Genomic DNA, 57671 nt, shown 5'->3' with positions numbered 1-57671 from the left:
TTCCCGATCGCCATGCCGATCATCGTGCCGAAAGCCGTCGCGATCAGGGTCGACAGCACGCCGATCGTCAGGGAGTTCACCAGCGAGCTGGTGAGGTCCGGGTAGGCCCCGAGCCGGCCCCACCATTTGAAGGTGAAGCCCTGCCAGTGGGTGTTCTGGCGGCTGTGCGTGTCATTGAAGCTGAAGACGATCATGAAGATGATCGGTGCGACCAGCCACAGCAGGATCAGCCAGGTGTAGGCGTGCATCAGGTGCGCGCCCCAACGGATACGCGGCCGCCGCCTCGTCGCGGCCGGCCGCGCCTCGGCGGTCGTCACCGCGGTCGGCGCGCTCAGAGTCTCTGGTTCGCTCCGTCCGCCGCGAGCTACGGCCCCGTCCTCCGCACGCTCCGGACGGGACCTCCGCACGCGTCCTCCTACGCTCACCGGGTCGCCATCTCGAACACGTCCCGGGTGCCGAGCACCCGGGCGTAGATGAGGATGCCGATCAGCAGGATCACCATCAGGATGAACGACAGCGCCGACGCGAGGGGATAGTCCGCGTTCGTCAGGAACGCCGTCTGGATGATGTTCCCGATCATCGTGTTGTGGGTGCCCCCGAGGATCGACGCGTTGACGTAGTCCGAGGTCGCCGGGACGAACGTGAGCAGCACGCCGGCGAACACGCCCGGCATGGACAGCGGCAGCACCACCCGGCCGAACACACCGGCCTTGTTGGCGTACAGGTCACCCGCTGCTTCCAGCAGCCGCGGGTCCATCCGCTCCAGGGCCACGTAGATCGGCAACAGCATGAACGGGAACGAGTTGTACGTCAGGCCGCCGATCACCGCCGCCGAGGTCGCCATGACCCGGAAGCCGTCCGGCAGCAGCCCGATGTGCTTGAGGTTCCCGAGGATGACGCCGTCGTCGGCGAGCAGGAACTCCCACGAGACGGTCCGGATGATGAACGAGACGAGGAACGGGAGCAGGACCAGGAAGAGGTAGGTCGCGCGTCGCTTCCCGCCGTAGAAGGCAATCCAGTACGCCATCGGATACGCCAGCACGATCGACAGCACCGTGCAGGCGCCGCCGTAGATGAACGACCGGATCAGCTGCGTCGAGTACTCGCTGATCGCGTGCGGGTAGATCCCGAAGTTGAAGGTCTGGGCGAAGCCGTCGGTCACGTTCCCGGTCTGCAGCGAGACCGAGAGCATGACGAGCATCGGCACCACGAAGAAGATCGCGAGGTAGAGCCCGCCCGGGGTGGACAGCAGGTAGGGGGTCCACGGCGAGCGCCAGTGCTTCGGCTTCTTCCCGCGGCCGCCCGCCGCCCCGCTCGCCGGGGCGGCGGCCACAGTCTGGGTCATGATTCGCTCCGGTTCAGGCGATCACGACTGGACGATGGGCTGGAAGATGCCGTTCCAGGTCTTCTCCTCGGCCGCGGTGAGGTCGCGGTACCGGTAGGTCTTCTTCAGGTCGTCCGCGGTTGGGAAGATCAGCGGGGATCCGGAAAGCGCCGGGTCGACCAGCGACTTCGCGGCCGGAACCGGGGTGATGTAGTTGATGTAGTCGGTCAGCATCGCCGCGACGTCCGGCTTGTACACGTAGTCCATGTAGGTGATCGCGTCGACCGGGTGGGTGGCGGTGATCGGGATGCACATGTTGTCCGTCCAGAAGAGGCCACCCTCCTTCGGGACCACGAACTTGAGGTTCTTGCCGCCGGCCTGCTGCTGGTAGACGTCGCCGGACCAGGCCATCGACAGCCACAGGTCGCCGGAGGCCAGCGCATCGATGTAGCCCTGGTCGTAGTACTTGCGCACGATGCCGTCGTCGCGCTGCTTCGTCAGCTTCGCGGCGGCGTTCTTCCAGTCCGCCTCGGTCGACGTCTCCGGCTTGATTCCCATGCCGACCATCGCGAAGTTCGGCAGGTCCTCGTTGTCGCCGAACATGCCGACGTGGCCCTTGAAGGCCGGGTCGAACAGGTCCTCGTAGCTCGTGATCTCGCGCCCGGTCTTCTCGGGGTCGTACCCGATCCCCACCAGGCCGGACTGCCACGCGACGGTGTACTTGTTGCCCTTGTCGTAGGAGGGGCTCTTCACCGACGGGTCGGCGTTCTTGGCGAAGGTCGGCAGCTTCGTCTGGTCCAGCGGGGCGAGGAAGCCCAGCTCGATGAACTTGTCCAGGTAGACGCCGTTGGTGATGACGATCAGGTCGGCGCTGATCGACTGGTGCGCCGCGAGCTGCGGCTGCACCTTCGCGAAGTACTCGCCGTTGTCCTGGATCGACTCCCGGTAGTTGACGTGGATACCGGTGTCCTTCTCGAACTGGACCAGCGACGGGTGCTTACCGTCGTCGTCGGTGTCCATGTAGAGCGGCCAGTTGGCGAAGTCGAGCGTGCCCGCCTTCTTCTTGTCGCTCCAGAACGTGGCGACGTCGTCGGCACTCGCCGGCGCCTTCTTCTCCCCCTTGACGCCGCACGCGGCGAGGAACGCGGCGAGGCCGGCGGCGCCGCCTGCCTGCAGGAACTGCCGGCGGCCGAGGCGGGGCTGGGTGAGGCCACGCAGGAGGGCCGGGTCGACGGCGGGAGCCGGCGACTGGGCGCCGGGACGGTCCGTGCTGTCGTGCGTCGTCACGTGGGAGATCCTCCGCGAGGTGCTGTCAGCTGAACGCGCTTCTTGTCAGGGATCTGTTGGTTCAGGGCCTGCCGGGTCGGCCCGAGGACCGGCCAGGACGTTCTTCGGTGCCCCGCGGCCACCGTCAGGCGGCGGCGGGGGTGGAGCTCGCTGTGCCGGGCGCGAGGGCGAATGAGTGGTCCTCCCGCCAGGACAGCCAGACCTCGTCCCCACGGCGAGCGATGTCAGCCGAGTCCGAGCTGTTCTGCCAGAAGACCGTGATCTCGTCGCCGCCCGGGGTGAACACCGTGTAGGTGGTGTTGGTCCCCAGGTAGACGACCTCGGTGACCCGGCCGCGCAGCATGCAGACGTCGCCGTCCGGCCGGTCGACCGTCATGCCGATCTTCTCCGGGCGCACGGTCAGCTCGACGACGGAACCGGTGCGCACCGACTCCAGGTCCTCGTGCATCGGCACCATCAGCCGCTCGTCGATGCCCGCATCAAGGATCGCGACCGGACCCGTCCCATCCGTGGTCACCGTCTTCACAGTCCGGCGCAACACGTTCGAGGTGCCGATGAAGCCCGCGACGAATCGGGTGCGCGGTCGCTCGTAGAGGTCGCGCGGGGCGGCCAGCTGCTCGATCCGGCCCTTGTTCATGACCGCGATGCGGTCCGACATGGTCAGCGCCTCGCTCTGGTCGTGCGTCACGTAGACGAACGTGATGCCGACCTCGCGCTGGATGCGCTTCAGCTCGATCTGCATGGTCTCGCGCAGCTTCAGGTCGAGCGCGCCGAGCGGCTCGTCCAGCAGCAGTGCCCGCGGCTCGTTCACCAGTGCCCGGGCCAGCGCGACCCGCTGCTGCTGGCCGCCGGAGAGCTCCTTGGGCTTGCGGTCGGCCAGCGCGCCGAGCTCGACCAGCTCAAGCATGTTGGTCACCCGCTCGCGCATCGCCTGGCCGCGGATGCCCTTGCGCTTCAGGCCGAAGGCGACGTTGCCCGCGACATCGAGATGCGGGAAGAGGGCGTAGCTCTGGAAGACCAGGTTGACGTCCCGCCGGTTCGGCGGGGTAGCCGTCACGTCGTTGCCGTGCAGCAGGATCTGGCCCCGGCTCGGCTCCTCGAAGCCACCGATCATGCGCAGCGTCGTCGTCTTCCCGCAGCCCGACGGCCCCAGCAGCGAGAAGAACTCGCCCTCGGCGATCTGGAGGTCGACGGTCTCCACGGCCGTGACGGCGCCGCGACGCGACGCGTAGTCCTTCGCGACGCCGATCAGCTCGATCGCTGGCGGCACCGCACCCGTTCCACCCGTGGGCACCGTCGGCGTACTGACCGTCGGCACCGACGTCGACACCCCGTCCGCGGTCACCGCCAAGACCCGCACCTGCCTTCCCATGTTTCGCGACAGATCTAGGGCAATCCGTAGAAGTCACGCCCCGATGCCGAGTCAGACTGCCAGCGGCATGTGCCCTGGACAAGGGATCCGACGTAAAGGTTCGATTTCCCAGCCGAATCAGAGCCAGGACGGCTTGCCGGCTAGGGAATCCACTCACCAGGCGGGGTCATCGACACTGATGCGATGGCGTTGGCCACCGACTCGCCGTTCGCGGATGGAAAGCGTCTGTGCACGGACGGGGACCATCCAGGCGGCCGCCCGCGCAACGCTGCCCCAATGGTGGTCAGCCTACGGTCGATGCTCGGCCGCCTGGCCCACCGAACCAAACAGTGAGGTCAGGACCACCCTGGGCCAACACCGCTCCCATGTGGTCACCGTCTGCACACGGACGAATGGAATGTCCCGGTCGCCTGCCCTCGATGGTCACCGTCACGGAGCGGGCCGCCACCCGGGCCGGAACGCACCGAGCCGCTGAAGCCGCTGACCGCCTGAGGTCATCGTTAGATCTTTCATCGCTTTTCACCGGCGGGCCGGGTCCCAGCGGCGCGCCAGATGCCCTCAGCGGACGGGTCCCGCTGAGGGCACGGGTTCCACCGACGAGCCAGCGCCGCATCTGAAGGTTCGCCTCGCCCCGAGGCCAGCAAGATCGCTGTTTCGGCCCTCGCATGGCTGTAACCGCAGCGTTCTTGCGACCATGCGAGGGCCGAAACAGCGATCAAGCCAGCGGGCGGACCTGGCCGGACACGGCACTAGCTGCCGTCGACGGCCCGGCTGCTAGTGAGAGGACGGGTCCCATGAGTGGGACGCGTGCCCTCCGTCCACGACACCCAGCCTCGCCGCCCGACACCCTGCGGCCGACACCCGGCGGCCGGCGGCCGGCGGCCGGCTCAGGTTCGGCCCCGACCCGGCGTCGGCGACGCTGCCCCTTCCAACCGGCGGCGATCGTCATGGCGCTACCCACTGGTGGTCACCGTCTCTCGTGTCCGGGGACCAGCCAGACCACCGATGGGCAGCGTGCCGACGGAGCGGTCGGCTGGCGGGCGGGCACACGGCGGCGCATCGTGGACGGATGGCGACCGAGACGCGCGCCGGGGTCCGGGAGTCAGGCCTGCCGCCGTCCGCACGGGCGACGCACACCACGCCCGCCGGCACCGGCTACCTTCCCTCCCCGGTTCCGCACGACCTGCTGGCCGGGGTGTCGGCGTCGCACCGGCGACTGCTCGCCCTCGCCACGGCGCTGGACGACGCGACCGTCGCCCGGCCCGCCCTGCTGCCCGGCTGGACCGTGGGGCAGATCCTGCGTCATCTCACCGTCGGTGCCCACAACCACACGAGCCTCGTCCAGGCGGCCTGTGCCGGCGCCGCCCCGGTACCGCTGCCTACCGGCGACTCGGCGGCTGACGACCCGACGGTCCACCCGGGCGCCGATTCCGCCGAGCGCCTCCGCGATGACCTGGCCGCGGCCATCGCCGGGCTGGAGCGCGCCTGGGACGCGACCCACGTCGAGGTCTGGCGCACCGGTCTTGGGATGTGCCGGCTCGAGCCGGCCGCCGGCTCACGCCTCGACGGCCCGGTGACCCTGGCGGACCTGGTGTTCCTTCGCTGGCGCGAGGTCGAGATCCACGGGGTGGACCTGGGGCTCGCCGACCGCGGCGGCCCTGGCTGGGCCGACCTGCCCGCTCCCTACGTGGACGCCGAATGGGACTGGACGACCGCCCGGCTGCCGGAACGGTTGCCACCCGGGGTCAGCGTCGTGCTCGCTCCGGGCGATCGACCGTCGCGCGCGTTCGGCGCCGGCCCGCGGCCGGCCGTCGTGCGGACCTCCACGGCCGAAACGCTGCGCTGGCTGCTCGGACGCCTCCCCCGCCCGGCGGCCCCCAGCGGCTGGCCGGACCTGTGTTCCTGGGAATGACGGTGCCCCCAGCAGGGACGGACTCCCACGCTGTCCGCTGATGGGCAGCGTCATGGCTCGTGATGGGCAGCGTCACGGCTCGGCACCGGCCGCGCTCCTCAGCCCGGCGAGCGTCGGTCGGGAACGCTGCCCACTAGCGGTCCTGGTGACCGTCACGCCCGGGTCGAGGTGGTAGCCCGGCCGCGCACGCTGCGCCTCGATGGGATCCGTCCGACCTCGCTGCCCACTAGTTGGGCAGCGTCCGAACGTCCGGCACCGGCCCGGTTACGACGTTGGTGCCGTGGCGGTGCGCTCGTCGCTGGCCATAGGGAGACAATGGTCCGGTGGGTGCGCACCATGCCGGTATGACCGGTTTGCCTGGCCCTCGGGACCAGGGGCGACGGAGCGACGTCGGGTCGCGCGTCGTCGACCTCCCCGACGTGACCCCGGCCTGCCGCGCGGCGCGGGGGGGCCACTCTTGATCACGATGGCACTGTTCAACAACAAGGGTGGCGTCGGCAAGACCACGCTCACCTTCCACCTCGCGCACATGCTGGCCCGGCAGGGGCATCGGGTACTCGCCGTCGACCTCGACCCGCAGGCGAACCTGACCGCCCAGTTCCTCGACGAGGACGACCTGGCGACCCTCTGGCGGGAGCAGATCGTCGGTGCCTCGACCGGTGGCCGCGGGTCGACCGCATCCTCGGCGCCGCGCCACGACATCCTCGGCGGCCGGCGGTCCCGGATCGTCGAGGGCACCGGCACGATCGCCACCGCCATCGCTCCGATCATGGAAGGCGTCGGGGACGTCTCGCTGTTCGAGCCGGTGTCGGTCGACGACAACTTGTGGCTGCTGCCAGGGGACGTCGACCTGAGCGTCTTCGAGGACAAGCTGTCGGCCGCCTGGCCGAACAGCTTCCTCGGCAAGGACGTCGCCGCGCTGCGGACCACGACTGCCCTGCACCGGGTCGTCGACCACAGCGGCAAGGCGGTACGGGCCGAGATCGTGCTCATCGACGTCGGCCCGAACCTCGGCGCGATCAACCGCGCGGCCCTGCTGTCCGCGGACACGGTGCTCATGCCGCTGAGCGCCGACCTCTTCTCGCTGCGCGGCCTGCGCAACCTCGGCCCGACCCTGCGGGACTGGCGGTCCACCTGGCAGGGCATGGTGCTGCCGAAGGTGCCCGACCGGATCGCCGCACCGCGCGCGTTGATGATGCCGATCGGCTACGTCATCATGCAGCCGGCTTCCGGCCGGGACCGCCCCGCGCGGGCCTTCGACCGCTGGCTCGACCGGATTCCCGAGGTCTACGCCACGTCGGTGCTCGGCACACAGCGCGCCGACCCCTATGACAAGTCGTTCGAGATCGCGAGCCTGCCGCACTACCAGACCCTCATGCCGCTCGCCCAGGACGCCCGCAAGCCGATGTTCGAGCTGCGCTCCGGCGACGGCGCACTGGGCAGTGCCCAGACCTACGTGCGCAAGTGCTACCAGGAGTTCCGCGACCTGGCGGTGAACGTCCGGGAGCGGCTGCGCTACCTGGACCCGACCCTGCCCAGACTGCCGGTCTCCGCGGCCGGAACGAGGCAGTAAGGCGGCCCGAGCCCCGACAGGTCCTCCAAGACGCCCAGGTGACCGAGACAGCAAAGGCGGACGCCACAGCGATGCCCACCAGGATTCCGCTCAGCCACGATCGCTTACCCGCAGATGTCACGGACCGGTTCACGTGGCGCCGCCGCGCGGACGCGCCGGCGGCCGGGGCCGCCGCGCGATTCCCGCTGGCCGCGCTGGCCGGCTTCGCGCTGACCGGCGTCATCATCGTGGTGGCGGTCGTCCTGTTCGCCCGCAACCCGGCCCTGGACACGACCCACACGGTCGCCTCCGGGAAGCCACAGACCAGCCTCGCCACCCCGGCGTCGATGGTGGCGGCGCGGGAGGCCACCCCGGCCCCGACGCCCGCCGCGGTGTCGGCCTCGCTAGCCACCACCTCGGCGGCCCTGGCCACCCGCCAAAGCGCGGCTCCGACCACTCGGCGGCTGTTCGGTGGCCCGAAGCCGACCGCCACGACCGGCGCCGGGCGTGACGGCGCGGTTGCCGCGGCGACTGCCTGCCGGGATTCGCCCATCGCCCAGTACCTGATGCGCCACGGACTGCCGATACCCTGCTGATGGCGGATTGGTGATCTGTTGTCGGCCTTCACCCGGTCGACCCGCCTGCAAGACGACCTCTACCGCTATGTGGAAGCGTGGGACCTCGGAAGCCAGTGGTTCGCAGCCGCGCCGCGGCGCGGTGGTACCCGCGGACCGGTGCGAGAAGTAGGCGACAGGGGCAGGTCACGATGAGCGAAACCGCTGCCGGGGACTGGGAAGACACCCCCGACGCGGCGTCTGGGCTGGCACGCCCCTACGTCGCCGTCGACCCCGACGAGACACTTCGGCCCGGTCCGGCAGAGGGCGCGGAACAGGCCAGCCAGCCGGCGGTCCCGCCGGCTGAGCCCGGCGCCACGCTCGACAACAGTCACCGGGGAACTCACCACATCACCACCACGACGCCGACCGACTCCCCAATTCCGGACAATACGGGCACACCGGCCGGCGCCAAGGTCGCTGTGGCCGAGCCTGCCGCGTCGCCCGAGGCGACCTCGGTCGAAACCACCAAGCCGGCGCCCGCAGCCCTCTCGCTCGCGAAGGCCGACAAGCCGGCGGTGGCCAGGCCCAAGGCGTCACCAGGAGCCGACGCGGACGCCGAGACGACCGATCCGGGACTAACCGCATCCGGTCTCGTAGAGCCCGGCCCCATCGCGTCCGACTCCACCGGGGTGACGGTGGCCGAGCCGCCTGCGCCGGCAGCCGACGGCGATCGGACCGTGGCGACGGGCGACCTCGAAGCGCCGGCGCCCGGCGACGAGACGATCCGGTCCGCTGACACCCCCGTGGGGACCCCCGAGGCTCCCGCGGCCGTGTCGGAGTCTGCTCAGACGGGCCTCGACGCCAACGACCTCGACAGCGGCGATCCCGAAGCCGCAGGCGAGGACGACCCCGAAGCCACGGTGGTCGGCCTCGAGTCCGGCGCCTTGCCAGACCCGCGTCCCCAGCTCCCGATCGACGACTCCGCGGAGATCAACGAGGTTGACCGGGCGGCCGCGATCGGCGCGGCCGACGGCGGGGCCGCGTTCCTCCGCCCCGGGCAGCGCCCGCAGCGGGACGCGCGGAAGTGGATCCACGTCGTCCGGCACGGATATGTCCTGCGCTCCCGGTCCGGCATGACGATCGCCGCCGCCGTCGTGCTCGTCGTACTGACCCTTTTCGGCCTGACCGGACTGCTGCTGTCCAACAGCAACTCCCCCGCGGGCTCCGGCAAAGCGATCGTGTTCGTCGACACCGAGGCGCCGACGATCGACTTCGCAAGCTTTCCCGCCGTGATCGAGCCGCCGGCAACGGCCGCGCCGCCCACTCAGGCCGGCGTGAACGCCGTGCAGGCGCAGTCCGTCGGCCGCGCCGACGCGCGCCCGCGCGGCTCCAGCGCCAACGCACCGGGCAGCCACCAGCCACAGCCGACCTCGCCCGCAGGAGCCCCGACCGCCCCGACCAGCGAGGCCGCCCCCAACTCCCCGGCGCCCGCCACCAGCAGCTCCAAGTCCGACTGCTGGACGAACTTCCCCGCCATCGCGACGCTGCTCAAGCGCATGGGCGGCTGCTAACGCCGTGACCGCCAAGGTCTTGCCCGTCACCTTGATCGCCGTTTTCACCCTCCGGTGGCTATGAAACAGACCCGGTAACAGCCACTGGAGGGCCGAAACGCCGATCATGGGGACGCCGGAAACGGGCGAACCGTGCCGGAGGCGGCGCTAGCCCCTCCTCCCGCTGACCCCGTGACGGACGCCCGGTCCGGGTCGACCGCAGCCGCCCGCCCTTCAGCCGTGATCGCCGTTTCGGCCCTCTACCGGTCGCGATAAGAGCCCCGCTACGACCGGTAGAGGGCCGAACTAGCAATCATGGTGGACCCGACCGCGACCGCCTCCGCGCCGCGAAGATCAGCTCGGCGCTGACACCTCCGCGATGGCGACGCCAGACCGGCTCCAGGACAGCAGGATCGCAGGAAAGACGCCACCGCCGCACCCGCCGCGATGCCGTACAGTTGGAAGGCGCGCCGCCCAGCCGGCAGCGCCCGTCCAGCGGTCACGCCGGGCGCGACCCACGGGGGCGTAGCTCAACTGGCAGAGCACTGCCTTTGCAAGGCAGGGGTTGGGAGTTCGAGTCTCCCCGTCTCCACCACCTCTGATCTGCGGGTATCACTTCATGTGATGCCCGCTTTGATCGTTATGCGGCCAACCGTGTAGCCCAGCACCGTCAGCTCCGGTAACCATCCAGCCCCAACGGCCCACCCGGCCGGTCGACCAACTCATCCGCGGCTCCACAGGCTTGGGTCCGCGAGGCCGTGGCGTCTCGTCCGGTCACCAAGTGGTCGGCCACGAGGCACTCGTCGGCGCCGACGACCTTGAGTTGGACGATGCGCGGGATCGAGGGCTGCCGCGCTGGTCAGGGGGCCGCGCGGCGGTTTCCAGCGCAGGCCGGCCGGTTGTCGTAGTGGCTGGCGTCTGCGGGGGATTGTCTGGATGATGGCGATCCGTCCCGACAGCCACAAGATCACGGGGGAAGCATGGATGCCGAGTTCTCGGCGGCCGCCGCCACGCCTGGCGCCGATCAGCCGTGGGCCGCGCCCACGGCCGACTTACCCACGGGGGTAGGCCAAGCCGAGGCCGCGCAGCGCGTCCAGGCCACTCTGGGCTCGCCGACCACGCAGGCAGCCCAGGGTTCGCCAACCACGGAGGCCACACCCCCAACGCCAACCACGCAGGCCACCCTGGAGACGGCAAGCACGCAGGCCACGCCCACCGCCGAGTCCACGCGACCGACGTCAGGTATCCAGGCCACGCGGGGAGCGAACCCGCCGAACCTTCCGAACTCGGCAGGCCGGTCGGGACGTCGGCCGTGGCTGGCCCTGGTCGCCACCACGGGGTTGGTGGTCCAGCTGGCCGCGGTCGGCGCCGGCGTCGCCGTCGTCGCCACCCACGACCGGGGGCCGGAGACGGTCAGGCAGGCCTGGTCGAACGACCTGGTCGCGCTCGGGAAGCCAGTGGCGGCCCGTGGCTCCGTCCTCGTCTTTTCGTCGACGGACGAGAAGGTCGTCGACAGGATCGCGGCCCTGGACCCGGCAACCGGGCGGGCGCGTTGGACGGCTCCGGCGAGCATCTCGCGGATTGAGGGGGACCTCGGGCGGTTCACTCCGCTGGTGGTCGACGACGGGGCGACCGTGGTGTGGCTGGCGCCCGGAGGCGCCGATGACACGGTCTCGGTCGTAGCCGCGGACGCGGCCACCGGGGAGCAGCGGTGGAGCTACGGGGAAGATCTCTCGGTGGCCGCTGCCCCGCGGGTCTGCGGGAACGGGTCCGCGATCTGCCTGGTCGCCGCGGCTGATAATGACGCCGGGCCGCCGTCCAAGGTCGTCCTCGACGCTCGGAGCGGTCGGGTTCGCGTCGAGGAACCGCTCGGGATTGGGGACGATACCCGCGAGGTTGGCGTCGATCTGATCTTGTCGGGCGACGACGAGACCCTGGCGGCCGTCGCCGACGGCGGGAACCTGCTCTGGCAGGAGCCGGCTACCAACGTCTTCGGCGCGACGGCCGACGGCGTGCTGTTCATCGGCATGGACTCCGTGCGCCGCGGTGACGTGTATGTGGGCAGCCCCCTCAACGGGTTGCTCGCCGACACGTTGTCGCCGGTCGCCGAGACGGACCTGAACGCTCTGGTGGGAATCAGCGCGACGACAGGGGAGCGGCTCTGGACGCGGCCCGGCGCCACGCTCGGCTGCCCACGGATCGCGTTCGACCCCACCCACCCGGTGCGCTGCGTGTTCCGCGGCACCGTGACAGCGGGGCTGAACGCGGCCTTCGCGAACTTCGGCGTCACGCTGGAGGGCTTCGATCTCGAGACCGGGCGGACCACCTGGTCCTGGGACGCCGGGGACTCCTGGGTTTTCACCAACGCGGCCGGAGCGGGCCCTGCTGCCCGAGGGCAGGGCGGCGACTTCGTCCTGCGGGTCAGCGACACCCGGTACGTCCTGCGGGTCCGAGGTGAGACGACCGTGCTCGACCTGGAGCGCGGGCCGGTCTCCGCCAAGACGCCGGCGACGGGCTGGTGCACGTCCTGGAGCCAGCGCTGGTCCGGCGTCGAGTGGCCGTACGCCTGCGACACCGCCGGCCGCGACGCGGTGCCGTCCGCGCCGGTCGAGTTCGGCGGCGTCCGGGTGGGAGACGACTACGTGTGGCTGGACCGGAACGGCCGACCGCGCGGCGGTCCGGTCACGGGCTGACCGCCGCGTGGGCTAACCAAACGATCTCCGCGTTCCGCGGAACGGGAAACCGGGCTGGCAGATCCTGCTGACGCTGTCCAGCGATCTCCGCGTTCCGCGGAACGCGAAGCCGCGGCGGCGGGTCCTGCGGGCGCTGCCTGACGATCTCCGCGTTCCGCGGAACGCGGCTGGCGGGATGCCGCGGGCACCGTCAGCCGGCCAGGGCGGAATGGGCGCGGTTCGCGATGGCGTCGGCCTGCGCCCGGTTGGCGCGGGCGTCCGACGCGGCGGCGGCCGGCGAGGCGCGGCCAAGCCGCAGGTGCCAGATCCCGAACCGGGACCCCTACTGGACGCGTTCGAGGACCCGCAGCGAACCCGTGCGGGACCGCTCCTTGAAGCCCTCGTCCAGGGCGCGCAGGTAAAGGTGGTACGGCGCCTGGCCCCCGTCGGCGGGGTCGGGGAAGACGTCGTGGATGAGCAGCGCACCGCCGGGGGCGACGTGCCGGGCCCACGCCGCGTAGTCAGCCTGGGCCTGCTCCTCGGCATGGCCACCGTCGATGAACAGCAGCGCGACCGGGGTCGTCCACCAGCCGCCGACCTCCTCGGTGCGCCCGACGACCACGGTGACGACGTCCTCGACGCCGGCGTCCCAGAGGTTGCGGCGCAGGAAGGGCAGCGTGTCCATCCGGCCGGTGTGCGGGTCGACGACGGTCGGGTCGTGGTGCTCCCAGCCAGCCTGGTTCTCCTCGGAGCCACGGTGGTGGTCGACGGTCACGACCCGCGCGCCCGCCGCCCGCGCGGCCGCGCCCAGGTACAGCGTCGACTTGCCGCAGTAGGTGCCGACCTCGAGGATCAGCCCGCCGGCCGGCACCTCGGCCGCGGCGGCGTAGAGCGCGTCACCCTCGTCTTCGGGCATGAAGCCCTTGGCGGCCAGCGCCGCGCGGCGCAACGTCTCATCCACGAGCCAGGTACTCCCAGAGTCCGCTAGCTGGCCAGCCGGCCGGCCAGCTCATCGGTCGACCACGCGCCGATGACCGGTGCGGGGTCGCAGTCGCAGCCGAGCCGGTCGCGGGACTCGACATCGTCGAACTCCTCGTCGTCCGGCGCCAGCGTGGGCAGCGGCTCGGGCAGGTCGTCGCCGCGGAAGACGGCCTCGGTGACGCCGCCGGAGAGGGTGTCGACGGCCAGGATGACGGCCGCGGCGGTCCAGGTGCTGCGCTCGTCCGGCCAGTGGGCGCCACCCACGAACTGCCAGCCGGTCCAGTAGGCGCCGTCATGGTGACGCAGGTGCTGCATGTCCCGGACCAGGGTGCGCGCCGCCGGGGTCTCGCCGACAAGGTGCAGGGCGATCGCCAGCTCACAGGTCTCCGCTCCGGTCACCCACGGTTCGTCGGAGACGCAGCGGATTCCCAGGCCTTCGATGACGAAGTCGGCCCAGCGGCCGCGCAGTCGCTCCAGACCTTCAGCTCCGCGCAGCGCTCCGCCGATCACCGGGTAGTACCAGTCCATCGACCAGCGCGACGTCGGCGCGAAGTACTCCGGATGGGCCCGCAGCGCGTGGGCGAGCCGGCCAGCGGCCAGTTCCCAGTCCGGACGCGCGTCGCCGACCAGCGCCGCCAGGCCCAGCCCGCAGCGCAGGCTGTGCAGCGTGCTGGAGCAGCCCGTCAACATCGCGAGCGGGTAGTCATTGCCCTCGGCGTCGCGGGCCCACCAGATCACCCCGCTGGGCGCCTGCATGTCGATGACGAAGTCCAGCGCCGCGCGTACCACCGGCCACAGCGCGGCGACGAACGCGGCGTCGCCGGTACGTCGCCAGTGATGCCAGACGGCCGTGGCGACGTAGGCGCACTGGTTGCTGTCGGCGAAGTTCTCCCGGACGCCACCGCCGATGTAGCTGGTCGCCCAGGAGCCGTCGTCACGCTGGTTGCGCAGCAGCCAGTCCCAGGCCCGCTGGGCCGCGTCGTCGCGCCCACCGAGCTCAAGTGCCATCGCGCACTCGAGATGGTCCCAGGCGTCGGTGTGACCCCCCGGAAACCATGGGATCGCGCCGTCCGGGTCCTGCATCGCGGCGATCGAGTCGGCCGTCGCCCGGACCTCGGCAGCGGTCAGCAACGGGCTGGTCTCGGGCGGGCGCGCCAGCGGGTGCAGATCGGCCAGCCGGTCGGGGGCGAGCACGCCTCGCCGGGTGGGCACCGTCGTCGGTCGCAGGCTCGCGTCGTGGGGCACCACGGACGGCTGGGCCGCGAACGCGTCAGTCGACGCCATGGCCAGTCTCCGCGAACGCCTCACGCTGGGCGGTGGACGGCTCGGGCACCGAAACCGTCAGCTGGCCCACGTCCAGGGGCTTGCGCAGGTAGAACACGACGCTTTTGCCCAGGACCGGGTTGAGCAGCTGCTCGGTCCACCGGGTCGTCCGGGGGCGCTTCATCATGTCCCAGACCAGCATCCGGTGGTACAGCCGCGTAGCCGGGTGGTCGTCGTCGTGCACGCCGACCAGGCACCGCAGCCACCAGTAGGGCGCGTGCAGGGCGTGCGCGCTGTGACCGCCGAGGTACTCCAGCCCGGCTGCGGTGAGCCGGCCCAGCAGCTCGTCGCGCCGGTAGATGCGCACGTGCCCGCCCTCGACCGTGTGGTAGCCGGAGGAGAGCGCCCAGCACAGCCGCTCCGGCAGCCACGCCGGCACGGTGACGGCGGCCAGCCCGCCCGGGCGCAGCACCCGGACCAGCTCAGCCATCGCCTTCTCGTCCGCCGGCAGGTGTTCGAGGATCTCGGACGCGATGACCCGGTCGAACGTGTCGTCCGCGAACGGCAGCCCGAAGGCGTCGCCGCGCACCCCGCCCGCCCGCCCGGAGGCCGGGATCTGGCCCTCCAGCGCCATCGCGCCGAACATCCGGGCGACACCGGCCACGTCGTCGAAGGAATAGTCCAGGCCCACGACGTCGGCGCCGCGTCGGTAGGCCTCGAAGGCGTGCCTACCGCCCCCGCAGCCGAGGTCGAGCACGCGATCGCCAGGACCGACCGGGAACCGGTCGAAGTCAACGGTCAGCATCGGCTACCTGACGGCATCGATCCGCTCGGCGTACCACCGCGCGGTGGCCGCCGTCGCGGCTCGCCAGGAGAACTTCGCCTCGACGCGGGCCCGCCCGCCGGCACCGAGCCGTGCCCGCAGCTCCGGGTCACCGAGCAGCCGGTCGATGGCCACCGCCATCGCGCCCGAGTCACCCGGCGGCACGGTCAGCGCGGCCTCGCCGTCCGGTCCGGTCACCTCGGGCAGCGCGCCCGCGGTGGTCGCGACCAGCGGCAGCCCGACGGACATCTCCTCGACGGCCGGCAGGCTGAAGCCCTCGTACAGCGACGGCACGACGGCGACCTCGGCCGAGCGCAGCAGGTCGACCAGGTCGGACTGCTCGAGGTTCGACCGGAAGGTCACCGCGTCGGTGAGCCCGAGCTCGATGACCTGCTTGGCCGCGGCCCCACCAGGTCGCGCCTTGCCGACGCAGACGACGTGGGCGTTCTCCCGCTCGACCCGGAGCTTCGCAAGCGCCTCCAGCAGCACCATCAGCCCCTTGAGGGGGACGTCCGCACTGGTGACGACGACGATCCGGCCCGGCACCTTGGCGATCGACGGGTCCGGCGAGAAGACCTCGTGGTCGGTGCCGAGCGGCACCGTGTGCATCCGGTCGTCCGGCAGGGCCATGTCCGTGATGATGTCCGCCCGCGAGCTCTCGGACGGGATGACGATCCCGTCCAGCCCGCGCGCGACCCGCGCCTGCATCGGCAGGAAGGAGTACCAGCGCCGGACGCCGAACCGGGCCCAGCGACCGGTGGTGGCCTCCAGGTGCAGCCGACGGTCGACGGTGATCGGGTGGTGCAGCGTTGCGACCAGCGGGATCTTGTGCGGGGCCAGCGCCCGTCGCAGCGCGAGCGTCCCGTACCCGAGGGTCTGGTTGTCGTGGACGATGTCGAACGGAGGCGGGGTCCCCTTGCGTGGCCGCAGGGCCTTGTGCGCCCGGAGGCTGAACGCCAGCGGCTCGGAGAACTGGCCCGACCGCATCATCACGAACTCCGCCATCGAGGCGACGTTCGTCAGCTCACGCGGCGACGGCCAACGGAACGGGTTCGGCTCGCTCCAGAGGTCGAGGCTGGGCAGCTCCCGCAGCTCGACCCCGTCGTCCAGGACCGGGTAGGGGGGTCCGCTGACCACCGTGACCTCGTGGCCGAGGGCGATGAGCTCCTTGGACAGCTGGCGGACGTACACGCCCTGGCCCCCACAAGTCGGGAGACTGCGGTACGACAGCAACGCGATCCGCAACGGTGCGCCCTCCCAGCGGTTGAGGCTCCCTCTCGCCGATCGGTCGAGAGCAGCGCCGTTGATGGCACATTAGGACAAATTTCGCCGATCTTCCTGCAAATCGACCGCACTCTCGACGCCAGAGGCCCGCGCGTAACGATTTGGTCCAGCACAGACGACCAACTCGACGGCATCCCGCCGCCCCCACGCGGAAGCGTCAACACCCGCATCCGCCAAGTAGCTACCCATCACACTGAGTGTGAAATCAGATCGTCACGCGAGGTGACGCCGCGAAGCCCCGACAAGATCGGCCGCTCGAACGATCGACTTCGCCGAGCTTGATCGCCGTTCTGGCCCTCCCGTGGTCGTACTCAGAGCCGCTTCGCAACCACTGGAGGGCGCAAACAGCGATCAAGCCAGCCCGCCGCGCTGGTGGGACGGCCGCGATTCCGCGCATGAAAAAGCCGGCCCGCTCCCATCGAAAAGGGAGCGAGACCGGCGAATGGTCTGCTGGTGCTGTGTGGACCTAGGTGGACTTGAACCACCGGCCTCTTCCTTATCAGGGAAGCGCTCTAACCGGCTGAGCTATAGGTCCGGGGAGTTACTGAGGTCGTTTCGGGCGCGAGAGCAAGAGTATCAGGACGGTGGCGACCAGGTGGACGGCCACCGCCCGGCTTCCCGCTACCGATCGCTGAGTGTGACCTCAATCCCACCGATCATGTCGGCGCAGAGGTTGTAGAGCATCGCCCCGAGGGTGGCCAGCAGCGTCAGCAGGACGACGTTGATCGCGCCGACGAGCAGGCTGATCTGCATGGCGCGGCCGAACGACAGCCACGAGCTGACGCTGTGGCTCTCGCCCGAGGTCAGGGTGCCGGCGGCATCGGTGATGCTGTTGAACACACCGACCGAGTTCAGCACGAACCAGAGCACCGCCACCGCGACCATGATCACAAGGAACAGGCACAACGAGAACGCGAACGCGAGGCGGGTCACGGTCAGTGGGCTGACCCTGGTGAGCCGCAGCCTGGCCCGCCGACCCGTGCGCGAACCGTCCGGGTCGCCGTAGTCGGCCGGGTAGTCACCCGCCCGGGCCGGCTCGGGCCGGTCGGTGTCAGGCCGGCCGGCGTAGCCGGCGGCCGGCTCCGACCCGCCACGGCCCGGTCGGGCCCACGCCCGCTGTTCGCGACCGCGTTCGCCGGGCGCGGTCGTCCGGGCGCCTGGCGCCGGGGTCGGCATCCGCTCCGCCGGGACCGCGGGACCACGGCCGGACTTGGCCAGGTTCGGCTTCACGGCGGGGTCTACGACGGTCCGGTCCGGGTCGGCCGCCACGGACGCCGCGCCGACGGCCGCGACCGTCCGCGCCTCGGCGCCACGGTCGGCGGCCCCGGTTCGACCGCGATCGTCCCGGGCGCCACTGTCCCGGGCACCGCTGTCCCGGCCGTTGTCCGACCCGGAGGGCCGGGCTGGGGTACGCACGATGGCCATGGTGTCTGGGTCGCGCGGCGCTTGCGCCAGCTGGTCCGCCGCGGCCGTTTTGGCCGGCGCGCCGCGGCCAGCCGCGGCATACCGTTCCGAAACGGACGCGGGCGGGCTCGCGGCCGGCGTGGCGACCTTGGCGGTCGCGGTCCCGGCCCGGTTCGAGGCGACTCCCTTGGAGCCGGCCGAGGACTTCGGCGCGGGCGCGGGCGCGGCCGCAGCCGGCGCCGGGGCCGCCGACGACAGCGGCCGAACGGCCGCCGTCTTGTCGTCGTCGTCCTCGACCGGCTCCTTGGTCGCCGTCCGTGCCCCGGCGGCGTCGGCGGACGCGCCCGCTGCCGGGGCGTCCTTCTTGGTCCCGCCGACCTTCTCGAAGAAGGGGTTGCCGGCTGCCTCGCTGTCGGCCGCGGCCGTCGGGAGGCCGCCGGACCGACCCGGCCGCTCGTCCTTCTCGCTCACGCGTCTCCCCTTAGCTTCCCGCCAGCCATGGGCCCGGCCTCGCAGTCAGGCGTCAGCCAGCCGTCGGCTCGTCGCCATCGCCGTCGTCGGCATCAGCATTACGCGCGACGCCCACGACCTGCACACCGGTCTCCAGGTCGATCAGCTTGACGCCCATCGTCTGGCGCTGGGCCTGCCGGACGTCCCTGGCTACGGTACGCAAGACGCCGCCGTTGGACGCGATGGCGTACAGCTGGTCGTCAGGCTCGACGACGAGCGCGCCGACGAGGCTGCCCCGGCTGGGCACGATCCTCGCGGTCAGCACTCCCTTGCCGCCCCGGCCCTGCAGCGGGTACTCGTTCAGGTGCGTCCGCTTGGCGAAGCCACCGCTGGTGGCGACGAGCAGGGAGGCCGTCGAGTCCGGCTTGATGACCTCGATCGAGAGCAGCTCGTCGTCCGCGTCGAACCGCATGCCGATCACACCGGCCGTGGCCCGGCCCATCGGCCGCAACTGCTCGTCGTCGGCGTGGAACCGGATCGACTGGGCGTTGCGGCTGACCAGCAGCAGGTCGTCGTCGGCGCCGACCAGCCGGGCGCCGATGACCTCGTCGTCCTCGCGCAGGTTGATCGCGACGAGCCCGCCGGCGCGGTTGGAGTCGAAGTCCGTCAGGGCCGACTTCTTGCATAGTCCGCGCTTGGTGGCGAGCACCAGGTACGGCGCGGCCGCGTAGTCGCGGATCGCCATCACCTCGGCGATCCGCTCGTCCTGGCCGAACGCCAGGATGTTCGCCACATGCTGGCCCTTGGCGCTGCGGGCCTGCTCGGGCAGCTCGTGGGCCTTCGCCCGGTAGACCCGGCCCTTGTTCGTGAAGAACAGCAGGTAGTGGTGGGTCGTCGTGACGAAGAAGTGCTCGACGATGTCGTCCTCGCGCAGCGCCGCGCCCTGCACGCCCTTGCCGCCGCGCTTCTGGGAGCGGTAAAGGTCGGTCTTGGTGCGCTTGGCGTAGCCGCCGCGGGTGACGGTGACGACGACGTCTTCCTGGGCGATGAGGTCCTCGATGGACATCTCGCCCTCGAACGGGACGATCCGGGTCCGGCGCTCGTCGCCGAACTTGTCGACGACCTCCTTGAGCTCCTCACCGATGATCTCGCGCTGCCGCTGCGGCGAGGCGAGGATCGCCTCCAGCTCGGTGACCTTGGCACGCAGCTCGGCGGCCTCGTCGATGATCCGCTGGCGCTCCAGAGCCGCGAGGCGACGCAGCTGCATGTCCAGGATCGCGGTCGCCTGGATCTCGGAAAGCGAGTAGCGCGCCATCAGCTGGCCGCGGGCCGCGTCCGCCGACTCGGCGTTACGGATCAGCGCGATCACGTCGTCCAGGTGGTCGAGCGCGATCAGCAGGCCCTCGAGGACGTGCAACCGCTCCAGGGCCTTGCGCAGCTGGTAGCGGGTCCGCCGGACGATCACGTCGACCTGGTGCTCGACGTAGTAGCGGATCATCTGGTCGAGGCGCAGCGTGCGCGGCACCCCGTCGACGATCGCCAGCATGTTCGCGCCGAAGGTGTCCTGCAGCTGGGTGTGCTTGTACAGGTTGTTCAGCACGACCTTGGCGACCGCGTCGCGCTTGAGGTCGATGACCAGGCGCTGGCCGATCCGGGCCGACGTCTCGTCCCGGACGTCCGAGATCCCGGAGACCCGGTTGTCCCGGACCAGCTCGGCGATCTTCTCGGCGAGGTTGTCCGGGTTGACCTGGTAGGGCAGCTCCGTGACGACGAGCTGGGTGCGGCCCTTGTTCTCCTCGACGTTGACGACGGCACGCATCCGGATGCTGCCGCGGCCGGTCCGGTAGGCGTCCTCGATGCCCTGCCGGCCGACGATCATGCCGTGGGTCGGGAAATCCGGGCCCTTGATGATGCCGAGCAGCGCCTCGAGCAGCTCCTCGTCGGTGGCGTCCGGGTTGTTCAGGGCCCACTGGACGCCGGCGGCGACCTCGCGCAGGTTGTGCGGCGGGATGTTGGTCGCCATGCCGACCGCGATGCCGCCCGCGCCGTTGACGAGCAGGTTCGGGAACCGGCTCGGCAGGACGAGCGGCTCCTGGGAGCGGCCGTCGTAGTTGGGCGCGAAGTCGACGGTGTCCGAGTCGATGTCGCGCAGCATCTCCATCGCCAGCGCGGCCATCCGGGCCTCGGTGTACCGCATGGCGGCGGGCGGGTCGTTGCCCGGCGAGCCGAAGTTGCCGTTCCCGTCGACGAGCGGGTAGCGCAGCGACCAGGGCTGGGCCAGCCGCACCACGGTGTCGTAGATCGAGGTGTCGCCGTGGGGGTGGTAGTTACCCATGACGTCACCGACGATGCGGGAGCACTTGAAGTACCCGCGGTCGGGCCGGTAACCGCCGTCGTACATGGCGTAGAGCACCCGGCGGTGCACGGGCTTGAGCCCGTCCCGGACCTCCGGCAGGGCCCGCCCCACGATGACCGACATCGCGTAGTCGAGGTACGACCGCTGCATCTCGACTTCGATGCCGATCGGCTCAATCCGGTCGCCAGGCGGCGGTAGTACGTCGACCACGATGTCCTTCCAGGCAGTTCGGAGCTAACCGGTTGACTGCTGTCCCGCTGAACTGCTGTCGTCTCAGCTAGCGCTGTAGGTCTCGGTATTCCTAGGTGACTGTTTCTCGGTAACCCGGTCTGTCTCGATCAGTGCATTCAGGCCTGTAGCCAGACCCGCCCCAGTCGGGCGAAGCCCGACATCGGGGGTCCGGGGGTCGCCCCCCGGGTAGACATTGCGGGCTACCTGGGAAGCTGGCCGCACGCCAGCGAACAGGGCTGTCCGCCTCGGCCCCCGTCAGATGTCCAGGAAGCGGACATCCTTGGCGTTGCGCTGGATGAAGCTGCGTCGGGCATCGACGTCCTCGCCCATCAGCACGCTGAAGAGCTCGTCGGCGACGGCCGCGTCGTCGAGCGTGACCTGCAGCAGAATGCGGCGGTCCGGGTCCATGGTGGTGTCCCAGAGCTCGGTCGCGTTCATCTCGCCGAGACCCTTGAACCGCTGGATCGCGTCCTTGGGCAGCTTGCGGCCCGCCTCGACGCCACGCTCCAGCAGACCGTCCCGCTCCCGGTCGGAGTAGGCGTACTCCCAGTCCTCGCGGCCCCACTTGATCTTGTACAGCGGGGGCTGCGCGAGGAAGACGTGACCGGCCTCGACGAGCGGGCGCATGAAGCGGAACAGCAGCGTGAGCAGCAGCGTCCGGATGTGCTGGCCGTCGACGTCGGCGTCCGCCATCAGCACGATCTTGTGATATCGCAGCTTGGCGATGTCGAACTCGTCGTGAATACCGGTGCCGAGCGCCTGGATCAGCGCCTGGACCTCGGTGTTCTTCAGGACCCGGTCGATCCGCGCCTTCTCGACGTTCAGGATCTTGCCCCGCAACGGCAGGATCGCCTGGAACTTCGAGTCGCGACCGCCCTTGGCCGAGCCGCCCGCCGAGTCACCCTCGACGATGTAGAGCTCGCAGCGCTCCGGGTCGGTGTACTGGCAGTCGGAGAGCTTGCCGGGCAGGCCGGTGCCGCCGAGCAGGCCCTTGCGTCGGGTCAGGTCGCGGGCGGCGCGGGCGGCGATCCGGGCCCGCTGCGCGTCCAGCGCCTTGCCGACGATGCTGCGCGCCTCGACCCGGTTCGCGTCGAACCAGTCCCGCAGCGCGGAGTAGCACATCTCCTGGACGAACTTCTTGGCCTCGGTGTTGCCGAGCTTCGTCTTCGTCTGGCCCTCGAACTGCGGCTCGGACAGCTTGACGGAGATGATCGCGGTGAGGCCCTCGCGGATGTCGTCGCCGGAGAGGCGCTCGTCGGGGCTCTTCGCGCCCGCCTTCACCGGCTTGAGGAGGTTCTGCTCCTTGGCGTAGACGTTCACCGCGCTGGTGAGCGCCGCCCGGAAGCCCTCCTCGTGGGTGCCGCCCTCGTGCGTGTTGATCGTGTTCGCGAAGGTGTAGACCGACTCGTTGTAGCCGGCGTTCCACTGCATCGCGACCTCGGCCTCGATGCCCTTCCCCTTGGCCTCGAGCGCGACGATCGTCTTGTGGATCGGCTCCTTCGTCGCGTTCAGGTGCGCGACGAAGTCAGCGAGACCGTTCTCGTACTTGAACGTGACCTCGACGGGCTCCTCGGCCCGCTCGTCGCGCAGCGAGATGGAGATGCCCTTGTTCAGGAACGCCATCTCCTGCAGCCGGCGGTAGAGCGTCTCGTACTTGTACTCGGTGGTCTCGAAGATCTCCCCGTCGGCCCAGAAGGTGACGGTGGTGCCGGTGCGCTCGCCGCGCTTCAGCGGCGCACGCTTCTCCAGCGGCCCGGGCCGCTGCGCGGTGTACCGCTGGAACCAGTGGAAGCCGTCGACCTTGATCTCGACCTCGACCTTGGTCGACAGCGCGTTCACGACGCTGATGCCGACGCCGTGCAGACCACCCGAGACGGCGTAGGAGTCGCTGTCGAACTTGCCGCCCGCGTGCAGGATCGTGAGGACGACCTCGACCGTCGGCTTCTTCTCGGTCGGGTGCATCCCGACCGGGATACCGCGGCCGTTGTCGACGACCCGCACGCCGCCGTCGGCCAACAGCGTTACCGTGATGGTGTCGCAGAACCCGGCTAGCGCCTCGTCCACCGAGTTGTCGACCACCTCGGACACGAGGTGGTGTAGACCACGCTCGCCGGTGGAGCCGATGTACATGCCCGGTCGCTTGCGGACCGCGTCGAGACCCTCGAGAACCTTGATCGAACTTGCGTCGTACGCCACGCGCAGCGTCCCTCTCTTCAGATCCTCGCCAGGTCCCTCGGCAGGCCCTCTCGCCAGGCCCCTTCGTCCGAGGCCCGCTCGTACGAGGCTTCTCGTACCGGCTGCCTCACACAAGGCCCTCGTTGTGAGCCGAAGTCCCTTTGAGTCTACCTGGCAACGCGCCACAACAGACGCAGGGTGGGCTCTGACGTCTGCGTAGCGGCCCGAACGAGGGCCGGGCGAACCCCCCCTACGAGGCGGGCGGCGTCGGTGGCCGTGGGGCCGATCCACGCCGATCGCCGCGTCAGGTGGCGCGCACGGACGCCGCGGGAGCCGTCAGCCGTAGGTGTCCCGGGGCCCGCGGCCGCCCGGCATCTGCGCCGGCCCGTGCCGCCAGGACGGAGCCGACGGGCCGCGAACGGTGATCCGGGAGACGACGCCCTCGCCCAGCTCACGACGCAGCACGCCGAGCAGCCGCGGGGCCAGCAACCGAAGCTGGGTGGCCCACGCTGTCGACTCCGCCTCCAGCTCCAGCAGGCCGTCGCGCAGCGAGACCGGGGTCGCGTGCGAGGCGATCTCCGGGCCGACGATGACGTCCCAGTTGGCCAGAACCCCGGAGTCCTTCGCCTTCGTCTGCCAGCCCCTGGCGGCGAGCATCCGGTTGATCGAGGCCGCGAAGCTGGTCGGTTCGCGCCACTCCCGGCCGGGCGCCGCGATCCCGGGCAGCCGGGGCCGGCGCGGCGGCTCCCGGTCGTCGTCCGTCGGCGTCGCGCCGGCCGTCGAGGCGTCGGCCCCTCGGCCCGGGCCGCCCCCGCCGCCCGGCCGACCACCCCTGGCCCGGGCCCGCGCGTCCGCCTTCGCGGCGGCGAGCACCTGGCGGGCGAGGTCCGCGCCGGTGACCCGCGGCGCGGCGGCCTCGTCGGGCTCAGCCGGATCCGGCGACATCGAGCACCTCCCCCCGCTGGACGGTGAACCGCGGGCCGCCCAGCTCGGCAGGCACATCGGCGCCGACCGCGGCCGTGATCAGCACCTGCTCGGCCGGCGCGACGAGCTCGGCGAGCCGGCGCCGGCGGTGCGCGTCCAGCTCCGCGAAGACGTCGTCGAGCAGCAGCACCGGCGCCCGGTCGTCGGCCTCGAGCAGCTCGTAGGACGCCAGCCGCAGCGCGAGCGCGAGCGACCACGACTCGCCGTGGCTGGCGTAGCCGCGGGCCGGGCGGCCGCCGACCGCCAGCGCCAGCTCGTCGCGGTGCGGGCCGACGAGGGTCACCCCCCGCTCGATCTCGCGGGGCCGCACGCGGGCGAGCTCGGCGATCAGCGCGGCCGCGATCGTGTCCCGGTCCGCGCCCTCCGGCAGCGCCACGCCACACCGGTAGTCGACGCCGACGCCCTTCTCGGTCGCGTCCTCGTCCGCGGTGCCGGCCACGGCGGCGTACGCGGCCTGGACCCGGGGCCGCAGGTCGTCGACGAGCGCCAGCCGGGCGGCGAGCAGCTCGGCGCCGTGCCGGGCCAGCGCCTCGTCCCAGGACTCGAGGGTCCGCAGGTCACCATGGGCGCGCAGCAGGGTGGTGCGCTGGCGCAGGACCCGTTCGTAGTCGGCGATCACCGCGGCCAGCCGCGGTGTCCTGGCGACCAGCAGCTCGTCGAGGAACCGCCGGCGCTCGCCCGGGTCACCCTTGACCATCGCCAGGTCCTCCGGCGCGAACAGCACGACCGACAGCAGGCCGAGCAGCTCACGCGGCCGGCTGAGCGGGCGGCGGTTCAGCCGGACCTTGTTGGCCCGGCCGGTGACGATCTCGATCTCGGCCAGCGCGGCCCGGTCACCGTTCACGATCCGGGACCGGATCACCGCGCGCTCGGCGCCCTCGCGGATCAGCGGCGTGTCGCCGGAGACCCGGTGACTGCCGAGAGTGGCGACGTAGCCGACGGCTTCGAGCAGGTTCGTCTTGCCCTGGCCGTTGGCTCCCACGAAGGTGACCACTCCAGGGGGGAGGGTCAGCTCAAGCGCCGGGTAGGACCGGAAATCGACCAGTTGCAGGTGCGTGACGTGCACGTCACCCGGTCAGCCGTTCAGCTGGATCGGCATGAGCAGGTAGCGGTAGTCCGGCAGCTCGTCGCCGGCGCCCTTACCGGTCAGGATGGCCGGCTTCTTGGCCGCCACCTCGGCGTCCTCGGCGCTGGCGAAGCCGAACTCGACCTGGTCGGACTCGACCGCCGTCAGCGCGTCCTGCAGGTACGCCGGGTTGAACGCGACCTCCAGGTCGGGGCCGTCGTACGTGGCGGGCAGCGTCTCGGAGGCCTGCGCCTCGCCGCCGTGGCTGCCGGCCTCGAGCCGCAGGTGGTCCGCGCTGAACGCCAGCCGCACGGGGGCCGTCTTCGGCGCTACCAGCGCGACCCGCTTGACGGCCTCCAGCAGCGGGCCTTTCTCGGCCTGGGCGGTCAGCGGGCACGAGTCGGGCAGCAGCTTGCGGTATGGCGGGAACTGGCCGTCGACGAGCCGGGTCGTGGTCTGGCGGTGGTTGCCCGCGAAGCCGGCGAGCGCCTCCCCGGACGGACCCGTGCCGAGCGCGATCGCTACCTGGGCCGTGCCGCCGCCGAGCGAGCGCGCCGTGTCCAGCAGGGTGCGCGCCGGGATGAGCGCGACTCCGGCGGCGTCGGGGCTCGACGGGCTCCACTTGAGGGTGCGGACGGCGAGCCGGTAGCGGTCGGTGGCCGCGAGCGTCAGGGTGTCGCCCTCGATCTCCAGCCGCACGCCGGTCAGCACGGGCAGCGTGTCGTCCTTGCCCGCGGCGACCGCCACCTGGGCGACGGCGGCGCCGAACGCGCCTCCCTCGATGTGCCCGGTGATAGGCGGCAGCGGGGGCAGCGTCGGGTACTCGTCGACGGGCAGCGTCTGCAGGGTGAAGCGGGCGTTGCCGCAGGTGATGACCAGCTTGTTGTCGTCGGTCTCGACCTCGACCGGCGCGGCCGGCAGCTGCTTGGTGATGTCCGCGAGCATCCGGCCCGGCGCCAGCGCGCGGCCCTCCTCGTGGACGGTCGCCTCCAGCGTGGCCTGTGCGGCGACCTCGTAGTCGAAGGCGGCCACGACCAGGCCCGGCCCGGTCGCGTCCAGCAGCAGGCCCATCAGCACCTGCTGGTTGGTCGCTGTCGCCGAACGGCTCGGCAGGCTGCGCGCGGTCCAGGCGACCGCTTCGGTGAACTCGTCCCGTTCAACCCGGAACTTCATGCCTGCCTCCCTCAGCGACGAACGCGGTCCAGCATCTCAGAGCCGTCCGACAGGTTCGCGAGCGGTCCAGTGGTACGCCGAATGCGGAGCGTCACGTCGGGTCCGCCAGGCGTGAACTGGCCCGGATCGGGGCAGGCCGAGCGCGACGGCCCGAGTGTCATCCCCAGGCCCTAGTTCTTCGAGCTTTTGATCTCTCATAAATAAATCTTGGTAGCGGTAGTAGTAGGGGCTGTGGAAACTGTGGAAAACCCGCGTTTCCCCAGGTCAGGCCGCAGATGGGCCGGTGGAGATCGTGTGGGTCGACCTGTGCGTGACCCTGGTGGTTGTCCACAGCGCTCGATGTCCCCCGTCGCCATCCACCGTTCATCCACCGGTTACACCCAGGTCGTCCCCAGGCTGTCCCCCGGTTCTCCACAGGAATCTGGGGCCTCGGGGCGGGCTCCGGGGTGATCTTCGTGGCCATCTCGGGCGGTTGCCCCCAGGCTGCCCCCAGGTAATCCACAGCCTTGTCCACAAGCTGTGGGTGAATACCACCCAAGTGGTCTCGTCGGGCCTGAGCCCTGCGTCGCGAGCCCATCACGGCCAGCAAGAGTGCGTGGCTGAGATCGAGCACGCTCGGCTCCTACGCGTGCTCGTCGGACGTATGCAGGGGCATCCACGGTCCCTGACCGGGACCGACGTGTGGACCCGGACTCGGATGACGTACCGCGTGGAACCGGTCGCGCCGCCCATCCCCACTGGAACCCACAGGCTGTGGACAATCCCTGGGTATTACCGGGCTGCCGGGCCCAAGACCTTGTGATCGGAAGATCGACGCTCTGCCCAGCAGGCCCAGCAGGCCCAGCAGGCCCAGCAGGCCCAGCGCCGGCCCGGCCTTGCGCGGCCCCGGCCTTGCGCGGCCCCGGCCTTGTGCGGCCCCGGCCTTGTGCGGCCCCGGCCTTGTGCGGCCCCGGCCTTGTGCGGCCGGCCCCGGCCCTGCCCGGCCGGGCCCCGGCCTCGAGCGGTCGGCCCTCCGCGGCCCCGGCCCAGGCCTTGCGAGGCCCGGCCGGGCAGGGGCCGGCACCCGGGCAGTTGGCGCTGGACTAATGCCGCCTCCGGCAAGGTTCGCCCGTTCCGGCCTCGCCTTGATCGCCGTTTCGGCCCTCTGGTGGTCGTTACCGGGCCTGTTTCGTAGCCACCAGAAGGCGAAGACGGCGATCAACGCGACGGGCGGGCGTTGGTGGTCGCGGCACTAGCCCCGGCTAGCCCGGGCTACAGGTGGCGCGTCTCGGCCCGGATGCGGTTCGTCAGCTCGGTGACCTGGTTGTAGATCGCCCGGCGCTCCGCCATCAGACCGCGGATCTTGCGGTTGGCGTGCATGACGGTCGTGTGGTCCCGGCCGCCGAAGTGCTGGCCGATCTTGGGCAGCGACAGGTCGGTCAGCTCCCGGCACAGGTACATCGCGATCTGCCGGGCCGTCACCAGCACCCGGCTGCGCGACGTCCCGCAGAGGTCCTCCATCGAGACGCCGAAGTACGAGGCCGTCGCGTTCATGATCGAGGTCGCCGTGATCTCGGTGTTCGTCGCGTCCGGGATCAGGTCGCGCAACACGATCTCGGCCAGTGTCCGGTCGACGTGCGACTTGTTCAGGCTCGCGAACGCGGCGACGCGGATCAGCGCGCCCTCAAGCTCGCGGATGTTGCGCTCGATGTGCGTCGCGATGTACTCGAGCACGTCCGGGGGTACCGGCAGCCGCTCGATCGCCGCCTTCTTGGACAGGATCGCGATCCTGGTCTCCAGGTCCGGCGGGGTGACGTCGGTGATCAGTCCCCACTCGAACCGGCTGCGCAGCCGGTCCTCCAGTGCCGACAGCTGCCGTGGCGAGCGGTCCGACGAGATCACCAGCTGCTTCTCGGTGTCATGCAGGACGTTGAACGTGTGGAAGAACTCCTCCTGCGTGCGCTCCTTGTTCTCCAGGAACTGGATGTCGTCGACGAGCAGCACGTCGATGTCCCGGTAGCGCCGCTGGAACGCCTGCTGGCGGTCGTCGCGGATGGAGTTGATGAAGTCGTTCGTGAACTCCTCGGTACTGACGTACTTGACCTGCGCGTCCGGGTAGAGCTTCTTCGTGTAGTGCCCGATCGCATGCAGCAGGTGGGTCTTGCCAAGGCCGGAGTCGCCGTAGATGAACAGCGGGTTGTAGGCCTTCGCCGGCGCCTCGGCGACGGCGACCGAGGCCGCATGCGGGAACCGGTTGCTGTCGCCGATGACGAAGGTCTCGAAGACGTACCGCGGGTTGAGGCGGGCCGGCTCCGACGGTCGCGGCTCCGGGTCGCGGCCGAGCCCGGTGGCCACCCGCTGGATGGGTGGGGTCGGCGCGTCCAGCGGTGAGTCGGCGCGCCCGTCGTCGCCCGCGTCCCCGGAACCCGACCCAGCGCCGGACAGCGCGCCCTGCGGCAGCACCATCGGGCCGGTCATCGGCTCCGGGTCGGGCAGATGCTCAACGGTGACGGCGACCCGGATCTCTCGACCGTAGGCGGCGGTGAGCGCGGTCGACAGGAACGGGCGCAGCCGGGAGTCGAGCAGATCCTTGGTGAACTCGTTCGGCGCGGCGAGCAGCGCGGTGTCCTGCACCAGGCCGAGCGGCCGGGTCAGCCGCAGCCAGGCGCGCTGCTGCGCGGACAGCGTGCCGTCGGCAACGCCGGCGACGGCCTGGCGCCAGACCTCGTGCAGGTCTGGGTCCTCGCCTTCGCCGAGCGGGAGCTGGCGCTGGGAGCCCGTGACGGGGGTGGTGTCGCGGTCGGTCACGGGGTGCTCCTCGATACGTCGGCCAGTGATGAGTCGGCCGGTTCGGCTGGTGGCCGGCGGAGCCGCGACGCGGTCACGGTCGGGTCTCCTTCGGCCGGGGCACGGTGGTGGGACGAGGATCGGGCCCGGCGTGCCGCCAAGGTTTCCACATAGTCGTCCACAACCTGTGTACGGACATGACACCGCATCCGGCGTGGCGCCGACACGGTAGGGCGGACGGTGGGCATCCACATATCCACGGACTCAGCCGGCGGTGGGTGCTGTCCGGTCCGGCGGGTCCTGGGTAGTCCGGCCCTGTGTAAGCTGGCGTGTCGCCAGCCCACCCCCGTCGGCACTCTCCACGGCGTCGCGCTCGGCCCGGCATCGCGTCGGTGACCCGCGCGCCGCGAGCCGGGGCGCTGTTGGCGTAGCCTGAGTACGCGCGGTGTTGCCCGCGTGTCCCGTCCGCCTGTCCCGGCCCGTCAGCACCGCGGCCTGTCACCACGGAGTCGTCACGTGAGCAAGCGCACCTTCCAGCCGAACAACCGTCGGCGGTCCAAGACCCACGGGTTCCGGCTGCGGATGCGTACCCGTGCCGGCCGCGCCATCATTTCCGGCCGCCGCCGCAAGGGCCGCGCCGAACTGTCCGCCTGACGGCGGACCTCGCCGGCGCGCGGTTACCGGCCTCCCATGCTCCCCGCCCGTTCCCGGGTCGCGTCCCGGGCGGAGCATGCCCAGGTCGGGCGCGGCGGCCGTCGGTTCAGCTGCCATCCACTGGTTGTCCACGCTCTGCGCACCGACGACTCCGGCCCGGCCAGGGCCGGCTTCGTGGTGAGCCGCAAGGTCGGCGCCGCCGTGACCCGCAACCAGGTCCGCCGCCGGCTGCGCGAGCAGACCAGGTCCCGGCTGGCCTCCGTGCCACCGGGAACCCTGCTGGTCATCCGGGCGCTGCCCGCGGCGGCGGAGGCCAGTTCGGCCGAGCTCGGCCTCGCCCTCGACCGGGGCTTCGCCGCGGTGCGGTCGGCACGGCCGCGCTCCGGTCCAGACCGCGCCGACCAGGGCCGCCCGCCTCGGAGCCGGCGATGATCGCGTTCGCCTGGGCCGGGATCGTCCTCGGCCCCCTCGCGCTCCTCGACCTCGCCCTCGCGTCCGCCACACTGCGCCAACGTGCGCCTCGGATCGCCCGTGACCAGTCCGGTGCTGTCCGCGGCCCGCTTGCCTGGGTATTCGCCGCGCTCATCCGCGGCTACCAGCTTGTCTGGTCACCCCGGTCGGCCGGTGCATGCCGATTTGATCCATCTTGCAGCGTCTACGCGCTCTCCGCCGTTCGTATACACGGTGGCGTGCGTGGGGGCCTGCTCGCCGGCTGGCGGCTCCTACGCTGCCAGCCGCTATCCCGCGGTGGGTACGACCCAGTACCTGTAGAGTCCGCCCGAGGGGCCTGGAGGAGTTAGACCGGTGCTGGATCCGCTTTACCATCTCGCGGCGAACTCGATCGTCTTCTTCCACAAGGGCTTCGGGCCGATCTTCGGCGAGAACAGCTTCTTCGCCTGGGCGTTCTCGGTCGTCCTGCTCGTCGTCTGTGTCCGCATCCTGATCTTCCCGCTGTTCGTCAAGCAGGTGAAGTCGCAGCGGACGATGCAGCTCATGCAGCCCCGGATCAAGGAGATCCGGGAGAAGTATGGGCACGACAAGCAGCAGATGAACCAGAAGATGATGGAGCTGCAGAAGGAGCACGGGAACCCGCTCCTCGGCTGCCTCCCGATCTTCCTGCAGATCCCGCTGTTCATCTCGCTGTTCCACGTCTTCACCCACATGGCCCCCGTCACGAAGAACGGTCAGCTGGAGTGGGTGGACCGCGTCGGTCTGTCCGGCGCGACGATCGAGAAGATCGCAAAGGCGAAGATCTGGGGAATTTCGCTCTCGACGAACTTCAACTCGTCGAAGGCCCTGCTGAACGAGCTGCACGCGGACAGCGTTCACATCAAGATCGTCTGCGTCGTGCTCATCCTGCTCATGGCCGCGACGACGTTCTTCACGCAGCGCCAGATCATGGCCCGCACCGGCGGGACCGTCGACCCGCAGCAGGCGATCGTCCAGAAGGTCATGCTGTACGGCTCGCCGATCACGCTGGCCGTCTTCGGTTTCCGCTTCCCGGTCGCCGTGCTGATCTACTGGCTGGTCACCAACCTGTGGAGCATGGGCCAGCAGTTCTTCGTCATCAAGCGGATGCCCCCGGTCGGGGAAGCAGCCGGAACCGGCAAGCTGCCCGCGGCCCGCACCGCCACCGCGGTGTCCGACCGGCCCACTCCCCCGCGTCCGGCCCCGGGCGCCCGCCCCGCCCCCGGCGCGCGGGCCGGCGCCAAGGGCAAGACAGCCCCGAAGCCGGCCACACTGACCAAGGCGACCCCCGCCGCCGACGGCCCTTCCGTCAACGGCTCCGCGGCCAAGAGCGGCTCGGTGGCCAAGACCGGTGGCGCGGCCAAGAGCGGCGCCAGCGGCACGGCACCGGCCGGCACCCGGTCACCCCGCGGCGGAACGTCCAAGCGGGTGGTCCAGCCGCCCGCCGCCGCGGAGGCAGGTCCGCCGCCCGCGGCCCAGGATGTGAGCACGTCCAGCGACGCCGAACCGGCGGCTGGTTCCGCCGCCGACTCGACCAGGCCCGTCCCGGCCGGAGTCCAGCGTCACGTCGGCGGGTCACGTCCGGCCGCGAAGCGGCGCAGCGGCGGCGGCAAGGGGAAGCGACCCGGCGGCCGGCGGTGACCGCTGCCGCGCCTCGCGGCCCCCATCGCCGGCTCGACCCGGCGTTCCGATTGCGTACCGCCACCCACGGCGGTCCCCAACCCCATGGAGTTGCGCTGATGAGCGGTTCTGACATCGCCGTTGGCCCTGACGAAGACGCCGCGCGGGTGGACGAGCCCGCGAGCGCTCAGCAGCGGCTGACCGCCCTGGAGCAGGAAGGCGAAATCGCCGCCGACTACATCGAGGGCCTGCTCGACATCGTCGACATGGACGGCGACCTCGACCTGGATGTCGAGGGCAGCCGCGCCGTCGTGGCGGTCGTCGGTGACGGCCTGGACAAGCTGATCGGGTCCAACGGCGAGACCCTTGAGGCGCTGCAGGAGCTGACCAGGCTCGCGGTGCTGCAGAAGACCGGCGAGCGCAGCAGGCTGATGCTCGACGTCGGTGGCCACCGGGCTCGCCGGCGCGCGGAGCTGCGCGAGCTCGCCGCGGACGTGGCCAAGCGGGTCGTGGACGGCGGCAAGCAGGAGAAGCTCTCGCGCCCATGACGCCGTTCGAACGCAAGGTCGTCCACGACGTCATCGCCGGCGTCGACGGCGTGCGCAGCGAGTCCGAGGGCGAAGAGCCGAACCGCTGCGTCGTCGTCATGCCGGTCTGACGCCTGATCTTTGGCAGCCCGATCGTCGATGGTGTTCCTGGATCCGAGCCTTGGGACGTACTGGCTCGGATCCCCGGTACGCGTCGGCAGATCGGCCTTGGACGTTGGCGTGGGTTCGTCGCGGGCGCCGGTGATGCGGCTGCTGGTGGCTGGTGAGGTGGTGGGTCACTCTGTCGTCCGCTGATCGCGCTCCGGTCGGCCCGGCCGACTCGGACGACGGAACGGGTGTCCTGGTCGAATCGGAGGCCTCCCCTGTCGGTCCGGTCTCGTCGGGCGACCGCGCTGGCGGCCCCGTCGAGTCGGGCGTCGCGCCGGCTTTTGCGGCCGGGTTGGGCCTCGCGTCGGCTGGTCCGGCCGAGTCGGGCGCCGCGCCGGCCGGTGCGGTCTCGTCGGGCGACGGTTCGGGCGGCCCGGTCTCGTCAGATACTGCCGAGCCGGTCCCCGCCGCGAGCGCGCGTCGTCGGCGGGCCCGGCGGGTCTCCCGGACGGATCTTTGGTGGGCTGGTGGCGTCGGCGCGGCGCTTGTGGCGGTCGATATCGTGCTGCGCGCCTACCTGCGCAGACCGTTCTGGTACGACGAGATCTGGCGCGGGCATTTCGTCAGCGAGCCGCTCGCGACCTTCTGGCCGGAGCTGGCGAAGGCCAACACCCCGTCGGCCGTCGGCTGGGTGGTGGTGGAACGGCTCGGCGGAGACGTACTCGGCTGGCACACCTGGGTTCTGCGTCTGCCCGGATTTGTCGCGCTGCCGCTGCTTGGGGTCGGGATCACCCTCCTGGTCGGGCGTTTCGCCGGACGGCCGGCTGGTGCGTTCGCCGCGCTGTGGATCTGCATGAACAGCACCCTTCTCGACCTCGGCACCCAGTTGAAGCCGTACACCATCGAGACCCTCGCCGCGGTCGTCGCGGTTCTGCTCTGGCTCGCCGACGATCGCGCGCTGAACGGCGTTGCCCCCGGAGGTGGCAACTCCGGCGCAGGGTCCAACAATGCTGCAGGCTCTAACATCGCCGCCAGGCCAGGCACAACCGCGGCTGCGGACCTAGGCGGCCTCTCCACCGAATCCAGGGACCGCAGCGAGGCGCGCGGGTCCAACGGCGGCCGGCCGCGTCGCCTGGACCGGGGGCGGCTGGCACGGCGGACCGTCGCCGGGGTCGTCGGCCTTTTCTCGGTCCCGGCGATCTTCATCATCGCTCCGCTGGCGGCGGCCGACGTCATCCTCGTGGCGTATGCGACCTGGGGCGCCCGTCGTCCTGACCCGTCCCTCGACTCCCGTGTGCGGCCCGCGTCGTCTGCCCGGTCGGACGGTCCGCAGCGGTCTGAGCAGGCCGCCTCCCAGCATCGGTGGCGCGGTCGGTCCGCAGACGTCGCTCGGCTGTCAGGGGCAGCTCCGGTCGGCCAGTCGGAAACCCAAGCGCGGGGCATCTGGGACCGGGTTGGGAGCGCGCTGGTGGCCGGCGCGTGGCGTGCCGCCGAGGCTTTGCCAGCCCTTGTTTTGACGGCGGCCAACACATTCTTTTTCGTCGGGCACCAGTCCAGCCAGCGGCTCGGACACTATTGGGACGCGCAGTTCCTCGCGGACCGCGGCGCGGCGGGTGGACTTGCCTTCGTCGCGCGCCAGGTGCGTGACGTCGTCACCGGCACGCCGCCGGGCATCGACCGCTACGACCCCAGCCTGCTGCACCCGCCGACCGACGGCTCGTGGACGTCGTACTGGGTGCTCGCTCCTGCTGTCGTCGCCTGCGGTCTGGCCGGCGTCGCGGTGCTCGCCAGACGACACGACGGCAGAATGATCTTGCTCGCGCTCGGCGGCGCCCAGCTGGCGATGCTGGCCGCGAGCGCCGTACGGTTCTGGCCGTTCGGCCCGACCCGCACCAACCTCTTCCTGGTCCCGCTGATCGTGCTCGTCGTCGTCACCGGTGCCGCGACCCTGATGCGACGTCTCGCCGCCGCGGCGCGCGCGGCGATCTTCGGCTCGGATGGCACCCTTCGACGCACAGAGTCTCGCGACGCCAGCCTGGTTGGGGCATCGGCGGCTGAGATTCCGATCCAGGTCGGCACCCACAGGGTCGCTGCACCCGGCGAAGCGGTTGGCCCCGGCGAATCTGCCGCAGATGCGAGCTCGGGTGGGTCCGCCAACGACGTTGGACCCGCAGGCCCGGACGGAGAGGCGCCTGCTGCACGGGTCACCAGTCCCAGACGCGGGTCTGGCGCTCGTCGGGTCGCCACGGTCGCGTCGGCGGTTGTAATCGTCGCTGTGGTCGCCGTGGCCGGAACCACCGCGCAGATTTCCTCGGCCTCGAAGGACGGCCGGCTTTACGAACAACGCGACCGGCTCCGAGGCCTGGACCTGACCGTCGACGCCGCCATCGCGGCCCGCCGGCTCTACCGTCCCGGTGATCTGGTCGTCGTCGGCGGCCGACTGGTGCGTCCCGGCTGGATCTATTCGATGGAAGCCAGCGACGACGCGGCCCGTCACCCCGCAGACCTACCGCCCCGGCCGGCAGGGGCAACGGGAGAACCACCCCGGATCCCCCGATCGGACACGGTGTTCTTCGTGCAGCCCGGCGTAGGCCAGGCCGCGGCCGCCGTCGATGCCAACACACCGGCGCCGAGCCGCCTCCTGCTGTTCGTCTTCGACCTGGACGCCACCGGTGCCCGCCTCGACCTGGCTGACCTGCGCCGATCCGGCTGGTGCCCGTCCGCGGCCTACCTCTTTCCCCAGGCTGGGACCCTGACCGTTCTCGCCCACTGTCGGCCCGCGGCCGGCTGATCGAGCGGCTGGATCAGCCCGCGGCCGGCGGATCCAGCGGCCGGCTCAACCCTGGAAGCCTGCTGATCCCGCCGGTCGGGCCAAGCCTCGCGCTGGCGCAACTATGGGCCTCGACCACCCTCAACTGCAGGTGCTTCCATCAGCGGCGGCCGAAGCGAGGTGGTCATCCTGCGCGTTCCGCGGAACGCGGAGATCGTTTTGGTGGACCCTCCTCGCGCGTTCCGAGACGGCAGCCGAACGAGGCGGCCATCCCGTGCGTTCATCCCGTGCGTTCTGCGGAACGCGGAGATCGCCTTGCTGGCTCTCCCTCGTGCGCTTCGAGGCAGCGGCCGAGTATGCCGGTCATCCTCCGCGTTCCGCGGAACGCGGAGATCGTTTACAACGTGGCGACGATCGATGGCTCGATGCGGTAGACCACCCCGACGGGCGCCCGGCGACGCGATGCCACGACCCGGCCTCCGCTGCAGTACCGCCCCCGAGCTGCGAAATTGTCGGATCCATGTGCCATGGTTGTGCTGTCAGTTGATCCACTCCATGACCTGGGTGGTGGGGATGTCCGAGATGACTGCTGGAACCGAGACGCTGAGCTGTTCCGGAAGTAGCGGCCCGGCGATGAACGTCGAGACGGCACCGCTGCCGGAGCTGGAAGAGGAGCTCTGTGGGTGGGCGGGGCGGATCGCCGCCGCGACCTGTCGGATGTTGCAGGTGCTGGCGGCGTTCGACCGCCGAGCTGGCTGGTCGGGGTTGGGGATGGCCTCCTGCGCGCACTGACTGGCCTGGCGGTGCGGCATGTCGGTGCGGACAGCGCAGGAGCACGTCGCGGTGGCGCGGGCGCTTGAGGAGCTTCCGTCGGTGCGGTCGGCGTTCGCGGAAGGCCGGCTGTCCTACTCGAAGGTGCGCGCGGTCGCGCGGGTGGCGGACACCGAGTCGGACCGGTGCTGGCTGAACCACGCGCTGCACTGCACGGCAGGCCAACTCGAGCGGTTGGCGCCGCGGTATCACCAGTTGACGGCCGATCCGGCAGTCCAGCGGGCCGCTCGACGCGTGTCGTGGAAGTGCGGCTCGGAGGGGATGTTCCGACTGTCAGCGGTGCTGACGGCCGAGGAGGGGGCACGGCTCGCGGCCGCGATCGACGCCGCACGGGCGAGTCTGGCTGACTCCAGCCCGCCGCCGGCTGAAGGTCAGCCGGGCTCGGTGCCGACGGATGCGGAGGTCATGGCGCTCCCGCGGGATCGGCAGGCCGACGCGGACGCGCTCGTCGCCTTGGCGGATGGGTTTCTTTCCCGCCCGGCTCCACGGCTGATGGCACCGATGCACACGTTGACCGTCCACCTCGACGCCGAGGCCCTGATCGCGCCGAACGGCCCCTCGACCGAGGCAGCTCCCGAAAGTAGCGACAAGATTCCGGAACGTGACACGACGGGAGTGAGCTCCACGAGTCTGGTCGATCGGCTGGCTCGGGGGCTGCTGCGTTGCGACGTCGAGCCGGGAATCGGCCTGCCACGGGCGGTCCTGACGAGGTTCGGCTGCGACGCGTTGGTCCGAGGTCTGCTGCGCGACGGCGATGGGAGCCCGCTGGCGTTGGGTCGTCGGCAGCGGGTCCCGACGGCTCGGCTGCGGGACGCCGTCTATGCGCGGGACCAGGGGATCTGTCAGTACCCCGGCTGCGAGCGGACACGGTGGCTGCACATCCACCACCTTCGGGAGTGGCTGGCGGACGAGGGCGAGACAGACCTGGAGAACCTGACTTTGCTGTGTTCTCGGCACCATGTGCTGGTCCACGAGGAGGGGATCCGCCTCGAACGGCGCGGCAAGCTGCTCGTCGCGGTGTTGTCGGACGGGTCGATCGTGCTGCCTTCACCAGGACTCGATCCGGGGAACCGCCCGGCGGAGGATCTGACGGCGGCTGTCGGAGGTGTCCCGGCGGACGCGATCCACACCCAGGACGGCGGGCGGTTGAGCTGGGACTCTTCGATGCTCGTTCTCATGCAGGCCCGTCGGCCACCTGAGCCGTCACCGACACCGGGCTGGGCGGCATGACGGTCGGTCGGCCGTGAGACGTCTCTAATCACATCAAACAAGCCGGAAGGTTGGCGAAACGGACTCAAGATCCTAAGGTGGGCCCGCAGGTATCCGCACACCGGGACCGCGTCGGCATGGCTTCGCGCGGGTTGCCGCGCGAGTCGTGGATGCTGGTTGGATGCGGCGTTTGTGTGGCTGCCTTGCGGCCTGGTCCTCATCCCTGGTTCGGCCCGATCCTGAGGCGACCCGGTGAGCGTGGTGGCGCCGCCCCCGCCCGCCGCGACCGAGGTGTTCGGCGCGGCGCTTGATGACGCGGTCCACTACGCCGAGTTGCTGGCCACCGCGGGTGTGGAACGCGGGCTGATCGGACCGCGGGAGACCGAACGGCTGTGGGATCGGCATCTGCTCAACTGCGCCGTCGTCGCGGAGGCCGTCGGACCCGATGTGACGGTCGTCGATGTTGGCAGTGGCGCTGGGCTGCCGGGAGTGCCGCTCGCGTTGGCCCGGCCCGATCTGCGGGTCGTGTTCCTGGAGCCGATGGAGCGCCGGTGTGTCTTCCTAAGGGAAGTTGTCGAGGCGCTGGGCGCCACGAGTCGGATGTCCGTGTTGCGCGGCCGCGCGCCGGACGTCGGAATGGGTCGGGACGGGCTACGGTGGGATGTCGCCGTAGCTCGGGCAGTGGCGCCCCTGGAGCGGTTGGGCGGCATGCTGCTTCCGGTTGTCCAACCTGGGGGTGTCATGCTTGCGATGCGTGGTTCGCGCGTGGACGAGGAACTCGCGGAAGCGCGGGACAGCCTCCATTCGCAGGGATGGCGCGAGATGCAGGTCCTTCTGTGTGGAAAAGATCGGCTGACCGAGCCCACTCGCCTAGTCTCAGCTGTACGGGTGGCCGACGATGTGGGGCGGGGCGGCGGAGACCGGCACGATGGCAGGCAGCGTGAACGGCGTGGACAGACAGCACGTGAACAGCAACGACGGGCACGCGGACGGGCGTGTTCCACGTGAAACAGCGTCGACAGGTCTGGGAATGGACCCCCTCGATCCGTCGACCCCGATCGGAGCGGCGGCGGCAGCAGCGGTGGAAGCACTGACCATGGAACGTCGACGGCCCTTCCCACGGCCCACCAGGCGGCGAATCTTCGCGGTCGCCAACCAGAAGGGCGGCGTCGGTAAGACCACGACGACCGTCAACCTCGCGGCGGCCCTGGCAATGCACGGAGTCCGCGTCCTGGTCGTCGATCTCGACCCCCAGGGCAACGCATCGACGGCGCTCGGGGTGGAACACCGGTCCGGGGTGCCATCCATCTACGAGGTCCTGCTCGGTGACCGGCCGCTGCACGAGGTGGTCGTGCAATCCGGGGAGGCAGAAGGCCTCTACTGCGCCCCCGCGACCATCGATCTTGCGGGTGCCGAGATCGAGCTGGTCTCGATGGTCGCTCGGGAAGGTCGGCTACGGAAGGCGATCGCTTCCCTCTCCAAGGATGTCGAGGTCGACTACGTCTTCATCGACTGCCCGCCATCGCTGGGTCTGCTCACCGTGAATGCGCTCGTGGCGGCGAAAGAGCTGCTCATCCCCATCCAGTGCGAGTACTACGCGCTGGAGGGACTCGGGCAGCTGCTGCGCAACGTCGACCTGGTGCAGGCCCATCTGAACCAGGAGCTTCGGCTCACCACGATCCTGCTGACCATGTATGACTCGCGGACCCGGCTTGCCGATCAGGTCGTCGCGGAGGTCAAGGAGCACTTCGGTGACCGGGTGCTGGGGACGACCATCCCTCGCAACGTCCGGCTGGCTGAGGCGCCCAGCTATGGGCAGTCTGCCCTGACATACGACCCGGTTTCGCGCGGGTCTTTGTCCTACCTCGCGGCTGCCCGGGAGCTGGCTGAGCGCGGCGTCGACGCACCGAACGGAACCGTTCGATGAGCCCGCCCCCGCGGCGGGTCGGTGGACTCGGCAAGGGGCTCGGCGCGCTCATTCCCACCGCGCCGGAGGGGTACGACGGTTACGGCGGCAACGGCAACGGCGCCTCGACCCGGCTTGGTTCGGAGCCTGTGCCGGTCCACGGCGCCGTCTTCCGAGAGATCCCGGTCGACTGGGTGGAGCCGAACCCACGTCAGCCGCGGATGGTCTTCGACGAGGAGGCGCTGGAGGAACTCGCGGCCAGCCTGCGCGAGGTCGGCCTGCTTCAGCCGGTGGTCGTCCGCGAGGTGATGCCCGATCGGTACGAGCTCGTCATGGGCGAGCGCCGCTGGCGGGCCTCGAAGCTTGCCGGGCTGACCGAGATTCCGGCGATCGTGCGGGAGACCGCCGATGACCAGATGCTCCGGGACGCCCTGCTGGAGAACCTGCACCGCCAGCAGCTCAACCCTCTTGAAGAGGCGGCGGCCTACGAGCAGCTGCTACGTGAGTTCGGCGCCACCCATGACCAGCTCGCCAGCAAGCTGGGCCGATCCCGGTCCCACGTCACGAACACGATCCGGCTCCTCGCATTGCCGCCGGCCGTCCAGCGCAGGGTCGCCGCTGGCGTACTGTCCGCCGGCCATGCCCGGGCGCTGCTCGCGCTCGAGGACACCGAGGCTCAGGACCGTCTCGCCACCCGGATCGTCGCCGAGGGACTGTCGGTGCGCGCCGTCGAAGAAATCGTGGCGCTCGGCGAGGAGGGGCCACGTAAGCGCGCCCCGCGGTCGCCCCGCCATACGCCGCCGGCGCTGTCCCAGGTCGCCGAGCGTCTTGCCGACCGCCTGGACACCAAGGTGAAGGTCGACATGGGCCGCAACCGAGGCAAGATAACCGTCGAGTTCGCCAGCATCGAGGATCTGGAACGCATCGTCGCCGCCATCGTCCCGGGCACGTAAGTTACCGGGTGACGGCTCGGGCGGGCCGTTTTGCCCGAGCCACGAGCGGCCCGACCCTGTGACCACGCCGGCTTTGGGCGGGTACGCGCAGCCCGAGCTCAGGCGGGAGCCGGGGCCGGAGTGGGCGTCCCGCCGCCGATGGGGCGGAGGATCCCCTCGGGGGTCATCGAACCGAGAAGGCGCTCCAACGCGACCTCGACGTCCTCGCGCCAGGTGACGGCGTTCTTCACCTCAAGGCGCAGCCGGGGCCAGCGACGATGCGGGCGAACCGTCTTGAAGCCGACCGAGAGCAGGTAGTCGGCGGGGACGACGCATTTGGTGCCTTCGTCCTGGCGCAGGTCCCCGAACGCCTCGATGGCTCGGTAGCCACGCCGGATGACGTCCTTCACCATGGCTTGGACCAGTACCCGCCCGAGGCCTTGGCCCGCGAACTCGTCAACGATTTTCGCGGTCATCAGGAGTACGGCGTCGGCGCTGACCGGACTGGTCGGGAAGGCGATCGAGCGGGGGACGTAGGCCGGAGGCGCGTACATCGCGAAGCCAGCCGGGACATTGTCGACGTAGACGATTTTCCCGCAGCTGCCCCATTCGAGCAGCGCCGAGGAGACCCAGGCCTCCTTCTCGATGTCGGTCCCGCCGGCTTCCTCGGCCCGGCTGCGGGCAACCGGGTCGAGTTCCCAGAACACGCACCGACGACACCGCTGGGGTAGATCGTCGATGTTGTCGAGGGTGATGTTGGCGACGCGACGACTCATCGGTGGCGCTCCGCACGTCGAGGGATCCAGGTAGCTGGACCCAGCCTAGGCGTCGCTCCCGGAATCTTCCTGACAGGGGCGTGTGGGGTGGCCCTCCGCGCTCGCCTCTTTCCTGCAGGCCCTCAGGGCGTATATCGCTCAGCCGATTGCTCGCATCAAGACCGAACGAGGGTTCGGGACAGCCGAGACTCCGCACGGGGCTGACCCTGTCGAAGATGGCTCGGTTTGGGACGTGGCGGGCCAGGCGAACGCCGGATCTCCCTCTCGGTCTGCCGGATGAGCGTCAGGACCGGGTTCGTTCGTTCCGAACTAGGCCACGCGGCGTGGCTGACTCCACTCGTCATCCTGCGCCGTCTCCGTGTCCCTGTGGCGACGCGGCGGGGCTCCGAAATTCCGACAGGCTCCGGGTCGGAAGCGGAGCCTGAACGCGCGAGTGCGGGATTTGCGTGCATGAGGGCTGGATAGTGCCGCCGGGCTCAGGCACGTTTCCAGAGTTCGGGGGTTCGAGGAGTGACCTGGAGGGCTGCTTGCCCTTCCTACGTACCGCAGACCGTTGGTCCGGTGCCCCGAGAGTGGCGTCGCGCGGTGGGGGTGGTTTCACGTGGAACATTCGGCGACGAGCGCTCGCGGGAGGTTTTGGCTCAGGCGGTCGCCCCGACCGGCGCCCGGTCCCAGGGCTCCTTGGCTCGACGGCGGAGAACAGACCTTGCCGCATCATCATCCCGGCGCGCTGCGCCAACGTGGGGGAAGTGTCGCCGTGCCGGCCGCCTTCATGCCCTACGCCTCAGGTCTCCCCAGAGCTGCGGAACGTCGTGGGGTCGTCTTGCGAGCGACCGTTCCGGTGAGGCCTCGTTCGCGGTCTCCCGTCCCCACGGTCCCGTGGCCCCACATTTCTGCGGCTCTGTGCTCCCGCAATCCCGCGCTCCCGAAATCCCACGCTTCCGCGGTGCCGTGCTTCGCAATCCGGCGCCTCCGCAATCCGGCGCCTCGTAGTGCGGCGCGTCTGCGGTGCCGCGCTTCCGTAGCGTGGCGCCTCCGCAGTGCCGCGCCTCCGCAGTGCCGCGCCTGCGCAGTAGTCGATGCCTGCTTCTGCCTGGGTGGCCCTATGCGTGGCGTTGCCGCAGCGGTATGCGGCGCGGCGACGTGAGACCTTCCTCGGTGTTCCACGTGAAACATCGGCGCATCGCCGGACTGAGCCGAGGGCGCCTGGGCGCAATACGGAGGCCGCCCTGGCAGTGGCCACTCACCCGGAGGTCCGTGGATGGTGACGGGCAGAGGGCTGGGCCGCGCTGCGGGCGGCCGATCGGGGGCGCCGTCCGTTAGCCCCTCGATCACGGGATTCCATCCCGGGCCGGACGGGAAGTCGTTGCTCACGTCGCGGTGGCGTTCGTGCCCAGGCCGGAGTCTTCGTGCTGGTCGTGCATCGGCGCCATAAGAGGGCCGTGGCGGCGGGGAGCGGTTTGCTCGGCGCGGCGGCGCAGTAAGCGGCTGCCGAGAGCAGCGCACGAGGTCTCGGAATCGAGTACACCGTCGCCGTCCGCCGGCCCCGCGCCGCGCAAGGGGGAATCGCTGCGATCTCGCGGCGCCTCACGCCGCCGGGACCGCAGAGCCCAGCCCGAGCCCGCTGCGCGCAGCCGCGCCTTGCCGAGAGCAGTCGCGCCTCACCGCGTCGCACAGTCTCGCCTAGCCCCGGGCTGCCTCACCTCACCTCGCGTCGCCGCGACCGCAGGTGCAGGACGCAGCCCCCGCATCGCCGCGCGCGGCCGCGTCTCACCGCGCCTTACCCCGCCTCGCCGCGTCGCGCAGTTTCGCCTAGCCCCGGGCTGCCTCACCTCATCCCGCGCCGCCTCGTGCCGGCGACCGCGGATCGCAGCCCGCTGGACGCAGTCGTCGCCTCGCTGGGCGCAGCCGCGCCTCGCCGCGCCTCGGGCAGTCTCACCTTGCCTCGCGCCGCGCTGCCTCGCCTCGGGCCGCGGTGACGGCACATCGCAGCCCTCGCCGCGCAGCCGCGCCTCACCTCGCCGTGCCGCGCCGCGTGCAGGCACGTCCTCGCCGCGCGCAGCCGCGTCTCACGACACCGCGAGCAGTTTTACCTAGCCTCGCGCCGTGATTCCCGCATCGCTCCGACCTCGATCGCCGGCCTTATCTCGATCCAGGTGGACGGCTCACCCGTGCCGTGGTTGGTGTAGCTCGAAGGCCCCCCATGCCCGGCGAGACCTCGGCGCCCCTCGGGGCTGCCGGCCAGGCGCCGCCACCCACGACCGCCCCACGGGCACCGGCGTCTAATCCGCCGCGCCGCCGAGGTTCGTTCTCAGGATCGTGTGGCGACGCGGGGGACTCGGAGCTGACCGGTCGGGGGGTCCTGCTCGGGCGGGAGGTACAGCCGCTGGATGGCGGCGAGGATGGCCTCGGCGACGTTGGCGCGATAGTCGGCGGACCCGAGCGCGGCGGCGTCACGGGTGTTCGTCAGGTAGCCAACCTCGATCCGGACCGCTGGCATGGTCGTTCGGCGCAGCAGGTCCCACGTCTTGGCATGCGTCCAACAGTCGACCAGGTCCGTCCGGGAGACGAGCTCCTTCTGGATGAGGGCGGCGAGGCGCTCGCCGACCGCGGACGAGCCGCGGGCGTTGCCGAAGTAGTAGCAGGAGATGCCCTCGGCCTTCGGGGAGTCGCTCGCGTCGACGTGGAGGGACACGAGGAGGTCGGCGCCCTGCTCGTTCGCCCGTCGGGCGCGCTCTGCCTCGTCCGGGGACTCGTCTTCGGAGTGGACCCAGAAGGTCTCCAGGCCGGAGGACACCAGCCGGGTCTCCAGCCGGCGCGCCAGGTCGGCGACGACGTCCCGCTCCGTCAGACCGTGGGCCACGACGCCCTGGTCGTCGCCGCCGTGGCCGGCGTCGATCGCCACCAGCATGCCGAGGAGGGAGGGGCCGCGTACCAGCAGCCGTACCGACTCCCGCAGCATGTCGGGGCGACCGCCGGTGACGGTTCGCTCCAGCCGCTTCAGCTCGCGCAGGGTGTGCGGGCCGCATCGCCCGTCCGGTTCGAGGCCTCGGTTGCGCTGGAAGTCGCGGACGGCGGACTCGGTGCGCGGCCCGAAGATCCCGTCGCTGCGGCCGACGTCGAAGCCCATGTTCGAGAGCCGCTCCTGCAGCGCGGCCACGTCGTCGCCGATGAGTGGCTGGCTCGGCGCGTGGTAGAGCAGCCGGTCGCCCAGGCCGTGGCGAGCCTCCTCGAGGGAGCGTGCCGTGTCCGGACCGATGATGCCGTCAACCGACAGCCCGCGACTTTGCTGGAACGCGCGGACGGCACGGTCGAGGTCCTCGTCGAAGAACTCGGCGCCCGTGACGCCAGCGGCCTCCCCAGCTGGCTGGCGCGGGGCGGCCGGAAGAAAGGACAGGAAGGCCAGGGCGACACGTGCGTCGGCCACGCGCGGTCCGCGGTCGCCGAGCCGGAGCAGCTTCACGGAAGACCAACATAGGCGATGCCGCCGATGGTCGCGCTTCGCCTCCGCATCCTGCTGCCGTCGCGGGACGGAGGGAGGCGACCAAGGTCAGGTCCAGCGGGCGAGCGGGGGCGCTCACGGCGGCGGGGCCGCACCAGGACGGCCGAAGGCGGCCGGGGCGCCGCCCGGGCGGCCGAATCCGGCAATCGTCCGATCGCACGCGACGACCCGGTCAGGAACGCCTATTTCTATACTTACAGTAACGAAGCGTGTGCGGCTGAGGTTGCCGTTGGCGGGCGATCGCAAGGGGGGTGGGGTATCCGGGTGGGTTCCACTCCTCTGTCCACGAGCAGCGCTCTCAGGCCCCTTTATCGCGGCTTCCCTGTCGGGCTTTGCGGCCAGTGGCATGGTGTTGTGCGGATGCTGGAAATTCACCGCCGCGACGCGCGACGCGACGCGCGACCGCGGGAGCCTCGGCGACCGAGCGGGTGGCGAGGCCCGGCCAGGCCGCATCGATCGGCGGGCGCCCGCCGAGTCAGAGCCGGCGGCGTGGGCCTGAAATGCGATCGGCCCGCCAGTCTCGCCCAGGCGGGCGGAGGACTGGCGGGCCGAGAGGAGCCTGCCGGGAGCAGACCCGTCGGGCGCCTTGAGAGGAGCGCGTCGCGCCGAGCGGCGGGCGCCGACGATGGGACGCCTCGCTGCGCGGCGGGCGTCCCGCGACGGGAGCGCCTCGCTGCGCGGCCGCGGCTCCCAGTGGCTGCCTTACCCGGCGGCCCGCGGCGGGCCGGCGGGGCCGGGGCTCAGATGTACTCGGCGAGGTCCTTGAGCAGGACGCTCTTCGGCTTCGCGCCGACGATGCTCTTCGCGATCGCGCCGTCGACGAAAACCGCCATCGTCGGGATCGACATGATCTGGTAGGCCCTGGCGGTCTGTGGGTTCTCGTCGATGTTGAGCTTGACGACCCGCAGCTGGTCGCCGTGGGTCGCGGCGATCTCCTCCAGGACCGGAGCGACCATCTTGCACGGTCCGCACCACTCGGCCCAGAAGTCCACCAGTACGGGCTTGTCGCTCTTCAGTACCTCGGCGTCGAACGTGCTGTCCGTCACCGGGGTGGTCGCACCTGCCATCGAACTCTTCTCCTCGGGTCGACTGCGGTTGGTCTCGTCTGCGGGTCGCCTTGTGGTCTTAGGCGCTTTCTTCGTGGGCGGCGATCCAGCGCTCGGCGTCGAGGGCGGCGGCGCAACCGGTGCCGGCGGCGGTGATGGCCTGCCGGTAAGTGTGGTCAACGACGTCGCCGGCGGCGAACACCCCGTCCAGGTTGGTTCGCGTCGACGGAGCCTCGACCAGTACGTAGCCCTCGTCGTCGCACGTCACCTGGTCCCGGAACAGCTCGGAGCGCGGCACGTGGCCGATCGCGACGAACAGGCCGGTCACGTCCAGCTTGTCGTCCGCGCCAGTGACCGTGTCCTTCAGGCGGACCCCGGTGAGCTTGCTGTCGCCCTCGAGCCCGGTGACGACCGCGTTCCACCGGAACTTGATCTTCGGGTTCGCCAGTGCGCGCTCGCCCATGATCACGCTGGCGCGCAGCTTGTCCCGACGGTGGACGACCGTCACGGAGTTGGCGAACCGGGTGAGGAACGTGGCCTCCTCCATCGCCGAGTCGCCGCCGCCGACGACCACGATGTCCTGATCACGGAAGAAGAACCCGTCACAGGTGGCACAGGCCGAGACGCCGCGTCCGAGCAGCTTGCCCTCGTCTGGGACTCCCAGCTTGCGGTAAGCAGAGCCGGTCGCGAGGATCACGGTCTTCGCGTAGTAGGTCTCTTCGCCAACCTTGACGACCTTCGGGTTCGCGGTGAGGTCGACCTCGGTCACGTCGTCCGTGACGAGCTCCGCGCCGAACCGCTCCGCCTGCTTGCGCAGGTTGTCCATGAGGTCGGGGCCCTGGATGCCTTCGGGCCAGCCCGGGAAGTTCTCCACCTCGGTGGTGGTCATCAGCGCGCCACCCGCGGAGACGGCGCCCTCGAACACCAGCGGGTGCAGGCTCGCGCGCGCTGTATAGATGGCTGCCGTGTAACCCGCCGGGCCGGAGCCGACGATGATGACGTCCCGGACCCCGCTGTCCTGCGCTGTCACGCCCTGCTCCCTTCACATTGCGGCCGAAGCCGCTGACACGCTAACCGCGCGGGCCGGCTGGAGATTCCTGCTGGGTTCCTGCCTGCCGCCGGGCGGAACGGTACCGCGCCTCGATCCGTCCGAGCCGCTGGCCCGGGTTGATTCGTCCTCGACGGGTACCCCCGCGGGGCGCCCATCGTGACCGGCGAACGTGCGCCGGCCTCCGACGACCGGTCGGACCGCCGTCGACGCGACTCGACGTTGATGACCCTAAGTCGTCAATATGGTCAAATGTGTCACCGTTCGCCCGAGTCGAATCGGTGCCCGCTCAGTCGCAATATGTAGTGGTTAAGTGCGGCTAAACAGAAGTTAAGTGCCAATAAGCGAGTTCCCCTGCCTCGGCCGGCTCACTCACGCTGCCTTCGTCGACTGTTCGGCGAAGAGCGTCGCGGCGGGCAGGCGCCCGACATCGCAGCCGAGATCGACGATGGTCAGCTGGATCCGGTCCCGGCTCGCCGGGACGAGGGCCGCGTCGGGCGCGGCGGCGGCGGGCCCGGCCGCGGGTGCCGCGGTGCTCTCCGTGTCCGGAAGGTCGAGGACGACCAGGGCGGCGTCGCGGCCGCGGTAGCTGACCTCGTCGACGGCGAGCAGCGGGCCGTGCGCGGTGTCGACGAGCTCCCGGTAACAGGCCAGCAGTGCCGGAGTGGCGACGGCGGCCCACGGTCCGCTGGACGGCGCCGCCGCGGTCGCGGTCGCGGCGAACGGAGCGGTGGCAGCGGGCACCCGGCCTGCGAGCAGATCCCTGGCGTGCTGGGCCACGCTCGCCGGGTCGAGGGCCGCCCGGCTGGTCGCGATCCGGAAGGACTGGACCGAGCCGGCGCTGGCGAGGGTGACCATGCCCTCGGGGGCGGTTCCGGCCGCGACAGCGTTGGGCACGGCGGCGGCCGCCGAGTCCGGGCTGTCGTTCTGATCCGCCGCGACGGCCACCCCGCCGGCGGTGCTGGCGGACGAGGACGAGGACTGCGCGTGGTGCAGGGCGACGACCAGGCCGCCCCCGGCGACCACGACGAGCAGGCACACGGCCAGGAACATCAGCCGTTCGGGCCGCGCCGCGCGGGAAAGCATCGTCGAATGGTCCGGCGGGCGCAGCGAGGTGACACCGTGCGTGGCCATCGGTCGCCGGCGCCGCTCGGCCGATCGGCGTCCAGCGGCCGGACGCCGATCGCCTGGCCCGCCTCGGCGGCCGCCGCTGGTTGACGGAACGGACGGCACCGGCGCCGCGGTCAGCGCCTCCTGGATGCGGCGGGCGACATCCGGCGGCATGCTGACCGGCGCCAGCCGGGCCAGCTCGACCCGCACGCCGCGCAGCGCGACCACAGTCTGCTGGCAGACGGAGCAGCCCCGGACATGACGGTCCACGGAGCCCGGCGTCCGCTCGCCGTCCGCGTACGCGTCCAGGAGCTCGCCCTCCGGGTGGCGTGGCCCAGGCCCGTTCGTGGACTCCAGGGGTCCAGACCCGTTCGTGGTCTCCAGAGACTCCAGCCCGTCTCTGGCCTCCGAAGGCACAGACTCGCCCCGCTCGTCAGGACCCACCGCCGATCACCTCCCGCCTTTGGAAGACGGCGGGGGCGCCCGGCTGGTTCCCTGGGCGCAGGTAGCCCAGCTCGGCCGCGAGCCGGGCCCGGCCGCGCGAGGCCCGGCTCTTGACGGTTCCGACGGGTACGCCGAGCAGCTCGGAGACCTGTGCCACCGGCAGTCCTTCAACGTCGACGAGCACGACGGCCGCCCGAAGCGCGGCCGGCAGCCGAGCCAGCCCGCTGGCGATGTCGAGGCGTAGCTCACCCTCGGCGTGGGCGTCCCGCGGGTCGGGTGGTTCCCGCTCGTCGCCGTCGGGCGTCGTGGGCATGGGGACCGTCGTCGGACGGGCTGCTTGCCGGCGCAGCCGGTCGAGCGCCGCGTTCACGGTGATCCGGTGCAGCCAGGTGCGGACGGCCGACTCGCCGCGGAAGCTCGCCGCCCGCCGGTGCGCGGACAGCATGGCCTCCTGGACGGCGTCCGCCGCGTCCTCGGCGTCGTGCAGGAGCCGGAAGGCGACCGACCAGAGCCGGTCGGCGTTGGCTCGGAACAGCTCGGCGAACGCCGTCGGGTCGCCGGCGACGTGCCGGCGCAGCAGCTCAAGATCCGGGTCGTCGCGCAGTTCGGCCTCGGGCTCGCCGACCGAGTCCGGGGCGTCACCCCGGCCGGACACCTGTGTTTCCCGTGAAACGGACGGGTCGGCCGGGGCCGACGGCTCTGGTTCGTCGGGCTGGGCGGGCATGGCATACGACCGGACGGCGCTTGACGGCCCGGGTCAGGAAAGGAACTTGATCTCGGCGATCGAGCCCTTGAACTTCGAGTCCGCGCCCTGCGGGATGTTCGTCAGCCACACCACCCAGTACCGGTGCGCGCCACGCGGCGAGACGTTCACCGTCACGGTGCCCGATGCGTTCTGCTGCTGTCCGACGACCTGGTAGAGGCTGAGGTCCTGCGTGGTGCCGTCGTACGTGTCGCCCGCGCGGATCTCGAACGAGTCCGGCGCGAGGGTGCCGAGCGTGACGACCACCTGAGAGACGTCATGGCTCTGGCCGAGGTCGAACAGCAGGCCGACGCCCTTCTTCGCGGGCTTCCCGAACGTGTACGGCGGGAGGTAACCCTCGGTCTCCCACTGGGTCGCGGGGTTGCCGTCGTACGCCTTGGGAACCTGCCCGTTGTTCTCGGCGCCGTCGCCGGCCGGCGGCGGGTCGAAGGACGTCACGTTCACCGGGGTGATCGGCGCTCCCGTCGTCGCGGACGCGGAGGCCGACGGGGAGTTGTTGGCGCCGCTGCCGCCGCCCTTGCTGCCCAGCTTGATGCCCAGTACGACGGCGACGACCACGACGACGAGCGCCAGCGCGATGATGACGATCAGCGGACGTCGGCTGGGCCGGTTGGAGCGCCCATGCGCCGCCGCCCGGCCGCCGGACCGCGGGCCGGTCCCGCCCGGGCCCGCCGGCGGGTAGCCGCGCTGCGCCGGCGGATAGCCCTCGTCCTGGTAGCCGTCCCGGTAACCGCGGCCCCTGTCGACCTGGGTCTCGCTCCCGTACCCGCCCCGGTAGCGGCCGCTGTCCTGGTAACCGTCGTCGTCGTAGTCGTTGTAGCCGTATCGGTCGTACTCGTCCTGGTCGGGCGCGGCGAAGCCGGCGGTCGACGGCAGGTTCGAGGTGTCGGGGCCGTAGCCGTCGTAGCCGGTCATGGCCTCGGTGTCGGACGGCTCGTCCCCGAAGGTCATCAGGCCGGTCGCGTGCAGGGCCTCGACCGGGGTGACCGCCTCCAGCTCGGCGATCAGCTCGGCGGCCGTGGTGATCGGCTCCGTGCCGGCCTCTTCGCCGCTGAGCGCGGCCATGGTGATGGCGTCCAGGTCGCGCGGCACCGCGTGGTTGAGCTGACGCGGGCTCTGGAGCCGGCCGTACGTGCCGTAGGGGGCCGGGGGGAGACCGGTGTCGCCGGGCAGCGGCCAGCAGCCGGTGAGGGCCGCGTAGAGCAGGCCGCCGAGGGCGCACACGTCGGTGGCCGCCGTGTCGGCGTCCGTGGGCTCGCCGACGGGCGCCGTGCCGTCGATGCCGGCCAGGACGGCGCCGACCTCCAGGTCGATGACCTTGACCGTGCCGTGGCCCGACACGATGACGTCGCCGGGACGCAGCCCGCCGTGGCGCAGCCCGCGGTCGTGCGCCGCGGCGATCACCCGGGCGGCGCCGAGGACGACTGCGGACGCCTGGTCGGGACGCAGCGGCTGCTCCTCGACGAGCTGGCGCAGGGTGCGGCCGTCGACCCACTCGGTGATGACGTACGAGACCTGACCGTTCTCGGTGTTCGTGACGGTCGCGTCGTAGGTGGAGGCGGCGCCCGGGTGCACCAGCCGGCCGGAGCTGACCGCGGCCTGGAGCAGGGACTGGGCCGCGTCCCGGCGCGCCGGGTCGTCGTCGACGTGCTCGACGACGCGGACCGCGACCGGCCGGGTGAGCACCGTGTCGTCGCCGCGCCACAGGGTGACCGGGCCGCGGGAGCTGAGAACACCGATCAGGCGGTAGCGGCGGTCGAGGACCGACTCCGCGAGCAGCGTGCCGTTGCCGTGGCCGTCGGCGGGGGAGGCGTTGACCGTCATGTCACTGTCGACGTCCGCAGATTGGGGCCGGTTGCCTGCCTCGACCACAACGCCTCCGTCGTCCCAGCTTCATGGCGTCGTCGCCACCGTGCTCGCCTGGCCGTGCTGGTTCCGTATGTCGTCGCGTGGCCTGGCCGCCTGATCTTTGCACGCACGGTGTGGCCGTGTCCGCTGGTCTGGCGGCCGTGGGCTGGCGTTCACCGTTGCTTGCCGGCCGATTGGCGATGTTCCCGGATTAGTCTACGGGGATCGCCGGAGCAGGTCGCTCAGCCCCGGGGGAAACGTCGAGAAACCATCCGCGTCAGCGCCCTGACCTCCGGGATGCCCATCCGGGTGACAGTACCGACGAACAACGGCAGTCCAACTATCGCCCCGGCCAGCACCGCCGAGAACGACCCCACGAACCCGTTGCCGAGGACATTGCGCAGCCCGTGCGCGACGGCGCTCGCCGCCGCCGCTCCGAGGCCGGCGGCGACACTGATCCGCGCGAGCGTCGCGATGATCCGGTCGCCGTCCATCCCGCCGAGCCGCCGGCGCAGCAGCACGCAGGTCACGCACAGACCGACCAGATAACCGACGGTGAAGGCGAGCGCGAGGGCGAGGGCGCGGTGTTCGGGCGGCAGCACGTGGCTGATCACCACGGCCGCCGTCACGTTCGTCGCGACGACTCCGATGTTCACCAGCGACGGTGTCCGGCTGTCCTGATGGGCGTAGAACACCCTCAGGTGCAGCTGGAAGACGGAGAACGGCACCAGGGCGACGGCGAAGGCCGAGAGCGTGTCACCGACCGACAGCGCCGACTGGTAGCCGAACGCGTCGTGGTTGAACACCCCGACCGCGATCGGCCGCCCCAGCGCCAGCAGGAACAACGCGGCCGGCACGATCGCGGTCAGGCTGAGGCGCGTCGCCGTCGACAGATCCTCGAGCACCAGCGCCCGGTCGCCGTCCGCGGCGTGCGCGCTCATCCGCGGCAGCAGCGCGGTGATCACGGAGACGCCGATGATCGCGTACGGCAGCTGGAAGAGTTGGTAGGCGTAGGTGTAGACCGGGAACGAGTTCGTCGCGGTCGACAGGTTCGTGATGACGAGGTAGCCGAGCTGGCTGATGATGACCCAGAGGAACGTCCAGCCCGCCAGCCGCAGCGCCCCGCGCAGACCCGGATGGGTCAGGTCCAGCCGCGGGCGGTAGCGGAAACCGACCTTCCGCAGCGCGGGCAGCAGCGCGATGGTCATCAGCACGACGCCGATGGTCGTGCCGGCCGCGAGCACGAGCTCCTGAGTATTGGTGATCGTGTGTGGGCCTTGTACCTGCGGCGGGTGCGGCCCGGCGATGACGTAGGCGAAGGCCACGCAGGACACGATCACGACGAGGTTGTTCAGCACGGGCGTGAACATCGGCGCGGCGAACGAGCCACGGACGTTGAGGATCGCGCCGATCGTCGCGCCCACGCCGTAGAAGAGGATCTGCGGCATGAACCAGCGCAGGAACGTGGCGCCGCGCGCGCGCGCGGCCGCGGCGTCCGGCCCGGTGGCGTGCAGGTAGCTGTTGACGATCTGGGGCGCCAGGAACATGCCGACGGCGCAGGCGGCGCCCAGGAGCAGGATCATCAGCGTCAGCAGCGACGACGCGAACCTCTCGCCGCCGTCCGGATCCTCCTTGGTGGCCCGGACGAGCACCGGCACGACGACGCTGGTCAGGATGCCGCCGATCAGCAGGTCGTAGACGATGTTCGGGATCGTGTTGGCGACGTTGTAGGCGTTGCTGACCGCGCCGGCGCCGATCGTGACCGCGATCGCGACCGTGCGCAGGAACCCGGTGGCCCGCGAGGCGATCGTGCCCAGCGCCATCACACCGCTGGCCCGGCCCAGGCTCTTGCCGCCCGCCTTGCCGCCGGTCTTGCCGGACGGCCGCTGGGCCGCCGTCCTTCCCTGCGGCGTCCGGCCGGCGGGCCCGGCGGACCCCTGGATTCGAGTCTGCTGGCCCGTCGCACCGGCCCTGGGCTGCGCGCCGGGGTCCCGGCGCGGCTGGGGAGGCTGCTGGCGGGCGCCGGACCGGCGTGGGCGTGGCTGGGCGACCGTCTCGTCGCCGCCGCGGCCGGACGCGCGGGCCACCGCCCGGTCCGTCCGCGCTACCAGGCGGTCCGGCGGGATCGGCCGGCCTTCCCCGTCCGTGCGGGCACGCTGCTGGCGCGGTGGCTCGGGTGGCGGGGTGGCCCGGCGGCCCTCGGTGCGGTGCGCGCCTAGCCGGCGCCCGTCCCGAGGTGGGAGGCGGGAGACGGGCGTCGTCGGGCGGGCCTCAGCGCGGCCGCCCGGTGTCCGGTCGCCGGGCACCGGCGGCGGGCTGCTGGGCGGCCCCGGCAACCGGCCGGTCGGCGGTACTGGCGGCTGCTGGGGCGCGGGAGGCGGCGTGCGCGGGGTCGCCGGCAGGCGGCGGGTCGGCTCCCCGCCCGCGCCCGGCCGGGGACGCCGGTTGTCGCGGTACGGCTCGTCGCGGGCATCGCGGGGCCGCTCGTCCCGCTCCCGGGCCTGCTGGTGGGGCTGGGGTCGCGGCGCCTGCTGATAGCGCTCGTCCCGGTAGCCGGCGTCCGCGCGGCGCGGGTCGCGGTGTCCCTGGTCGGCGTTCGCCGGGTCCTGGTACCCGCGGTCCCGGTAGCCGCGGTCCACGCGGCCTGGATCCCGGTAGCCCGACTCCGGGTAGCCGTCGTCGGCCGGGCGTCCGCCGTCGCGCCCGCGGTCCTGGTATCGGTCGTCGCCGTAGCCGTTCGCCTGCGGGCGGTCGGGCCGGTAGCGGTTCGACGCACGCTGGTCAGGCCCGTACTCGTCGGCGTAGTACGGGTCGACCGGCTGTCGGTCGACCGGGCGTCGGTCGGCGGGCTGTCGGTCTGTGGGCTGTCGGTCGACGGAACGCGGATCCGCCGCATAGGGATCGACCGAGTACGGATCGACGTTGTTGGGGTCGTCGCGGTAGGGATCGTCCCGGCGAGTGGGGCCCCCGCGGCGCCGCGGTCCCCGGGGACCATCGGGGCCGTCGGCCGGGCTCACGGCTCGCTCGGGTTGGCTGGCACCCCGCCAGCGTAGGCCCGTTCGACCTCGGTCCGTTGTGTTCCCGCGGCGTTCGCCTGGATTCGGCGGATGGGCATCGTGGCCCGATCCGCTGCCCCTGACGCGTTCGGGTCCGTCGGGGTGACGTCGACTACTGGTCCACCTGGGCCGTCGTCCGAGCCGCCCCCGTGCCGCTTGCGGCGCGACCGCCTGACCTGGCGCAGGACGACCGCGACGACGAACAGCCCGATCGTGACGTAGGTGATCGCGGTCGCGATCGAGCCGTACGCGGTCGAGCGAACCAGGATCCGCACCGGTTGGGCCGAGAGTCGCTGCCCGTCCGGAGTGAGCACCTGAACGAACACCGGGAACGTGCCGGCGGCGTCAGAGCTGACCGAGATCTCCACCTGCCTGATCGCGCCGGGCTCGACGGTCAGCGCCATCCGGGCCGCCGAGCGCAGCCGGGTCTTGTCGTTCGAGGACAGCGAGAGGATCACGGTCATCGGGTAGGGCTCGTCGCCGCCCTGGCCGCTGACGTTCTGCACGTTCACCGGGACCGTGCCGTTGCGGCTGGTCAGGGTGACCTTCGGCGACGCGACGACCTTGACCGTGCGCTGCAGCAGGTTGATCCGGCCGTCCACCTCCTGGCTGAGTCTTACGGCTCCGGAACGGTCGGGGCGCCAGTCGACGGACAGCGCGGTCAGCAGCGTGTTCAGCATCGGGGCGATGACGGAGGTCCGCCCGTTCGGGAACTTCGAGCCGGCGATCCCGGCATCGGTGAGCGCGCACCGCGCCGGGTCCGACGGGTTGGACGTCTTCCCGGCGTTCGTGATGACGGCGCACAACGCCGGGTCGAGCTGCCTGACCTCGGCGCGCAGATGCTCGACGGCGTCGACGTAGGACGTCGGGATCTCGGAAGCCTGCGCCCAGGCGGGGTAGGTGAAATTGCGCCCGATCCCGGCGGGGCCGAACGCGGCCGTCGTGCCCGTGGACGTGGTGGTGCCGGCGGCGCCCTTAGGGGCGACGGGCAGCGCGACCGGCTGGAAGAACGGCTGGTAGGTAGCGGTCGGGCTGGCCGGTAGGGCGAGGCGCGACAGTGCCTGCAGTCCCCAGTCGTCCGTCGGCGGGCTCCACAGCCGGGGCAGCGCGAGCACCGCGAGCCGGCCGGTCGTCGCGCCGGTCCGCTCGTTGGTGATCGTCGCGAGCTCGGCGAGCACGTCGGCGAGCGCTTGGGGCTGGCTGAGGCCGTCCTGGCTGATCTTCGGGGTCATCAGGTCGGCCAGCTTGGAGTCCGCCGCGAGCACCCGAATCGGGCCGTTCGCCGTGGTTTGCACGGTGAGTGCGCTCGGGGTCTCGGACAGCGCCTTCGAGGTGGCCGGCAGCAGCCGGTCGTCCAGGACCGCGGTGGTCATGCCGACGTTCGGGTGGGCGAGGAACGCCAGCGTCGCGGCGTCGGCCAGGCCGTCGCCCGGGTAGGCCACCGGCGGCAGGTCGGAGACGCCCAGCACGTCCCGCAGCGTCTGTTCACCGGTGTCGACGGCGCCGAGGGCATCGTTGAGCTGACCGCTGTCGTGCTGGCCACCGGCGCGGATGAGTGCGGTGAGGTCGGCGTCGCCCCAGGGGAGCGGGAACACGACGTTGCCCGGCGTCTTGGCGAAGGCGGTCAAACTAGCCAGGAAGTTCTTCGCATCAAGGTTGGCCGGTGCGTCCTTCTTGCCGCCCGGGTCCGCGTAGCTGTATGCCCCGTCGGCCATCTTCTGCACTGCCATGAGCAGGGTCGGGTCGACGGCGAGGGCGATCGAGGACGCCTGGTTGCTGGGGACGGAGTGCAGTACCCGGTAGAGGCGGCCATCAGGCCCCTTCAGCTCGGCGGCGAGCTGGTTGTCGGTGAGCATCCCGTCCGAGCGGATCCGGGGATAGTCGGCGATCGGCAGCACGATGGACAGCGAGGTCGCCTTCAGCCCGGCCTGCTCGGGTGCCCAGACCAGGAATGTGTACGCGGCGCCGACTTCCTTGCCCGACGCCGTGGAGACGGTGATCTTCATCGCGTAGATGGTCAGTGGCTTGTTGGCGATCCGCGGCTTCTGGTTGATCGAGAAGTCGGAGCCGTCGAACGGGACCGGTGTCGTCACCGGGGTGGTGTAGCGGGCCTTGCCGCTCAGAGTCGGGTCGGCCCGCAGCTTCGCGAGCTCGTCCCGGCCGCGTGCGGGGTCGACGCCGCCCTTGATAACCGAAGCCTCGACCGTCAGACCGGTCAGGGGCGTGGAGAGGTCGATGTGACCGTTCAGGGTCAGGGGCTTGTCCGGCGAGGCAATGCCGTCGTACCCGACGATATGGACCTGGTCGCCGGTCGTGGCAGTCGTCGCCGACGAACCTGCCGCCGAGGGGACGCCCGCGGTCGCGCTGGATCCGGGGCTCGCGGTTGCTGTACTGCCTGTGGATAGACCTGTGGACAAACTTGTGGACACTGTGGATGAGGCGAGCGACGGCTCGGCAGCCACACCCACCAGCACCGCGGCCACCATCACTGCGACGACCGTCCGCAGGGACCCGCGGACGAGTGGGCGAGGCCGTGGCGTTCCGCTCATGCGCTGGCCGCCAGCAAGGCGGGAACGTCGTCCAACAGGCGCCGCTCGTCGGCGTACGCGAGCATCTCGCCCACCTGGTCGAGCGGCACCCAGGCCACGGCGCTGACCTCGACGTCCGCGTCGGACAGCTCGCCGGCCGTGCGCAGCAGCAGGTAGTGGTGCACGGTCTTGTGGATACGCGAGCGGCCGGTGACGAACCAGAAGTCGATCGTCCCGAGTGGCGCGACGATCTCCCCGGTCACCCCGGTCTCCTCCGCGACCTCACGGACGGCCGTCTGCTCGTGCGTCTCGCCGCCCTCCACGTGCCCCTTCGGCAGCGACCACAGCAGCCGGCCGCGCCGGTCCCTGCGGGCGATCAGGGCCGCGTTGGCATGATCCGAGCGGACGTCGAGCACCAGCCCGCCGGCCGACGTCTCCTCGACCCGACGCAGCCGCCGACGGCTGCGGGGCGACGAGGTGGGCGGCATTAAACGATCGTACGAGCATTGCCGGGACCGCCCCTCGGGACTGCCCGGCTTGTCCGGTGCGCGGCGGGGTTCTGTCGCCGACGACACCTCGCGCGGGTGACTACCCTGCTGCGTGACCTCCGGGGACGAGCCCCCCAACCCCCGTGCACGGCGCGAGCCCACGGCGGGTCGGCCGATCACCGCTACCCTTAAAAGGTGTCTGTCATCAGTCTCGACAACCCGCGCGACGCCGCGGAGGCCGTGGTGGCCGACATGTTGAAGGTCCCGGCGCTGGCCGACGAGCTGGGCCGGATCTTCGCCGCGCACGGGCACACGCTGCACCTGGTCGGTGGATCCGTCCGGGATGCGCTGCTGGGCGACATCGCCCAGGCCAGACCGGCCTCGTCGGCGCGGCCGGCTGCCACCAAGCCGGCAAGACCGGTCGCCACCACACCGGCGAAACCGGCCGGGGAGCCGCCGGACCTCGACTTCACCACCGACGCGCGTCCGGAACGGGTCCTGGAGATCACCCGCGGCTGGGCTGAGGCGACCTGGGAGGCCGGGATCGCCTTCGGGACCGTGGGCATCGCCCGCGCCGGGACCCGCCTGGAGGTGACCACCTACCGGGCCGAGTCCTACGACCGCGGTTCGCGCAACCCGACCGTCTCCTACGGCGACAGCCTGGAGGCGGACCTGCTGCGCCGGGACTTCACCGTCAACGCGATGGCCGTGTCCGTCCCCGACCACGAGTTCGTCGACCTCTTCGGCGGCATGGCCGACCTGGCCCGGGGGGGGGGGGGGGGCCCCCCCCCCCCCCCCCCGGGGCCCCCCCCCCCCCCCCCCCCCCCCCCCCGGCGCCCCCCCCGGGGGGGGGCC

40 protein-coding genes, 2 tRNA genes and 2 pseudogenes (1 of these 44 running past the window's edge) are annotated in these 57671 nt (G+C 71.2%); 17 read left to right on the top strand and 27 right to left on the bottom strand.

The window, feature by feature from the left end; all coding sequences use genetic code 11:
* The 4 genes from I6A60_RS06705 to I6A60_RS06690 all read right to left on the bottom strand — a co-directional run.
* A protein-coding gene (locus tag I6A60_RS06705; RefSeq protein ID WP_203021327.1) for an ABC transporter permease crosses the window boundary here: on the bottom strand, positions 1-335 show its 5' end (the start). It extends 547 nt beyond the left edge of the window; 335 of the gene's 882 nt are visible here — the first part of the coding sequence; it begins with the start codon at positions 333-335; the stop codon falls past the left edge of the window.
* An 86-nt stretch (positions 336-421) separates the two neighbouring features.
* Complete coding sequence (locus tag I6A60_RS06700) at positions 422-1345, bottom strand: ABC transporter permease (RefSeq protein ID WP_203021311.1); 924 nt, start codon at positions 1343-1345, stop codon at positions 422-424.
* A 21-nt stretch (positions 1346-1366) separates the two neighbouring features.
* Entirely contained in the window at positions 1367-2611 is a 1245-nt protein-coding gene (locus I6A60_RS06695; RefSeq protein WP_203021310.1) for a spermidine/putrescine ABC transporter substrate-binding protein, read from the bottom strand.
* Between the two features lie 124 nt (positions 2612-2735).
* Positions 2736-3983, bottom strand: a complete 1248-nt coding sequence (locus I6A60_RS06690; protein ID WP_238441193.1) for an ABC transporter ATP-binding protein — start codon at positions 3981-3983, stop codon at positions 2736-2738.
* Positions 3984-5052: 1069 nt separating this feature from the next.
* Between I6A60_RS06690 and I6A60_RS06685 the strand changes: the two genes are divergently transcribed.
* From I6A60_RS06685 to I6A60_RS06660, 6 genes are all read left to right on the top strand, one after another.
* A complete protein-coding gene (locus I6A60_RS06685) occupies positions 5053-5895 on the top strand; it encodes a maleylpyruvate isomerase family mycothiol-dependent enzyme (protein WP_203021308.1) in 843 nt (280 codons plus the stop codon).
* A gap of 457 nt (positions 5896-6352) precedes the next feature.
* A complete protein-coding gene (locus tag I6A60_RS06680; RefSeq protein WP_203021307.1) occupies positions 6353-7468 on the top strand; it encodes a ParA family protein in 1116 nt (371 codons plus the stop codon).
* 38 nt (positions 7469-7506) lie between these two features.
* Positions 7507-8043 carry a hypothetical protein gene (locus I6A60_RS06675; RefSeq protein WP_203021306.1) on the top strand — a complete coding sequence of 179 codons (537 nt, stop codon included), beginning with the start codon at positions 7507-7509 and terminating at the stop codon, positions 8041-8043.
* 170 nt (positions 8044-8213) lie between these two features.
* Positions 8214-9575: a hypothetical protein gene (locus tag I6A60_RS06670; RefSeq protein WP_203021305.1), complete on the top strand. Its 1362-nt coding sequence runs from the start codon at positions 8214-8216 to the stop codon at positions 9573-9575.
* Between the two features lie 498 nt (positions 9576-10073).
* Positions 10074-10149 (top strand) — tRNA-Ala (locus tag I6A60_RS06665).
* 748 nt (positions 10150-10897) lie between these two features.
* Positions 10898-12247 (top strand): PQQ-binding-like beta-propeller repeat protein, encoded by a 1350-nt coding sequence (locus tag I6A60_RS06660; protein ID WP_203021304.1) that lies wholly within the window; start codon positions 10898-10900, stop codon positions 12245-12247.
* Positions 12248-12569: 322 nt separating this feature from the next.
* Here I6A60_RS06660 and I6A60_RS06655 read toward each other — a convergent pair whose 3' ends face one another.
* The 12 genes from I6A60_RS06655 to dnaA all read right to left on the bottom strand — a co-directional run bounded on the left by I6A60_RS06655 (position 12570) and on the right by dnaA (position 29203).
* Positions 12570-13187, bottom strand: a complete 618-nt coding sequence (locus I6A60_RS06655; protein WP_203021303.1) for a class I SAM-dependent methyltransferase — start codon at positions 13185-13187, stop codon at positions 12570-12572.
* 23 nt (positions 13188-13210) lie between these two features.
* Positions 13211-14491 carry a prenyltransferase/squalene oxidase repeat-containing protein gene (locus I6A60_RS06650; RefSeq protein ID WP_203021302.1) on the bottom strand — a complete coding sequence of 427 codons (1281 nt, stop codon included), beginning with the start codon at positions 14489-14491 and terminating at the stop codon, positions 13211-13213.
* Entirely contained in the window at positions 14478-15275 is a 798-nt protein-coding gene (locus I6A60_RS06645; RefSeq protein ID WP_203021301.1) for a class I SAM-dependent methyltransferase, read from the bottom strand. The genes I6A60_RS06650 and I6A60_RS06645 overlap by 14 nt, the downstream gene beginning before the upstream one ends.
* A 3-nt stretch (positions 15276-15278) precedes the next feature.
* Positions 15279-16538, bottom strand: a complete 1260-nt coding sequence (locus tag I6A60_RS06640; RefSeq protein WP_203021300.1) for a glycosyltransferase family 4 protein — start codon at positions 16536-16538, stop codon at positions 15279-15281.
* 500 nt (positions 16539-17038) lie between these two features.
* Positions 17039-17112: transfer RNA gene (locus I6A60_RS06635), tRNA-Ile, on the bottom strand.
* Positions 17113-17198: 86 nt separating this feature from the next.
* Positions 17199-18452 carry a DUF3566 domain-containing protein gene (locus I6A60_RS06630; protein ID WP_203055576.1) on the bottom strand — a complete coding sequence of 418 codons (1254 nt, stop codon included), beginning with the start codon at positions 18450-18452 and terminating at the stop codon, positions 17199-17201.
* A gap of 52 nt (positions 18453-18504) precedes the next feature.
* On the bottom strand, positions 18505-20997 hold the full coding sequence (gyrA, locus tag I6A60_RS06625; RefSeq protein ID WP_203023598.1) for a DNA gyrase subunit A: 2493 nt from the start codon (positions 20995-20997) through the stop codon (positions 18505-18507).
* A gap of 276 nt (positions 20998-21273) precedes the next feature.
* Positions 21274-23214, bottom strand: coding sequence for a DNA topoisomerase (ATP-hydrolyzing) subunit B (gene gyrB, locus I6A60_RS06620; RefSeq protein ID WP_203023599.1), 1941 nt, complete (start codon positions 23212-23214; stop codon positions 21274-21276).
* A gap of 315 nt (positions 23215-23529) precedes the next feature.
* Positions 23530-24138 (bottom strand): DUF721 domain-containing protein, encoded by a 609-nt coding sequence (locus I6A60_RS06615; protein WP_203023601.1) that lies wholly within the window; start codon positions 24136-24138, stop codon positions 23530-23532.
* On the bottom strand, positions 24119-25243 hold the full coding sequence (recF, locus tag I6A60_RS06610) for a DNA replication/repair protein RecF (RefSeq protein ID WP_203023603.1): 1125 nt from the start codon (positions 25241-25243) through the stop codon (positions 24119-24121). The genes I6A60_RS06615 and recF overlap by 20 nt, the downstream gene beginning before the upstream one ends.
* A gap of 9 nt (positions 25244-25252) precedes the next feature.
* Positions 25253-26416 (bottom strand): DNA polymerase III subunit beta, encoded by a 1164-nt coding sequence (gene dnaN, locus I6A60_RS06605; protein ID WP_013421213.1) that lies wholly within the window; start codon positions 26414-26416, stop codon positions 25253-25255.
* Positions 26417-27667: 1251 nt separating this feature from the next.
* Positions 27668-29203, bottom strand: coding sequence for a chromosomal replication initiator protein DnaA (gene dnaA / locus I6A60_RS06600; RefSeq protein ID WP_203019078.1), 1536 nt, complete (start codon positions 29201-29203; stop codon positions 27668-27670).
* Between the two features lie 495 nt (positions 29204-29698).
* Here dnaA and rpmH point away from each other — a divergent pair, with 495 nt between their 5' ends.
* The 6 genes and pseudogenes from rpmH to I6A60_RS06570 all read left to right on the top strand — a co-directional run bounded on the left by rpmH (position 29699) and on the right by I6A60_RS06570 (position 35350).
* The gene (gene rpmH / locus I6A60_RS06595) at positions 29699-29836 is read left to right on the top strand and encodes a 50S ribosomal protein L34 (protein ID WP_013428281.1); all 138 of its coding nucleotides are present in this window, start codon (positions 29699-29701) and stop codon (positions 29834-29836) included.
* 36 nt (positions 29837-29872) lie between these two features.
* Entirely contained in the window at positions 29873-30268 is a 396-nt protein-coding gene (gene rnpA, locus I6A60_RS06590; protein ID WP_203019080.1) for a ribonuclease P protein component, read from the top strand.
* Complete coding sequence (yidD, locus tag I6A60_RS06585; protein WP_203019082.1) at positions 30265-30636, top strand: membrane protein insertion efficiency factor YidD; 372 nt, start codon at positions 30265-30267, stop codon at positions 30634-30636. The genes rnpA and yidD overlap by 4 nt, the downstream gene beginning before the upstream one ends.
* Positions 30637-30640: 4 nt before the next feature.
* Positions 30641-31945: a membrane protein insertase YidC gene (gene yidC / locus I6A60_RS06580; protein WP_203019084.1), complete on the top strand. Its 1305-nt coding sequence runs from the start codon at positions 30641-30643 to the stop codon at positions 31943-31945.
* Positions 31946-32043: 98 nt separating this feature from the next.
* Positions 32044-32582, top strand: a pseudogene (locus I6A60_RS06575) (protein jag).
* A 152-nt stretch (positions 32583-32734) separates the two neighbouring features.
* The gene (locus tag I6A60_RS06570) at positions 32735-35350 is read left to right on the top strand and encodes a hypothetical protein (protein ID WP_203019094.1); all 2616 of its coding nucleotides are present in this window, start codon (positions 32735-32737) and stop codon (positions 35348-35350) included.
* A 518-nt stretch (positions 35351-35868) separates the two neighbouring features.
* Here I6A60_RS06570 and I6A60_RS41335 read toward each other — a convergent pair.
* Positions 35869-36141 (bottom strand): hypothetical protein, encoded by a 273-nt coding sequence (locus I6A60_RS41335; RefSeq protein WP_238434894.1) that lies wholly within the window; start codon positions 36139-36141, stop codon positions 35869-35871.
* Between I6A60_RS41335 and I6A60_RS06565 the strand changes: the two genes are divergently transcribed.
* From I6A60_RS06565 to I6A60_RS06550, 4 genes are all read left to right on the top strand, one after another.
* Positions 36140-37390: an HNH endonuclease signature motif containing protein gene (locus I6A60_RS06565; protein ID WP_238434893.1), complete on the top strand. Its 1251-nt coding sequence runs from the start codon at positions 36140-36142 to the stop codon at positions 37388-37390. The two genes, I6A60_RS41335 and I6A60_RS06565, sit on opposite strands and share 2 nt — an antisense overlap.
* A gap of 231 nt (positions 37391-37621) precedes the next feature.
* Positions 37622-38377 carry a 16S rRNA (guanine(527)-N(7))-methyltransferase RsmG gene (gene rsmG, locus I6A60_RS06560; protein WP_203019096.1) on the top strand — a complete coding sequence of 252 codons (756 nt, stop codon included), beginning with the start codon at positions 37622-37624 and terminating at the stop codon, positions 38375-38377.
* Positions 38298-39296 carry a ParA family protein gene (locus I6A60_RS06555; RefSeq protein WP_374113480.1) on the top strand — a complete coding sequence of 333 codons (999 nt, stop codon included), beginning with the start codon at positions 38298-38300 and terminating at the stop codon, positions 39294-39296. The genes rsmG and I6A60_RS06555 overlap by 80 nt, the downstream gene beginning before the upstream one ends.
* A complete protein-coding gene (locus I6A60_RS06550) occupies positions 39293-40228 on the top strand; it encodes a ParB/RepB/Spo0J family partition protein (RefSeq protein ID WP_203019106.1) in 936 nt (311 codons plus the stop codon). The genes I6A60_RS06555 and I6A60_RS06550 overlap by 4 nt, the downstream gene beginning before the upstream one ends.
* 98 nt (positions 40229-40326) lie before the next feature.
* Here I6A60_RS06550 and I6A60_RS06545 read toward each other — a convergent pair whose 3' ends face one another.
* The 10 genes from I6A60_RS06545 to I6A60_RS06500 all read right to left on the bottom strand — a co-directional run bounded on the left by I6A60_RS06545 (position 40327) and on the right by I6A60_RS06500 (position 56816).
* Positions 40327-40983, bottom strand: coding sequence for a GNAT family N-acetyltransferase (locus I6A60_RS06545; RefSeq protein WP_203019108.1), 657 nt, complete (start codon positions 40981-40983; stop codon positions 40327-40329).
* Between the two features lie 2311 nt (positions 40984-43294).
* Positions 43295-44446, bottom strand: a complete 1152-nt coding sequence (locus I6A60_RS06540) for an N-acetylmuramoyl-L-alanine amidase (RefSeq protein WP_203019120.1) — start codon at positions 44444-44446, stop codon at positions 43295-43297.
* Positions 44447-45225: 779 nt separating this feature from the next.
* Entirely contained in the window at positions 45226-45552 is a 327-nt protein-coding gene (gene trxA / locus I6A60_RS06535; protein WP_013428268.1) for a thioredoxin, read from the bottom strand.
* Positions 45553-45610: 58 nt separating this feature from the next.
* The gene (trxB, locus tag I6A60_RS06530) at positions 45611-46561 is read right to left on the bottom strand and encodes a thioredoxin-disulfide reductase (protein ID WP_203019122.1); all 951 of its coding nucleotides are present in this window, start codon (positions 46559-46561) and stop codon (positions 45611-45613) included.
* 390 nt (positions 46562-46951) lie between these two features.
* Positions 46952-48133 (bottom strand): anti-sigma factor, encoded by a 1182-nt coding sequence (locus I6A60_RS06525; protein ID WP_203055575.1) that lies wholly within the window; start codon positions 48131-48133, stop codon positions 46952-46954.
* On the bottom strand, positions 48123-48788 hold the full coding sequence (gene sigM / locus I6A60_RS06520; RefSeq protein ID WP_307873550.1) for an RNA polymerase sigma factor SigM: 666 nt from the start codon (positions 48786-48788) through the stop codon (positions 48123-48125). Before sigM ends, I6A60_RS06525 begins: the two co-directional genes overlap by 11 nt.
* Before the next feature lie 102 nt (positions 48789-48890).
* The gene (locus I6A60_RS06515; RefSeq protein ID WP_238434892.1) at positions 48891-50720 is read right to left on the bottom strand and encodes a protein kinase family protein; all 1830 of its coding nucleotides are present in this window, start codon (positions 50718-50720) and stop codon (positions 48891-48893) included.
* A gap of 266 nt (positions 50721-50986) precedes the next feature.
* Positions 50987-53761, bottom strand: coding sequence for a murein biosynthesis integral membrane protein MurJ (murJ, locus tag I6A60_RS41330; RefSeq protein WP_203019144.1), 2775 nt, complete (start codon positions 53759-53761; stop codon positions 50987-50989).
* Positions 53758-56217 (bottom strand): DUF6049 family protein, encoded by a 2460-nt coding sequence (locus I6A60_RS06505; RefSeq protein WP_203019146.1) that lies wholly within the window; start codon positions 56215-56217, stop codon positions 53758-53760. Before I6A60_RS06505 ends, murJ begins: the two co-directional genes overlap by 4 nt.
* Before the next feature lie 128 nt (positions 56218-56345).
* A complete protein-coding gene (locus I6A60_RS06500) occupies positions 56346-56816 on the bottom strand; it encodes an NUDIX hydrolase (protein ID WP_013428261.1) in 471 nt (156 codons plus the stop codon).
* A 252-nt stretch (positions 56817-57068) separates the two neighbouring features.
* On the opposite strand from I6A60_RS06500, the pseudogene I6A60_RS06495 reads away from it, so the two are divergent.
* Positions 57069-57671, top strand: a pseudogene (locus I6A60_RS06495) (CCA tRNA nucleotidyltransferase); the annotation flags it as partial.

This window comes from Frankia sp. AgB1.9 (assembly GCF_016786355.1).
In the GTDB taxonomy this organism is placed as follows: domain Bacteria; phylum Actinomycetota; class Actinomycetes; order Frankiales; family Frankiaceae; genus Pseudofrankia.
The sequence above is the reverse complement of the archived record's forward strand: the minus strand, read 5'-3'. Positions and strand labels throughout refer to the sequence as shown.

What these genes read in the sequence shown, in the direction of transcription:
- I6A60_RS06700 (WP_203021311.1), bottom strand. Translation starts at nt 1,345, where the DNA reads ATGACCCAGACTGTGGCCGCCGCCCCGGCGAGCGGGGCGGCGGGCGGC.
- I6A60_RS06690 (WP_238441193.1), bottom strand. Translation starts at nt 3,983, where the DNA reads ATGGGAAGGCAGGTGCGGGTCTTGGCGGTGACCGCGGACGGGGTGTCG.
- I6A60_RS06685 (WP_203021308.1), top strand. Translation starts at nt 5,053, where the DNA reads ATGGCGACCGAGACGCGCGCCGGGGTCCGGGAGTCAGGCCTGCCGCCG.
- I6A60_RS06670 (WP_203021305.1), top strand. Translation starts at nt 8,214, where the DNA reads ATGAGCGAAACCGCTGCCGGGGACTGGGAAGACACCCCCGACGCGGCG.
- I6A60_RS06650 (WP_203021302.1), bottom strand. Translation starts at nt 14,491, where the DNA reads ATGGCGTCGACTGACGCGTTCGCGGCCCAGCCGTCCGTGGTGCCCCAC.
- I6A60_RS06645 (WP_203021301.1), bottom strand. Translation starts at nt 15,275, where the DNA reads ATGCTGACCGTTGACTTCGACCGGTTCCCGGTCGGTCCTGGCGATCGC.
- I6A60_RS06615 (WP_203023601.1), bottom strand. Translation starts at nt 24,138, where the DNA reads ATGTCGCCGGATCCGGCTGAGCCCGACGAGGCCGCCGCGCCGCGGGTC.
- dnaN (WP_013421213.1), bottom strand. Translation starts at nt 26,416, where the DNA reads ATGAAGTTCCGGGTTGAACGGGACGAGTTCACCGAAGCGGTCGCCTGG.
- rnpA (WP_203019080.1), top strand. Translation starts at nt 29,873, where the DNA reads ATGCTCCCCGCCCGTTCCCGGGTCGCGTCCCGGGCGGAGCATGCCCAG.
- yidD (WP_203019082.1), top strand. Translation starts at nt 30,265, where the DNA reads ATGATCGCGTTCGCCTGGGCCGGGATCGTCCTCGGCCCCCTCGCGCTC.
- I6A60_RS06565 (WP_238434893.1), top strand. Translation starts at nt 36,140, where the DNA reads ATGTCGGTGCGGACAGCGCAGGAGCACGTCGCGGTGGCGCGGGCGCTT.
- I6A60_RS41335 (WP_238434894.1), bottom strand. Translation starts at nt 36,141, where the DNA reads ATGCCGCACCGCCAGGCCAGTCAGTGCGCGCAGGAGGCCATCCCCAAC.
- I6A60_RS06555 (WP_374113480.1), top strand. Translation starts at nt 38,298, where the DNA reads ATGGCAGGCAGCGTGAACGGCGTGGACAGACAGCACGTGAACAGCAAC.
- I6A60_RS06550 (WP_203019106.1), top strand. Translation starts at nt 39,293, where the DNA reads ATGAGCCCGCCCCCGCGGCGGGTCGGTGGACTCGGCAAGGGGCTCGGC.
- I6A60_RS06545 (WP_203019108.1), bottom strand. Translation starts at nt 40,983, where the DNA reads ATGAGTCGTCGCGTCGCCAACATCACCCTCGACAACATCGACGATCTA.
- trxA (WP_013428268.1), bottom strand. Translation starts at nt 45,552, where the DNA reads ATGGCAGGTGCGACCACCCCGGTGACGGACAGCACGTTCGACGCCGAG.
- I6A60_RS06515 (WP_238434892.1), bottom strand. Translation starts at nt 50,720, where the DNA reads ATGACGGTCAACGCCTCCCCCGCCGACGGCCACGGCAACGGCACGCTG.
- I6A60_RS06500 (WP_013428261.1), bottom strand. Translation starts at nt 56,816, where the DNA reads ATGCCGCCCACCTCGTCGCCCCGCAGCCGTCGGCGGCTGCGTCGGGTC.